Source organism: Robertmurraya massiliosenegalensis JC6 (genome assembly GCF_000311725.1).
GTDB classification, from domain to species: Bacteria; Bacillota; Bacilli; order Bacillales; family Cytobacillaceae; genus Robertmurraya; species Robertmurraya massiliosenegalensis.
The window spans coordinates 1-46,365 of sequence record NZ_HE978516.1 but is presented as its reverse complement, the minus strand read 5'-3'; the positions used below and the strand labels follow the sequence as shown (position 1 = coordinate 46,365).

Genomic DNA, 46,365 nt, shown 5'->3' with positions numbered 1-46,365 from the left:
CTATTCGGACAGCCCAAGCTGTAAAACAAATAAGTAAGTCCGAATAGAGGGGCAATTCGGACAGTCCGAGCTGTAAAACAAATAAGTAAGTCCGAATAGAGGGGTTATTCGGACAGCCCAAGCTGTAAAACAAATAAGTAAGTCCGAATAGAGGGGTTAATCGGACAGCCCAAGCTGTAAAAGAAATAAGTTTGTCCGAATAGAAGGGCTATTCGGACAGCCCGAGCTGTAAAACAAATAAGTAAGTCCGAATAGAGGGGCTATTCGGACAGCCCAAGCTGTAAAACACATAAGTAAGTCCGAATAGAGGGGCAATTCGGACAGCCCGTTTTTTAAAGAGAGGAGTGGAACAATGAAATTTACTCGTTTTACTGTGGATTCAAATGAATATACAGGTGTCATAGTGGATGAAGTCATAAGAGAGATAAAAGGTGATATTTTTACAGACTGGGATTATACAGGGAAGGTTTTTTCGAAGAGTGAAGTGAAGCTACTAGCCCCATTAGCTCCTAATCAAATTATTGGGATTGGCGCAAACTATGTGGCTACAACAGATGACCTGCCTAGTGAGCTACCAGAAATTCCGGTATTCTTTTTTAAGCCAACTTCATCAGTCATTGGTCCAGAAGATGATATTGTTATTCCTTCAGGCTGTGATACTGTAAAATTTGAATCGGAACTAGCTGTAATTATCGGAAAAGAGGCAAAAAATATATCAGAAGCAGACGTTTTTGATTATGTGTTTGGATATACGGTAGGCAATGATGTAACCGCTCCTGCCTTTTTTCATGAAGCTGGCCATTGGACGATTGGCAAGTCATTTGACACTTTTACTCCATTAGGACCGTTCATTGAAACAGAAATGAATCCATTAGACATTAGAGTGAAAGCTAGATTAAATGGAGAAGAAAAACAAAATAGTGGTCCAGAATTAATGATCATCTCGACTCAAAAGATGGTTTCCTATCTTTCTCATGTAATGACCTTAAAGCCAGGAGATGTAATTTTAACAGGTAGTCCAGTGGGAGCAGAGTTTGTTCATGCCGGAGATGTGATAGAATGTGAGATAGAGGAAATTGGGACACTGAAAAATCCTTTTGTAAAAGTGACTGTTTCAGTGGAGCGTTAAACTGGTGGAAGGGAAGGCTTTTTTTCAGTGGAAAAAAAGCCTTTCGATTAGAAGTAGGGGTGAAATGAGATGGAAAGAGACAATATGGTAAAGTCAGTGGGGCGTGCATTGGATATTATTACCCTTGTTAGTTCAAAAAAAGGGGGGCTAGGGGTAACAGAAATCGCGAAGCAAATCGATATCAATAAAAGCTCCGTCTATCGCATCCTCTCCACGTTAGCTCAGTATGGATATATTGAACAAGACGAAGATACAGGTCGATATAAATTAGGTTATAAGTTTCTTGATATTAGTTCAAAACTATTGGAGTCAATTGATATAAGAACGGAAGCAAAGCCTTATTTGTTGGAACTGGAACGTGAAACAAATGAAGTTATCCATCTTGCTGTATGGGATCAAGGTGAAGTCGTGTATATCGAAAAACTTGATGGGAATCAAACATTACGGATGCATTCCAAGGTTGGCAAAAGAGCTCCGATGCACTGTACATCAGTGGGAAAAGCCATTCTCGCTTATTTACCGATGAATGTTGTGGAAGACATCATTGAGCGAAAGGGGCTTCCGATTCATACAGAAGCAACGATCACTGAAAAAGATGTGTTTTTAAAAGAATTAGTGAGCATTAAACAAAAGGGATATGCCCTTGATTTAGAAGAGAATGAGTACGGAATTACATGTATAGCGGTACCGCTTTTTGATCATTTAGGGAAGGTGATTGCTTCTGTTAGTATCTCTGGACCTACGATGCGGATGACAGAAGAGAGATTGGAGCAATTAAAAATAAAGATGAAAGAAACAGGTAAAAAAATATCGGGAAGACTTGGCCATGTTCATACGATTTAAACGCAAATTTGTTTGAAATCTTGTTTTGTAAGAATGTATTTACAAAAACGATATTTCAAGCAAATTTTTTTATTTCAGCTGTCTAAAGGAAGATTTGAATGAACGACAAACATTATGATAGTTTAGAGCGATTCTTGTCATAATTAAATGAACGAAATTTTCTAAAAATTATTGAAACTGTAAAAAAAGCGTGTATAATTTAAATAGGAATCAACTGTTATATAACATAAATTTTATTGTTATATAACTTTGTTTTCTGTTAAGCAACAAATGGAATTATTGTTCTTTATTAGCAAACGAAAGGGGAAATGTTATGAGTACAGGTATGCTAGCTTTTTTATCGTTATTGCCAATTATTGCAGTAGCAATCTTTCTTGTCGGGCTTAGATGGCCAGCAAGTAAGGCGATGCCAATCTCCTATTTAGTTGCAATTGGACTGGCGCTATTTGTTTGGAAGGTTCCAAGTGCAAATGTGGCAGCGGCATCATTACACGGTTTATTTACCGCAGGTACATTATTGTACATTATTTTTGGAGCGATTTTATTATTGAATACGCTTCAAGAGAGCGGTGGAATTAAAACGATTCGCCAAGGATTTACAGATATTTCGCCAGATCGACGGGTCCAAGTAATTATCGTTGCTTGGCTATTTGGCTCGTTTATTGAGGGATCTGCGGGATTTGGAACACCTGCTGCCGTAGCTGTTCCGTTGATGGTTGGATTAGGATTTCCTGCAATGGCCGCCGTTGTAGCAGGAATGATTATTCAAAGTACACCGGTCTCTTTTGGTGCGGTAGGTACGCCAATGCTTGTCGGGGTTCAGTCAGGACTATCAGCAGATACAAGCCTTTCCGACAATTTTTTAGCTTTGACCGTCGAAATAGCTGAAAAGGTGTCCATCCTTCATATGGTTTCAGGCACACTCATCCCATTAATCGTTGTGGCTTTTATGACTCGATTTTTCGGACAAAACAAATCTTTTACTGAAGGGTTGAAAATTTGGAAGTTTGCTTTATTCTCTGCTTTTGCAATGACCGTCCCTTATGTCATCGTTGCCAATACACTTGGACCTGAATTTCCATCTATGATTGGTGGTTTAGTCGGTTTAGCCATTGTGATTTTTGCAGCGAAAAAAGGACTATTTATGCCTAAAGAAGATGATATTTGGGATTTTGAAGAAAAATCAAAATGGGATCCTGAATGGATTGGTAAATTAGAAATTAAAGATATTGCTCATAAAAGTGGCAGTATGAGTATGGTTAAGGCGTGGACTCCATATGTACTGATCGGAGTTTTTCTCGTATTGACTAGATTGCAATCGCTTCCATTTTTAGAATGGACACAATCATGGACTTTAAAGTGGGAGAACATTTTCGGATCTGGAATTACAACAAGCTTCCAACCTCTATACTCACCAGGATTCATATTTATTCTCGTCTCTGTTATCACATATTTCCTACATGGAATGAATGGAAAAGCTTATGGGAGAGCATGGTCACATTCAGGAAAGACAATGCTTTCTGCTTCAACGGCGCTGATCTTCACCGTTCCAATGGTTCAAGTTTTCTTAAACACAGGCGGGGGAGCGGCAGGATATGAGCGTATGCCTATCGAATTAGCTAATGCTGTAGCTGCTATTACAGGTGATTTCTGGCCTATTTTTGCCACCTTTATCGGTGGATTAGGAGCATTTATCGCCGGGAGTAACACGGTAAGTAATATGATGTTCTCACTATTCCAATACGACGTTGGGTCACAAATTGGTGTTGATCCGACTTGGGTCGTGGCACTTCAAGCGGTAGGGGGAGCTGCTGGAAATATGATTTGTGTTCATAATGTTGTAGCCGCTTCCGCAGTAGTAGGTCTAGTAGGGAAGGAAGGGACGGTCATTCGAAAAACACTTCTGCCGTTCGCTTACTACTCATTATTTGCCGGTTCACTTGGCTACTCCATCGTGTGGTTTTCCGAGAAAGGTTGGTTTAATATCGGCTCGATTTTGGCGATTTTAATTGCAATCGGTGCGATTTACATTATTGCAACCAATCAAAAAAGAGCCAATCTATTGGTGAATAATTCTGGGATCAATACCCCTAAATAAAGGCTCGACAAAAGTTTGCCTAGAGGATAATTGTCCTCTAGGTTACTTTTGTCTGCTTTAGAAAATTATAGATTTAGAGGTGTGAAACCTTTATTAGTAACATCTACATCTAGCTCCAGAGCTTTTGTTCTGAATCTTAATGATGCGGAAGAAGTAAAATGGAGCGAGAAGAGAATAACGAAAGTGGTATTTATGTAGAGATAATAAATATAATCGTATTCTATATCATGCAGAATCGATTTATCTGCTAAAAGTTCTTTTTCAAATTCGTAAAATTGAGCTTTTGATATTGAAGGACATATTGATCAAGCAATTGACTTAAATGTATTGTATTTTTACTTGTTAGACCTTCCCTTATTCCAGTAGTAATCATTTCTTTCCTTACTGTTTCAATTTTGCAGAAAAGGCATTCTTCTAAATAGGACTTGGACATCTAAATAACTCCTTAAATTAGTGAAAATAGTAGAATGAATAAGGATGTCATCGCAAAGGTTGTAATCGCATGCCATAATTAAAACCCCTTATTCCCCAAACAAAGGCAATAAAGGGTCTTATTTCATTTTAATACAAATTTTAACAGGTTTCAGTGATATTTTCCACACCGAAATAAAAAAATTCGAGATTTCTTAAGTTTATCATAAGGATAGTGAAGTTGAAATCTGAACAACACATTGTTTGCGCAGCCCTTTTCACTACTATTAAACTTCTATATAAGTTATTTTTTTAGGCGATTTATAACTAAAAGAACATCAACGTTTGCGAAACCCCATGTCTTTTTTGACACCACAATAGTTGAAAACCCATTTTCGTATAAAAAGAGCTTTTACGAATGAACAAGAAAGTGTCTTTTCTTTTCGGTAATTGGATAAAACACGACAGATGGTTGTGTAATTCGAACATCGGGAACTCCGGTAATGGTTGGAACTGCTTCCGGGTCATAGAAGTCTTCCAGATCAACCAATTGTAAGGCTAATGTCGAACAAGCTTCTACACATGCAGGTGGAAGACCTTGATCCTGTCTCGGATAGCACATCTGGCATTTACTTACTTTATTTGTTTCATAGTCAAATTGAGGTGCATCATAAGGGCAAGCTGCTATACAAAGCTTACAGCCCGTACATAGGTTGGAATCAATTAGAACAACTCCGTCATGTCGCTTAATAAATGCATGTTCTGGACAAACACGAAAGCACTCAGGACTATTACAGTGATTACACGACATCGAAAGAAATCCTTCTGTTTGCTTTGATACTTTCCGCCAACGTACGTCCCCTTCTGTTTGGTTTTCGTTTCGACAGGCAATTTCACATGCCGTACATCCGATACAGTCGTCAGCATTGAAAATAAAACCTAGTTGTTTAGACATGTAATCATCTCATTTCTACTATAGACTTTTTAAACTCTTTAAATCAACAAAGCAATCATAAAAATGTGTACTCGCTAGTTCTTCTTGTTTTTGCAGCTGCGATCCAATTAATTGATTAATAGAGTTCTCGTCCGTTTGACTTACTAGAACGACATCTAAAGGAAGATGTTGGTTTGTTTGAGCTTTTGCAATAATAAAGCCATGTTCGTTACAAATTTTTATTTTTTCTCCGTCGCTAATCTTCAATTTCTTCGCCACTTCACTGTTAATTTCTATTATCGTTTCATCTGGTTTTGGATAAAGCCAAGTTAATAAAGTAAATTGGGAGTGTATTTTTAGTAATGCTTGTGGCGATAGCAGTCTGAACGGATAAGCTGTCGACTTCATATTTAAGTCTGATTCCATGTTTGTTAATAAAGGTTTCACATCATCTAGCTGGATAAAAGAAAAGTGTTTATCTTCTCTATTTGTCACTTGTCTTGGCCTTGGACCAGCTAATAAGTCTTTATAAGAGCTAACACCATACAAGGCTTTAATCTCTTCAGAGAATTCCAGTTCAATCCAATCTTGAGGCTCACGTTCATGGGGAAATGTGGAGAAACCTGGACTTAACTCATTTAATTTTTTTGTTAGCTCCCGAGCAATCATTAAATCACTTTTTGTTTCATAATAGGCTGGGATTGATTTTTGATTTAAAGAGAGCCAATGATGCCAATAGCCAACATTTAGGTCTTCCTCCTCAAAATGGCTCGCTGCTGGGAGGACGATGTCGGAGAGTTTTGCTGTATTTGTCATAAAGAGATCTACGGTGACAATCAGTTCTAACTCTTTAAATAACTCTTGCCAAACATGAATATTCATATCTTGCGAAAGAGGACTACGAGAAGCAATCCACAATAGCTTAAGTGGCGGTGCTTTCAGATTTTTTGCCTCTGTTGCAAAGTTTGCACAATTAATCATTCTTGAACCTTGAACTTTCAATTTTAGGATGTTTTTTTTCAGGAAAGTTTAACAGGCTCATCGGGAAGTCTTCGCAATCCGAATGAGTAAAATAAACTCCGCCATTGGGCATATTTAGATTTCCAGACATAGCAGCTAATGAATTAATAGCTTGGATACTTAGTCCGCCGTATTTGTTTCGTTGGATTCCAAGTCCATTCCAAGTTGTTGCAGGTTTAATGGTACCGTAGAGCATAGCCAGTTCTTGGATGGTGTCAGTATTAACTCCAGTCAATTCAGCTACGGTAGCTAAATCAAGTTGCTGTAAAATTTGCTTGTATTCTTCCCAGCCGTTCCACTGCGTCTTTGTAATCTCAATCTGATCGTCAGTAAGCAAGCATTTTGCGATCCCTAGAGCTAGTAAGGCATCAGTACCAGGTTTAATTTGTACAAATAAGTCTGCCTTTGAAGCTGTTTCTGTAAAAATCGGATCGATAACGACAAGTTTTCCCCCATTTTTTCTTGCTGCATAGATGAATTTCATTTGGTGAATATTCGTTACAGCAGGATTAGCTCCCCAGATAAAGATCACTTTTGACTCAGCCATTTCCTCAGGGCTTGGACTGTTGAGATTACCGAATGATTCTTTTACCGCTTGTTCCCCTGTTGCTAAACAAAGATTTCCAAAGGCTTTTGTATGGGGACCGATGCTATTAAACATTCCCTCAACTGCGTAATGGAGAAGTCCTATATTTCCAGAAAATTTATTATAGCCACTAGCAAGGTTGGAGCCATAGCGAGAGTAGAGCTCTAGCATTTTTTCAGCAATGATACTGTATGCATCCTCCCAAGAGATTCTGACCCAATTGCCAGAACCACGTTCGGTTTGCATCATCGGGTATTTTAGTCGTAAAGGATTATAGACATATTGGGTGTATGCATAGCCTTTAGCACATAAATGTCCCTGCGTAAAGCCGTGCATCGGATCACCGGATACTTTGACTAGTTTCCCATTTTCCGTATAAGAAAGCATGCTGCATGTACCATAACAATTTCTAGGGCAGACATTTCGATGAATTTGCACAGCAGTCGCCTCCTTTCCAAATCAGTAAATGTTCATCATTTCACATTTGTGATTGTTAAATTTTATGGAGCTGCTTAATTTTTAGAGCAGCGACAATATTTAAGCGGTTATTGACATCATCTAATTTTATATTTAATATTTCTTCGATTTTTTTGATGCGATATCTCAAGGTGTTCCGATGTAAAAAGATTGCATCTGATGTTTGTTTTAAATCAAATTGATGATGAGCAAAGCTTTCGAGGGTGAACATTAAATCACCTTCCTGCGTTTCATCGTATTTTTGTAGTGGACCTAAAATATGATTGTAGTATTCTTTTAGATCCTGGAGATCATGCTTATATAAAATTCTTTCAAGTCCCATATTATGAAAATAAGGAATTTCGATTTTTAATAACAAACCAATTTCGTAGGAGACTTTTGCTTCCTGATAGCTTCGAAATAGTTCCCCTGGATTTTCGTACACTTGTCCGACACCACATGCTACTCTGTTTCCGATAGGACTTTCTTTTGTTTGTTTGATGATATATGAAATAAGCTCACAAGGCTTAAAAGGTTGAGTGAAGTTTGTCTGTTTATTAACGGGAAGAATTAGGACAACCTCACTTTGTTTGCGAATCGCAATAGGTTCGTACCCATGTTGAACGAGTGCTTTTTCTGTTAAATACAGCAATGTATCTATGAGCTGCTTATCTTCTGAATAAGGATTATATTCAATCATCGAAAGAACGATAACAGCATGTGGTTGATTAAAATCCCATTTCCAGAGTGAACCATAAGCTAAAATATCTTCTCTATTTTTAAAGTTTCCATAGAGGAGATCAAATAGAAATGCATCTTTATAGCGTTGGCTTTCTTTCTTTAAATCAACCATTTGCTTGATGCGAGAAGAACATAGAGATGACCCATATTGGATAATCGATTCATAATTTTCGATTTCTAATTGCTCCTCATTTTCTAGCAATAAAAAAAGATTTCCCACATTATGATTCCCTAATTTAATTGGATATCCGTAGGCTTGGTAATCGATTCCCTCTATATTTAGCGTGCATGTAAAAAAAACTGTATGGGAATAGTTTTCAAAAGAAGTTGAAACCAGGATTTCTAACGATTCTTTATTAAATGAAGAAGCTAATACATGATAGAAAGAATCCGTAATAATCATTGGATAAGATAAAACTTCGGATAGTTTATTCGCTAACCCGCTAAGCCCGTCGTGAGAGGCCATAAGCAAGTCGTGAATCAATGGTGGAACCAAAAACCTCTCCTCCAAGTTGTTTCATTCCTTTCTTCATCTTTAATAGATTCATCTTCATCTTAAATCACTCACTGTCATTCAACAATCAAAGTCACAAGATCGTAAAAAATGATTGGGCGCAATAGACAAATTTCATTCACTTTTTTTGTATACGAGGTACGTATCAATTCTGTTGTCTCAATTTTATAATGAAAGTGCAATAAAATATGTGATCTGTTTCACATGATTGATAAAAGGATGTGAGAGTATGCTCCGGAAAATAACAATGGACAATGTGTATTCAATTAAAAACAAAGCTTTTATTCATTATGCTCAAATTTATACGAATATTGAAAGTGAAACAATCCATCAGATCGAAACCTTTGGACTTCCGTTTCAACAAGAATCTGCATTCTATGAAAAAAATGAAAGATTGAAAAGTTTAGAACGTGCTGGTGCATCCGTTAGAAATAATAATAAAAGTGTGGTCGTTAATCGGATTTCTAGTGCATGTGAAGCCTGTCAAACAGGAAGTAATAGTTATACAACGTACCCCTCATTAAAATGTCATAGAAATTGTTTCTTCTGTTTTAACCCAAATCAAGATGACTATCTATTTTATAAAAATAAGCAAAAAGACATTAAAAAAGAACTTCTCGATTTATTAGCACAAGGGATTGAACTGAAACATTTGGCGCTTACTGGTGGTGAGCCATTGTTGTTTAAGGACGAGGTTGTCGAATTCTTTGAAACGGCTCACAAGGAGTCGCCAGAAACCTATACAAGACTTTATACAACAGGAGACCTACTTGATCAAGAATTACTTAAACAATTAAAAAATGCCAATCTAAACGAAATCCGTTTTAGTGTCAAAATGGATGACTCAGTAGCTAGAATTAATTTCTTATTGGAGAAAATTGCCCTTTCAAGAGAGTTTATTCCCAATATTCTTGTAGAAATGCCAGTCATCCCTGGAACATTAGAGGATATGAAAGATCTGCTTTTAAAGCTTGAGAAATTAGATATCTTTGGGATAAATCTATTAGAACTTTGCTTTCCATTAGGGAACGCTGATGCCTTTAAGGAAAGAGGACTTCAGCTAAAATATCCACCGTATGAAATGTATTACAACTATTGGTACGCAGGTGGACTTGCCGTTGCCGACAGTGAAAAAGAGTGTTTGGAGCTTTTGGAATTTGCTTTGAATGAAAAATTAAAGCTCGGGGTTCATTATTGCTCTCTTGAGAATAAGCATACCGGTCAAGTATACCAGCAAAATTATCAGCATACCCCTGATAAAACTTATACTTTTTCCGATAAGGATTATTTTATAAAAACGGCAAAAGTATTTGGAAAAGAAATAAGGAAAGCGAAAGCATTGTTTGATCGAGAAAATATTTTCTATATTGAAAACACCGATCATGATTTTATCCAGTTTTCCGTCTTAGATATCCATCATTTAAAAAATAGAGATTTGGAGATATCTATTTCGTCGCTAGTTGCAGAAGAGAGTGAAGGAGAACGCTATCTTCGAGAAATTGGTTTGGACTGGACAACATCTTCCTTCTTTGAATTAGAGGATATTTTTGAGAAGGATGTTAAAGGAGGAGAATGAAGTGAATACAAAGATTGATTTGTCTAGTTTAACAAATATTCTCTATGGAAGAGAGTATGCATATGACGTGTTAAGAAGATTTTTTATTGAAGAACCTAGACAAGAATATTTGAAGATCTTTATTCAACATAAAATGGTTGAACAATTTCCTTTTGCTGGAGATTCTGAAGGGATTTTAGAAGGTGTTAAAGAGTTAAAGGCATATTTTCAAGAATATGATGTGCTTTTTAATCAACAAGATTTTGATGATTTGCACTGGGATTATACAAGAATGTTGATTGGACCATTTGAGTTACCAGTACCACCTTGGGAATCGATCTATGTTCAAAAAGAACCTATGCTTTTTCAAAATTGTACGATCAGTGTTCGGAAAATGTATGAAAAATTTGGGTTTGAAATGACAAAGCAACATGTAGAAGCAGAGGACCATATTGGATTAGAACTCGATTTTATTTACCATTTAAACAAATTAACGATCGAATCGACAAAAGAAGAGCAATTGCATGAAGTGACATACTTGTTACAAGCTCAAGAAGAATTTTTGCATGAGCATTTAATGAAATTCGCATCAGCATTTTGTGAAAAGATGATTGCAAATGCAGAGACTCCATTTTATCGAGGATTAGCTAAAATTTTGATGCACTATTTAACCGTGGATTCAGCAGTTCTTAAAGAACTATTGAATATAGAAATTACACCAAATGAAGTTCAAACATAACTATTTATGTGATGAATTTCACAAAAAAGAAAAGCACGGAAGGAGATTGAGATCACGATGTTTGACCTATTAAAAAAAGCAAATGAATTTAAAATGTCTAGAAGATCTTTCATTGGTTGGTCTTCTGCCATTGCCGCTACTGCTACTATTCCGGTAAGCCGGGGTCTAATAGCGAAAGCAGATGCAAGCATTGGTATAGAGGACAGCGATGGTGAGGGAATTTGGAAAACCGCAGCTTGCTGGCATAACTGTGGGAGTCGTTGCTTGAACAAGGTGCTAATTAAGGATGGAGTTGTTGTTCGGCAAAAAACGGATGATACCCATCCAGATAGTCCGGATTATCCACAGCAACGAGGATGTTTAAGAGGGCGCTCTCAGCGAAAACAAGTATTTAATGCTGATCGTTTAAAATACCCAATGAAAAGAAAGAATTGGGAGCCAGGTGGCGGCAAGAAGGAACTTCGGGGAAATGATCAATGGGTCCGGATTTCTTGGGATGAAGCTTTAGAGTTAATTGCAGCAGAAACGAAACGAATTACAGAGAAGTATGGGAATGAGTCGATCCTTGTAACAGGAGGAGACATCAATATTACGAATGTCATGTCTGAAGTGGGTGGATATTCTGCATGCTATGGTAGTTCTTCATGGGGGGCATGGAGATGGATCTACGAAAATATGGGTGTTGGCGAAGGGTTAGCTGTCAACGGAATAAACGATCGTCTTGATCTGCGCAATTCACAATTAATTGTTCTTTGGGGAGCGAATCCAGCTTGGAGCACAATGGGAAGTGTGACATACAATTATCTTCAAGCAAAGAAAGCAGGAGCGCGTTTTATTTCCATCGATCCAATGTATACGGATTCCGCAAATGTTTTTGATGCAGATTGGGTCCCGATTAGGCCGGGAACAGATGATGCATTGGCATTTGGGATGATGTATACATTGCTAGACGAAGATCATCCAGTAACGAATCCGCTTGTGAAATGGGATTTCTTAAATAAATACACGATAGGATTTGATAAGGAGCATATGCCAGAAGGTGCCGATCCAAAGGATAATTTTAAAGATTATCTTCTCGGAACATATGATGGCCAACCTAAAACGCCTGAATGGGCATCGGAAATCTGTGGTGTAGAACCGAGTAAAATCCGTGAATTGGCAAGAGACATTGGGGGTACTGAGCGCGTGTCATTACTAACAGCATGGGCACCTGCTCGAATTAGCAATGGCGAGGGTTGGGTTCAAGCATTTTCAACTCTCGGTATGATGACGGGACACATGGGGAGTTCTGGGAATATGACAGGTGTCAGCTGTTGGGAATACGCAGGAAATATGGGACCAATGCTTTTAACCTCTGGAGGAGCTGGAACTGAACGGGTACCTAATGCCGTTGATAATATGATCAATGAAAATGAAATTTGGGATGCTGTATTAGATGGTAAATTCCTTCAACGTTATGAGGGAGAAAGAAAGGCCAATATTCAATTCATTTATCACAATTATAACAACACATTACAAACAAGAAGTAATATTGCCAAAGGAATTGAAGCTCATCGTAAGGTTGAGTTTGTAGTAACGAATGCCTATGCACTTACAACAAATGCGAAATATGCAGATATTGTATTACCAGTCGCAACGCAATGGGAAACAGAAGGTGCAGTAAAAGGCGGTAATCGTGAAATTCTCATTACTTGGTCAAAAATTATTGAGCCGCTATATGAATCGAAAACAGATCAAGAAATTGCTGAAGGTTTATTGAAAGCACTTGGAAAAGACCCTAAGAAAGTATTCCCATTATCTGAGAAACAACAATATTTCAATCAACTTGCTGGGAGCATGGTCGTAAAAGAAAATGGGGTTGATTATGAACCATTATGTACGATTACTGCGAATGATATAAAAGAGTGGGGAGTTGAAGGTACTCCGCAACAAGGAAGAATTCCTCTAAAAGAATTTGTTGATCAAGGAATTTATCAGATCCCGAGAAAATCAGGTGATAATTTTGGCTTTATTGCCTATAAGGATTTTATTGATGATCCCGAGGGCCATCCTGTATCAAGTGAAAGTGGGAAATTTGAAATTTATTGTAAAGCGATTAATGAGTTATCAAAAAAAGCATACTCTGAAATTGCTCCAATTCCTAAATATGAGGAAAAAGTTCATGGCTATGAAACCACTTTTGAAGATTGGAAAACGAAGAAAAAAGGAAAATATCCTTATCAAGTGATTAATCCACATTATTTAAGACGCTCACACAGTACATTTGATAATGTTCCACAGTTGCGTGAGGCATGGCCAAATCCTGTATATATTAGTCAAAAAGATGCGAAGGAAATGGGCATAAAGGATGGGGATACGGTATTAATGTCAAATGAATATGGAAAATCTCTGCGTCCAGCAAAAATTACAGAAGGTATTATTCCTGGAACAATTGGTTTACCTCATGGTGCGTGGGTCGATATTGATGAGAAAACGGGTATTGATCGTGCGGGAGCAGACAACTTATTTGTTGCGCACATCCCAAAAGGACTTGGCTCTTCAGGATTTAACTCAGCACATTGTAATGTAGAAAAATGGAATGGCGAGCCTTTAGAAGAGGATGTAAAGTGGGAGCAGCGAATTATCAAGTTTTAGAAGAAGGAGGGAATGAATGATGACTCAATTAGGTTTTTATATAAATGTTGCTGAATGTGTGGGATGCAAAACGTGTACGGTAGCATGTAAGGATAAAAATGATTTAGAAGTAGGACGGAATTTTCGTAGAGTGTATGATTTTGAGGAAGGAACATTTCCGAAACCATCTTTCACACATGTATCCATCTCCTGTAATCATTGTACTGAACCAGGCTGTGTACAAGGGTGTCCAACAGGAGCAATGTATAAGCGATCTGAAGATGGAGTGGTGTTAGTTGACCATGATAAATGCATAGGGTGTAAATACTGTGTCTGGAATTGTCCATATGGAGCTCCGCAATTCAGTGAAGAACTTGGAAAAATGACAAAATGTGATACATGTCTTGATTTACGAGAAAAAGGGGAAGATCCTGTGTGTGTTTCGTCTTGCATTATGCGCGCCATTGAATTTGGACCCATTGACGAATTACGTAAAAAATATGGCAGCAATGCAGATATTAAGGGAATTCCATCATCTTCGATTACGAAGCCGAATCTTATCATTAATGCTTAATCAGGGATCAGAGCTAGTGATGAGAAATGAGGCATTTGTCTGAATTTGAAAATATAAGAAGCTTTGAAAGAGGAGTGATCAAAGATGCATGAATGGGCATTGTTAATCTTTACAGTTTGTGTGCAAATCGCCATCGGTGGAATTTTGACACTAGCGATTTTCTATAAAGGAATAAATAAATTAGGCGAAGAAACAGCATTTAAAGCGATGCGAATTCCATTAATCGTCATTGCAGCATTGTCGTTGATTGGTTTAATCGCTTCATTCGCTCACTTAGGAACGCCGTCACATGCTTTAAATTCGATTCGCAACCTCGGTTCTTCTTGGATGAGTCGAGAAATATTGGTGACAGGATTATTTATTGGAGCTGCCTGTGTCACAGCTGGTCTGGCACTTGTGCAAAAGAAAGTTAATCAATGGTTATTGATTGTATCAGTACTCATCGGTTTAGTCGATATTTACTGTATGGCAATGATTTATTCGAATTCTTTAGTCAGCGGTTGGAATTCCGTCAATACGTTTACATCGTTTTATGGAACGGCCCTCGTTCTAGGACCGGTTCTCGTTGTCAGCTTACTTGCCCCAGTACTAAAGGAAAAGGCTCAAAGTTTAATCAAAACGGCCTTCTATATTTCGTTAGGAGGGATTGCCCTTCAATTAGTGGGTGTCGCCTTATTTGGTTCCGTGATGCCAGAGGATAATATGATTGAAGGAACGAATGCGTTAGCCTCGCTAGCAGATTACCAAACAACGGTAGCAATTCGTTGGATTATTGAAGTAGTAGGTGTAGCATTCCTAGGATATCTTTCCGTAGCAAAGCAGCAAAAAGTATCGTTCTCTCTTGCTTATGTGGCACTGGCTGTCCTTCTGTTCGCTGAAGGCATGAGTCGCTATGTGTTTTATGTATTAGGAGCTTAAATGTAAGAAGAAAGGGATGTGTGTACCATTCCTTTCTTCTTTTTTTTGAAAAATTCCTCATTCTTCTCCAGTTATTACCTTCACAGGTTTGTAAAAAATGATTGGTCACCGCAAACAAAATTCAACGTTTATTTTTGTATACGTAATACGTATGAATTGCAATCCCTCAATTCTATAATGAAGATGAAATAAATAATGTGATCTATTTCACAACATGCATTTTATTTTTATGATAGGGGGGACAATTATGCAACTATTAATTGATAAAGAATTTCTTTCCATTAGTAAAGAAAGAGAAGCCATTTACTCTTTTTTAAACCTTTCATTACAAGAACCGTTGAGTTTGGAAACGCTGTGTAACTGGAGAGAACATTTTACAACAGAGTTCATGGATCTCATTTCGGCAAATAATGAGGATCTAAAAAATTTTTTTCAAACTCTACGAATCGGAAATATGAAAGAGATCGAACGGAAAGAAAAGGAGGCCTATCTAGCTACATTCTATATTTTAAATGAGCAAGGAAAAATTCCAGCACCACCATGGGAATCCGTTTATGTAACGAAAGATCGGTCTATGTTCGGAGAGCCGGTATTTCAACTAAGAAAAATGTTAGCCAGCTTTGATCTCCATTCAATTGAAGAAAATACACAACCAGAAGATCATATTGCGATTGAATTAGAGTTTATCCGCTTTTTAATAAACCATACGGTTACAGCAATCGAATCAGGACAAAAGGAAGACTATGTACGTGGTATTTATAGCCAGATGTGGCTACATAAAGAACACTTACATCGATGGATTCCGGCATTTGTTAAGGATATTCAGTCATCTGGAACAAGTGATTTTTACAAAGGGATTGCCACCTTGTTACAAACATTTATTTCTGAAGACTATGAATATATAAAAGAACTTAAGGAGGGTATTGAAAATGGATGAGAACTTAATGAATAGCTTAACGAATAAAAAAATGAAGCGTCGTTCTTTTCTAAAATGGTCTGGCGCTATCACAGTACCAGCTTTAGTAGGTGGAGTTACCGTATCAAATAAGCTTGTTCAAAAGGTCAGTGCAGATACAGTTGAGGGTAGTGCGGAAGAAATCATTATTCCTACATGCAGCACGCTCAATTGTGGTGGGAAATGTTTAATTAAGGCTCATATTAAGGATGGACAAATTGTGCGGATAAGCACAGACGACGATCCTCGGGATGAAAATGCAGATAATGAACAATATCCACAAATTCGTGCCTGTGTTCGAGGAAGAGGATACAGAAGACACGTCTATTCACCAGACCGTATACAAAAGCCATTAAAACGCGTTGGGAAACGTGGCGAAGGCAAATTTGAAGAAATTTCTTGGGATGAAGCGATTAAAATCATTGCTGAAGAAAATAATCGCATTAAGCAAAAGTATGGTCCAGCTTCACGATTCAGTCTCTATGCAACAGGTCAATCGGGTACGGTTGGAAGTGGAGATACTGTTATACAAAGGGTGCTTGCATTAGATGGAGGCTTTCTAGGTCGTTATTCCAACTATAGCTCTGGACAGCACTTGGCTGCGACACCGTATACATTTGGGGAAACTGCGGCTGGAAGTAGTTGTAATACTTTATTAGATTCGAAATTGATTATTCTACACGGGATGAACCCTGCAGAAACAATATTTGGTCATATGAACATGTATTTAAGAATGGCAAAAGAAAAAGGAGCAAAAATCTATACATTGGATCCAAGAAAGACAGATACCAATGTGGCACTTGCCGATGATTGGTTCCCGATCAAACCGGGAACAGATAATGCCCTAATTGCAGCAATGGCCTATGTCATGTTTACAGAGAATCTACATGATAAAGACTTTCTTGATAAATATTGCCTAGGACATGATGAAAATCACATGCCTGAAGGAGTACCAGCTGGAGAATCCTATTATAGCTATGTGCTAGGAGAAAAAGACAAGACGCCTAAAACACCACAATGGGCTGCAAAAATTACAGGCCTACCAGCAAACAGAATTATCCAACTAGCACGTGAAGTGGCGTTAACTAAGCCGATGGCATGGATTCAAGGAAATGGAATTAATCGTCATATGAACGGGGAGCAAATGTCACGTGCGAGTTCTATGATTGCAGCATTAACTGGAAACATTGGCATAAGCGGAGGTTGGGCAGGTCCAAATGCGCCTGGTATAGCAAAATTTCAAGGTTTCCCTATTCCGGAAAATCCACTAGGCATTTCAATCCCTGTGTTTAAATATACAGATGCAATCGTTCGTGGTACTGAAATGGGAGTAGAAGATGGAGTAGTTGGTCTGGAAGAAGGAGAAACATTACCTTCGAATATTAAAATGATTTTTAATATGGCAGGAAATTGTTTAGTCAATCAGCATTCAGATATTAATAAAACAACAGAGATTTTAAAGGATGAAACTTTATGTGAATTCATCGTGACATCAGATATCTATATGACGCCATCTGCAAAGTACTCTGATATTATTTTACCAACTTGTACATTCTTTGAGCAAAATGATGTTGTCGGTCCATGGAGCTATGGTCAGCATATGTTCTTATCTCAAAAGGTAGTAGAACCACTATATGGTTCATTAACTGAATATGAATGGATGGCAAAGCTTGCGAAAGAACTTGGCATTGAAAAGGAATTTACCGAAGGAAAAACTCAAGATGATTGGGTTAAATGGATGATAGAGGAATCGAAAAAGAATGATCCAACCTTCCCATCCTTTCAAGAAATGCAGAAGAACGGCGTTCATAAATTCAAGGAAATTACTGTGGTGAAATTCAAAGAACAAATTGAAGATCCGGCGAATGTTCCTTTTAGTACTCCATCAGGGAAAATTGAACTATTTTCAAAGGCTCTCTGGGATATGAATCGACCTGAGGATATTCCAGCGATACCAAAGCATGTTGCTGTTAATGAAGGTCCTGAAAGTGAATTAACATCCAAATATCCGTTGCAAATTTTCGGTTGGCATGTGAAAAGACGTTGTCATTCAACATGGGATACAAGCGATTGGATGGAAGAGGTTCAAACCCAAGAGCTATGGATTAATCCAATTGATGCAAAAGAAAGAAAGATTAAAGATGGAGATAAAGTTCAGGCGTTTAATGAGCGTGGCACGATTGAATTGCCAGCCAAGGTTTCAAGCAGAGTTATGCCTGGTGTCGTTTGTGTTCCTCAAGGTGGATGGTTTAATCCGGATCAAAATGGGATTGATAAACGTGGAGCCATTAATGTGTTAACTGGATTAGAAGCTTCACCGTTCCATTGTAATCCTCAACATACTAATCTAGCAGAAGTTAAAAAAGCTTAGGGGAGGGATAGAAAATGGTACAAATGGGATTTTATATTAATCAAGCAAGATGTAACGGATGTAACGCCTGTGCGATCGCTTGTAAAGACAAAAATGATAATGCAGTCGGAATCAATTTTCGTCGCGTCTATGTAGAGGAATCTGGAGAGTTTACAAAGGACATGGATGGAGCATGGATCAATAATGTTGCTGCATTTAATATCTCTTTATCTTGTAATCATTGTGATGAGCCAGGTTGCGTACAAGGTTGTCCAACGACGGCGATGCATAAACGTGAAGAAGACGGCGTTGTTCTAGTTGATAGTGAAAAATGTATTGGTTGTCGTTATTGTGAATGGAACTGTCCATATGGCGCACCACAGTTTAATGAAGAATTAGGACATATGACAAAATGTGATACATGTTTGGATCTTCGTGAAGCAGGAGAAAAGCCAGCTTGCGTTGCCGCTTGTATTATGCGCGCAATTGATTTTGGTCCAATTGACGAGCTCCGCAAAAAATATGGAAAAAATGCAGATATTAAGGGAATTCCTTCATCGAATATAACAAAGCCAAATCTTGTGATTAATGCACATAAAGATGCGGCAATTTAAATTAAAGGAGTGATCAAAGATGCATGAATGGGCATTGTTAATCTTTACAGTTTGTGTGCAAATCGCCATCGGTGGAATATTGACACTAGCGATTTTCTATAAAGGAATAAATAAATTAGGCGAAGAAACAGGATTTAAAGCGATGCGAATCCCATTAATCGTCATTGCAGCATTATCGTTGATTGGATTAATCGCTTCCTTCGCTCACTTAGGAACACCGTCACATGCTTTAAATTCGATTCGCAACCTCGGTTCTTCTTGGATGAGTCGTGAGATTTTGGTGACAGGATTATTTATAGGAGCTGCCTGTGTCACAGCTGGTCTGGCACTTGTGCAGAAGAAAGTTAATCAATGGTTATTGATTGTATCAGCGCTCATCGGTTTAGTCGATATTTATTGTATGGCAATGATTTATTCGAATTCTTTAGTCAGCGGTTGGAATTCCGTCAATACATTTACATCGTTTTATGGAACGGCTCTCGTTCTAGGACCGGTTCTCGTTGTCAGCTTACTAGCACCAGTATTAAAGGAAAAGGCACAAAGTTTAATCAAAACGGCTTTCTATATTTCGTTAGGAGGGATTGCCCTTCAATTAGTGGGTGTCGCCTTATTTGGTTCCGTGATGCCAGAGGTTAATATGATTGAAGGAACGAATGCGTTAGCCTCGCTAGCAGATTACCAAACAACGGTAGCAATTCGTTGGATAATTGAAGTAGTAGGTGTAGCATTCCTAGGATATCTTTCCGTGGCAAAGCAGCAAAAAGTATCGTTCTCACTTGCTTATGTGGCACTGGCTGTCCTTCTGTTCGCTGAAGGCATGAGCCGCTACGTGTTTTATGTATTAGGAGCTTAATGGTATGAAAGAAGGGATAGTGTAATATTCCTTCTTTCTTCTTCATAAAAAAATCACATTTCAATCCACCCTCTTTCTTCTCCAAATTTTGACTTCACAAGTTCGTAAAAATTGTTTGGTTAGCCTAAACAAAATTCATCCCCTATTTTTGTATACGCGATACGTATTATTTCTTTGTTTTCAATTTTATAATGAAGATGTGATAAATATTGTGATGACATTCACATAATGAGTTATGAAGGATGTGAAAGTAAGATTCAAAGCGGCAGCACAGAAATTTGCTTGTTAAATAGAAGAGATTTATAAGCAAAAATTATGAATGAGATTGGAGATGGTGAGGAAAATGACTTTTACGGCAGACATGATTAAAGATAAGAATGCGCCACTATTAAAAGCTAGAAAAGAATTTTATCAACTCCAATATATACTGTTTACTCAGCCAATGAATAAAGAGTTGTATCTGCATATTAAAGAAGGATTTAATATTGAAGGATTAATGGGAATAGGTGGTGGCGAGCAATTCCATCATTACTTTAATAGTCGTGATATTGAAGTAGCAATTGAAAGTGCAAGAGAGGACTATTTCCGCTTATTTATTGGACCGGATTCTTTATTGGCACCACCGTGGGAATCAGTATATAGAGGTAAGGATAAATGTCTTTTTGATTTCCCAACTTTTGAAGTGAAGGAACTATTTAAGACATACGATTTGTCCTTAGAGAAAAAAACAAACCAACATAATGAAGCAGAAGATCATATAGGATATGAGCTCTTGTTCATGCTTCAATTAATTGAAAGAGCAGAACAAGAAAGTAATATAACTATCTATAATCACTTGCTAGATGGACAGAAGAAAATGCTAAACGATCATTTAGCTAAATGGATACCACAGTTTTCTAAGGATATACAAAGCCATGCAAAATCGTCGTTATTTTCTTCTTCTGCGCAAATGATGGAAGAATTTATTGATTTTGACATAGATGTTATCGATGAATTGTATTTTTAACCTAATTACAAGGTTGCAATAGTAAATTTATGGGAAATTAGGAGGTTTTAGAGTATGAGTAAAGATATATTTGACAGCATAAAAGAAAATAAAATGTCTCGTCGAAGCTTTATTAAGTGGTCAAGTGCAGTTACGGCTCCAGTCGTAATCGGGGGTACGGTGCAAGGATCGAAAATGCTTTCTAAAGTTAGTGCAGAGGAACCAAGTAAAAATATCGATGAGCAAGTATTAACGACATGTTCGACCGTTAACTGTGGTGGTAGATGCTTAATAAAAGCTCATATAAATGATGGTGTCGTGACACGTCTTACGACAGATACGAAAGAAGATACATTTGAACTTCCACAACTTCGTGCCTGCATTCGAGGTAGAGGCTACAGACAATTCGTTTATAATCCTGATCGCTTAAAATATCCAATGAAGCGAGTAGGAAAGCGTGGAGAAGGGAAATTTGAAAGAATCTCTTGGGAAGAAGCAATTGATTACATTGAAAAAGAGCTAACGAGAATAACAAAAAAATATGGACCTTCTAGTCGTTACAGTAATTACGCAAGTGGGCATTCAGGAAGTATCATTGGAGCAGGTAATATGATTCAAAAAATCTTAGGTCTCACTGGGGGATACCTTGGTTATCATAACTCTTATAGTTCTGCCCAAACTTCACAAGCAACACCATTCACTTATGGAACGACGCAAACAGGGAGCACACTTAATACCCTATCTGACTCAAAGCTTATTATTCTATGGGGACATAATCCCGTTGAAACACGTTGGGGTGTAACAGACTTTTATGTAAGAAAAGCAAAAGAAGCAGGTGTAAAGATCGTTGTTATTGATCCAAGACAATCTGATACAGCTATAGCATTAGCAGATGAGTGGATCCCGATTGCTCCAACTACTGATAATGCCATGATGGACGCAATGACATATGTCATTATTTCTGAAAACCTATATGATAAAAACTTTGTTGATAAATATTGTGTTGGATTTGATGAGGAACATATGCCAGAAGGTGTACCTGAAGGGGAATCTCTTGTTAGCTACATTATGGGTAAAAAGGATGGAATAAAGAAAACTCCTGAATGGGCATCAAAGATTTGTAAAGTACCTGCTGATACGATTCGAAAGCTTGCTAGAGAATTCGCAACTAATAAACCTTCAGCATTATTACAAGGTTGGGGTCCACAAAGACAAGCTTACGGTGAACAATTTGTGAGAGGTGGTACAGTACTTGCTGCCATTACTGGGAATGTAGGAGTTCGAGGTGGATGGGCTTCCGGTGCCGGTTATGTCAGTCTAGTAAAAACAACTGCCGTACCAAAAGGTGATAATCCATTAGGTGGTTTAACGATCCCGTGTTTCCTTTGGACAGACGCTGTTGTTCGTGGAACAGAAATGGGAGCGAAGGATGGAGTGAAAGGTTTACCAGAAGGACAAGAAACACTTCCATCAAATATAAAAGCAATGTTTAATTTAGCTGGAAATACGTTAATAAATCAACATTCCGACTGTAATCGTACGGCTGAAATCTTACAGGATGAGTCTTTGCTTGAACTAATTGTAGTCAGTGAGCTCTTTATGACACCAAGTGCGAAATTTGCAGATATTTTATTGCCATCTAATTCATTTATGGAAAGATGGGATATCGGATCAACTTGGGCACCTTCACAACAAGCAATATTGTCTCAAAAGTGTATCGAAAATTTGTTTGAGACGAAATCAGATTATGAATGGCTCACAATGTTAGCGAAAAAGCTTGGAGTTGAAAATGAATTTACAGAAGGAAGAACTGAACTAGATTGGGTGAAATGGTCAATTGAGGAATCTCGAAAGGTAGATCCGAATTTCCCAACTTTTGACGAATTCAAAAAACTTGGAGTTTATCAGGTTTCTTTGGAAAATAACGCCGTAATAGCTTTTGAAGATCAGATTAAAGATCCGGAAAATCATAAATTTGAAACACCTTCAGGTAAAATTGAAATTTTCTCGAAAGCGCTTTGGGATATGGATGAGTTGGAGGAGATTCCAGCCATTCCGAAATATGTATCTTCGTGGGAGGGACCACAGGATCCATTAATTGAAAAATATCCACTACAGCTAATTGGCTGGCATTACAAACGCCGTTGTCATTCAACTTTTGATAATAATAAGTGGTTAGAGGAAGCGGGACCACAAGTGATGTGGATGAATGAAAGAGATGCAAAAGCAAGAAAGATTAAAGATGGTGACAAAGTGAAAATCTTCAATGATCGTGGAGAAGTTCATATGCCTGTTAAACTCACGAACAGAATTATTCCAGGAACAGTGGCAATTCCACAGGGAGCTTGGTGGTCACCAGATAATAAGGGCATTGATCAACGCGGAAATATTAACACGTTAACAAGTCAACGTCCATCTGCATTAGCTAAGGGAAATCCTCAACATACTAACTTAGTCGAAGTTCAGAAGGCATAGAAAAAGAAGGGTGTGAATGGTAATGGTACAGCTAGGCTTTTATATAAATAATGAATATTGTACAGGATGTAAAGCATGTGTAGTTGCTTGTAAAGATAAAAATGACCTTGAAGTTGGTGTCAACTATCGCCGAGTGTATGAACAATCGGAAGGAGACTATGTCGAACGTGATGAAGCGTTCATACAAAATGTTCAATCCTTCTTCACTTCAATTTCGTGTAACCATTGTGAAAATCCTAAGTGTGTAGAAAATTGTCCTACAGGAGCCATGCATAAACGTGAAGAGGATGGCGTTGTATTAGTTGACCATGAAAAATGTATTGGCTGCAAATATTGTATGTGGAATTGTCCTTATGGAGCTCCACAATATAATGAAGTCATCGGTAAAATGACAAAATGTAATTTCTGTATTGATTTAATTGAAGTTGGTGAAAACCCAGCTTGTGTAGGATCATGTCCGATGCGTGCCCTTGATTATGGACCGATTGAGGAACTTCGAGAAAAATACGGTGATGTTAACAATATTAAAGGTCTTCCAGATTCATCAATTACCAATCCAAGTATCGTCATTGGTGCACATAGAAATGCAAAATAGATAAAGGAGGTTATTCCTATGCATGAATGGGCATTGTTAATCTTTACAGTTTGTGTGCAAATCGCCATCGGTGGAATATTGACACTAGCGATTTTCTATAAAGGAATAAATAAATTAGGCGAAGAAACAGCATTTAAAGCGATGCGAATCCCATTAATCGTCATTGCAGCATTATCGTTGATTGGATTAATCGCTTCCTTCGCTCACTTAGGAACACCGTCACATGCTTTAAATTCGATTCGCAATCTTGGTTCTTCTTGGATGAGTCGTGAGATTTTGGTGACAGGATTATTTATTGGAGCTGCCTGTGTCACAGCTGGTCTGGCACTTGTGCAAAAGAAAGTTAATCAATGGTTATTGATTGTATCAGCGCTCATCGGTTTAGTCGATATTTACTGTATGGCAATGATTTATTCGAATTCTTTAGTCAGCGGTTGGAATTCCGTCAATACGTTTACATCGTTTTATGGAACGGCTCTCGTTCTAGGACCGGTTCTCGTTGTCAGCTTACTAGCACCTGTATTAAAGGAAAAGGCACAAAGTTTAATCAAAATCGCTTTCTATATTTCGTTAGGAGGGATTGCTCTTCAATTAGTGGGTGTCGCCTTATTTGGTTCCGTGATGCCAGAGGTTAATATGATTGAAGGAACGAATGCGTTAGCCTCACTAGCAGACTACCAAACAACGGTAGCAATTCGTTGGATTATTGAAGTAGTAGGTGTAGCATTCCTAGGATATCTTTCCGTGGCAAAGCAGCAAAAAGTATCGTTCTCACTTGCTTATGTGGCACTGGCTGTCCTTCTATTCGCAGAAGGCATGAGCCGCTATGTGTTTTATGTATTAGGCGCTTAAAGAAAAATAAGAAAGGGGTGTGTTAACGATGGGTCTTTTTAGTAAATGGGTAGAGAGTTTAGATTATCAATATGAAATATTGTCAACCTGCTCTAGGAATAAAAGCCCTCGTTCAACATGCTCCCATTGTATTGATGCATGTGAATTAAATGCGATAGAAATAAAAAAAGGGATTCCACATATCAATTATAAGGGTTGTAATGAGTGTGGAAAATGCATGGTTTCATGTCCTGTTCAGGCGATTGCTGGCATATTTCCAAAGAGGGAATTCCATCAAGGGCGGTTGGTTGCTGGGAAGAGTTCCCCCCCTTCTGCTAAGGAATTAGTGGTTTATGCTAAAAAGGGAATTAAAGGAATAATTGGCGAAGAAGAGATTGATAGCCGATGGAATCAAGCAGTAGATGAAGCAAATGTATTATTGAAGCAACTTGAAGAACCATTGTTAACGGTAGAGCGGACTAAGTTGGAGAAAACGGAAGAGTGTATATCAAGACGAGAGCTTTTCTTTTCTTGGAAAGAAGGAACGCAGACATTACTTAAAGAAATGGCTCCAGCAAAATGGCGGTTCAATCAAACAGCTCTTGAACTATCCCGTTATTATCCCAACCATCAGTTTGCGAACATTCAACTGAATACTGAAAGATGTACATTATGCCATGCTTGTGAAAAACTTTGTGATAAAAAATGTATTGAAATAAACGACGAAGGATTTGTTATATCAGCGCAAAGCTGCTCAAACTGTCAATTATGTGCAGACATTTGTCCTGAAAAAGCAATAACTGTTAACGAACAAATATCACCATATGAACAGGTCAAGTATCCGTTTTTTACAAGTGTTTGCTCAAGTTGTCACAAAAGTTTCCATACATTATCAGAGAATCAAGAACTTTGTGTCCCTTGTATGAAAAAATCGCAGTTTCTCATTACAAGGTAATCATGTTATGTTACAATGCACATGGATAGATAGCTGGATGAGTCATATGAAGATTAAGGGAGTGAAGAAAAGATGTTATCAAATATTGGAATTCCAGGATTAATTTTAATTCTAGTTCTGGCCCTTATCATTTTTGGACCAAAAAAATTACCTGAAATTGGAAGAGCTGTTGGACAATCTCTAAAAGAGTTTAAGAACTCTACAAAAGGGATTATGGAAGATGATAAATCAGAAGATGATAAAACAGTAAATGAACAAAAGAAGAGTGAAGTATAAGCGATAAATAGGACATACACTTATTTTTTTGAATATCTTATTATATAGAAGAAAGTCATTTTTGGGCTAATGATGGTTGTTTTCCATCATTAGCCTTTTTTATGTAAATAATGTTTAATGAAACCTTTTGGAAGGGTAAAACGTCTATTAATAATGTGTAAAGAAAAATATCCATCTTACTTTAACTATCCTTAATGAGGAAACAGTTGAAACAGTGTTGAATCGCACTGTAGTCATGATTTCAAGCGGAAGACCATCGGTGAAGACTTGACATTTTGTGAAAAAGGAGTATATTAATATTTTGTGTTCAAGCATGTAAATATTAAGCAAATGTAAATTTAGGAACATAATTTCATAAAATGTTCATATTTTACAATTATGATAGTAAATAGCTTGTCTGGGAGTAAGCGCATATTCAAAATGAATTCTAAAAAAAGTATAATAGTTTGTTAGAAGGTAGGTGCAACAAAGATGAATAAAACTTTAAATAAACGATTTAATATATCACAAAAATATATCGGCTTTTTTCTTGTTGCCGTTGTATTCCTATGGTTAAAAACATATATCATTCAATTGAATCAATTCGAACTAGGTGTTGAAAATGGCATTCAAAAGTTTTTGTTGTTTTTGAATCCATTAGGTTCTTCCCTTTTATTTCTTGGATTTGCACTATTCTTTAAGGGTAGAAAAAAATATAGTGCGTTAATGACGATTTATTTTATCTTGTCATTTTTACTTTATGCAAATGTCGTTTACTATCGTTTCTTTAACGACTTCATTACGCTACCAACCATTTTTCAAACACAAAATTTCGGAGATGTAAGTAGCAGTGTTCTGTCATTATTAAGACCATATGACATATTCTTTTTCATTGATTTCCTATTCTTGCTTGGTCTACTTCTATTTAAAGTAGTAAAAATTGAAGCGAAAGATATGGGACGTCGAAAAGTCATTGCTGTCTTATCATTAGCATTAGGTTTTTCAAGTTTAAACTTGGCGCTTGCTGAAGCCGATAGACCTGAGCTATTAACAAGAGGATTCGACCGAAATTACATTGTAAAATATTTAGGAATGTACAATTATACCATTTATGATGCAGTTCAAAGCACGAAAGCATCTGCACAGCGAGTTATGGCTGATAGTAGTGATGTAACGGAAGTCATTAACTTTACAAAATCAAACTATGCAGAACCAAATCCTGAGTACTTCGGTGTTGGTGAAGGCATGAACGTGATTTATCTGCACCTTGAGTCGATTCAATCATTTTTAATGGACTATCAGCTGCATGGTGAAGAGGTAACACCATTCTTAAACTCAATGATTAGAGATGAGAATACAATGTATTTTGATAACTTCTTCCACCAAACAGCACAAGGGAAGACGGCTGATGCAGAATTCATGCTTGAAAACTCATTGTATGGACTGCCACAAGGTTCAGCCTATACAACAAAAGGACTTAATACGTACCAAGCTGCTCCAGCTATTTTAGGACAGAATGGATATACGTCAGCGGTATTCCACGGCAATTCAGGAAGTTTCTGGAACAGAAATGAGATTTATAAATCATTTGGTTATGATAAGTTTTTTGACTTAAGCTATTACGAAGCTGAAGGAGACCAAATGGCTGAGTATGGATTGATGGATAAGCCATTCTTTGAACAATCATTTTCATTGTTACAAACATTGCCACAGCCATTCTATACGAAGTTTATTACAGTAACGCATCACTATCCTTATTCAATGAATCAAGAGGAAACAACGATTGCTCCACATACTACAGGTGATAAATCTGTTGACAATTATTTCCAAACTGCTCGTTATGCAGATGAGGCATTAGAGCAATTTATCACAGATTTAAAAGAATCTGGATTATATGATAACTCCATTATTATTATGTATGGAGATCATTATGGAATTTCGCAAAATCATAATAAAGCGATGGAAAAAGTATTAGATAAAGAACTATCTACATTTGATAGTGCAGCAGGTTTGCAACGAGTTCCACTCTTTATCCGTGTACCTGGAATGGAAGGTGGAGTCAACCATGAGTATGGTGGTCAAATTGACCTTCTTCCAACATTGCTTCACTTAGTTGGTATTGATACAAAAGAGTATATCCAACTAGGTACAGACTTATTATCAGAAGAGCATGATTCATTAGTTCCATTCCGTAATGGGGACTTTGTCAGTCCGACCATTTCATCGGTCGGAGGTAAATTTTATGATTCCGTGACAGGTGAGCTAATTAGTGAGGAGCAAGAAGAACAAATGGAAAAAGGATTACAGTTCCAAGAGGTTGTAGAATATAAATTGCATCTTTCAGATAAAGTTGTCAATGGAGATTTATTACGTTTCTATTCTCCAGCCGACTTCACACCAATTGATCGTTCAAAGTATGAATATAATACTTCTGATAAAGAGACAAAAGAAACTAAAACACCAACGGACGAATAATTGAAGGTGTGCTTAGAGACTGTCCTAGCAATTTGCTAGGACAGTCTCTTTATTTTTTTTGACAAATTTTTTAGTGTTTATTCATTTTGAAAAATATGTTGCGTTTTTGTGACTAATTATTTTTACGGATATAAATTGACTTTTATCCTACGATTCTCCTATATTTTTTGCATAAAATAGTACCTGGTGCTAAAGAAATGAAATATAACTGTAATATGTTTATCATCTTGCTGTTATGATTGACTGCTATAGTACTAGGGGAGTAGAAAATTGTTAGTTTTAGATGTATTTTGTCATTATAAGTAATGCTGAGTTTTAAATTAAAAATTTTGTAGCTTAATAGAATTAGAGTTAAGTACATATTTAATAGAACTTGTCGAAAACATGAAGGTCGGAGGAAAAGAGAATGATGAAAAAGAAATTTATAGCTCTCAACACCACTATCATCTTGGGAATAGGAAGCTTAGTCACTGTCCCAACTGTGAGCGCAAACTATTCTTCACAAATTCAACAAGTAGAACAGAAAATTGATGAAACTGATGCTAAAATCGCTGAATTAGAGAAAAAGATTCAAAAAATGAATGAAGCGATTGAAGATAATAATAAATTGATTGTAACTACTGAAAAAGAAATTGAAGTTACTCAAGCAGAGATTCAAAAGCTAAATGAAGAAATCGCAGTATTAAATGACACAATCGCAAAAAGAACTGAAGTGTTAGCAAAACGTGCTCAATCCTTCCAAGAATCAGGTGGAAAGGTGAGTTATATAGAAGTGCTTTTAGGTTCGGAGAACTTCAGTGATTTTATTGATCGTGTATTTGCTGTAACACAAATTGCAAATGCGGATAGTGATTTAATAAAGCAACATGAGTTAGATAAAGCGGCTGTTGAGGAGAAACAAGCTGAAGTGGATCAAAAGCTTGCTGAATTGACAGGTAAGAAAGAAGAACTTGAAGGTATGAAAGCTCAAATGCTTGAACAAAAGAAAGAAAATGACCAAATGAAGGTTTCCTTAGAGCAAGCTCAAAAAGGAAATCTAGAGAAATTAGATGAACTTGAAGAAAAAGCTCGTCAGGAAGCAGAAGCACAGCGTCAAGCTCAATTGGAAGCTCAGGCAGCGCTGACTAATAGCGGATCTAGCTCTTCTTCAGAAAGTTCAACTTCAAAAAGCAGTTCAAAAGTAGCCTATACAGCACCAGCAAATGATGGAAGTCTTAGCACGATTTTACAAGCTGGCTATAAATATATCGGAAATTCGGTTTATGTATTTGGTGGCGGAAGAACTTCATATGATGTAGCAAATGGAAGATTCGATTGTTCTGGTTTTGTGAGCTGGGCATTTAGACAAGCTGGTATCAGTATTGGTTCAAGTACAAGTGCTTTAAGAAACCAAGGTTCTAAAATATCTCTAAGTGAAGCACGTCCTGGAGACTTAGTATTCTTTGATACCTATAAAAAAGATGGACATGTTGGAATTTATCTTGGCGGGGGCAATTTCATCGGTTCTCAATCATCTACAGGTGTAGCGATTGCGAACATGAACTCAGGCTATTATAAAGACCATTTTAGTGGACATGTAAGAAGAGTTGCTAACTTTTAATTTATAAAATCTATTGGGTCTATCCTTTTAGTACAAGGATAGGCCCTTTTATTTTGTTAAATAGATTTAAAATTGTACATATTTCATGAAAAAGGTCATCTTCGTTGTAGATTGTTCATAGTTATTTTACAATAATTACTGATGTCTTTTAAAGCGAACTGATGGATTGGAAATATCGTACATCGTATCTACATAAATCTCTTTGATCTAAGAAAAAATAACTTAGACTTTCTTATTTATTATTTTACAAAGGGAGAAGGGAGTAATAATGAAAAAAATTACAAATGTCTTTTGGATTTCAGTTGCGCTTGTTCTAGCATCTGTCATATTTGGTGCAACTGCACCTAAAACCTTTGAAGAAGCAACAGGAAATGTTCAGCAGTTTATCACAACTTCTTTTGGTTGGTATTATTTAATTTTGGTAACGATCATCGTCGTTTTTTGCCTATTTCTTATATTTAGTCCAGTAGGGGCGATAAAATTAGGGAAACCAGACGAAAAGCCAGAATTTTCAACTGCATCGTGGTTTGCGATGCTTTTTAGTGCAGGAATGGGAATTGGTCTTGTCTTCTGGGGAGCAGCTGAACCATTGTCGCATTTCATGGATCCGCCTTTGGCAGAAGGAGGAACAAATGCTGCTCAAAAAGAAGCAATGCGTTACACCTTTTTCCATTGGGGAATACATGCTTGGGCAATCTATGCATTGGTCGCATTAGCACTAGCCTATTTTCAATTTAGAAAAGGGGAGCCTGGACTTGTATCGGCAACTCTTAGACCGATCCTTGGAAAAAGAATGGAAGGACATTTAGGGACAGTTGTAGATGTTTTAGCCGTCTTCGCTACAGTGATTGGAGTCGCAACAACGCTTGGTTTTGGTGCAGCTCAAATTAATGGTGGGCTTTCTTATTTATTTGGAGTGCCATCTAATTTTCTTACTCAATTCATCATCATTTTAGTCGTTACCGTTTTGTTTATGATTTCCGCTGGTACAGGTCTTGGAAAAGGAATTAAATATTTGAGCAACGCAAATATGTTGTTAGCAGTTGCTTTATTAGTTCTGATGTTTATCGTAGGACCGACCATTTTAATCCTTGATATGTTTACAGATACAATTGGAGGCTACATTCAAAATATCATTCAAATGAGCTTCCGAATCGCTCCGTTAAATGAAGACCATCGCTCATGGATTAACGGATGGACGATTTTTTATTGGGCGTGGTGGATTTCCTGGTCACCTTTCGTCGGAATCTTTATTGCACGAGTTTCTAGAGGTAGGACGATTCGGGAATTTATCATAGGTGTCCTTTTATTACCTGCCCTAGTAAGCTTTTTCTGGTTTGCAGTTTTTGGAAATGCTTCTATTTCCATTCAATCATCTGGTGTATTAGATTTAACACAATTTGCGACAGAAGAGGTGTTGTTTGCTGTCTTTAGCCAATTTCCTTGGTCCATGGTCTTGTCGATTGTGGCGCTCCTGCTTGTCAGTACATTTTTTATTACCTCTGCTGACTCGGCGACATTTGTTCTTGGTATGCAAACAACAAATGGTTCATTAATGCCTCCTAACCGAGTCAAATACACATGGGGGATTGCGCAATCGACAGTCGCTTTAGTCCTTCTATATAGTGGAGGATTACAAGCACTACAAAACGCCTTAATTGCGGCGGCTTTCCCGTTTTCATTTATTATGCTTTTGATGATGCTTTCCTTATTTAAATCGTTAACAAAAGAGAAAAAAGAACTTGGGCTTTACCATAAACCAAAGCCGCGAAAGAAACCAGAAGCAAAAGCATAATACGAACTGAACCCATTCGCCATTTGAAAAGGATCATATTTTTCTTTCTTGTCTCATAAAATGGACAAGGGTAGAAGTCCTATAGGAGGGAATGCGATGAATGGGTTGTATGTAAAATTGAGAGACAGATTCGACTAAAGTGAAGAAAACAATTCTGATTTATTCCTTCCTATTAATCGGTGCTATTCTTCAAGGAATGGCGATGGCTATCTTTCTGTTTCCGCATTCGATTCCATCGGGTGGGGCAGCAGGTATCGCCATCCTTGTGAACCATTGGTTTCATTTACCTTTAGGTTTTTCTTTATGGTTATCCAATGTCGTATTTCTTGTCTTTGCTTTAAAGTATTTTGGCTACACATGGACATTTAGGACGATACTTGCGGTCGCTACTACTTCGACGACGGTTACATTGCTTTCGAACGATTTCTTTGCGATTCCCCATACGCATATTATTCTTGATATTATGGCGGGAAGTATGTTTTTTGGAATTGGTGTAGGAATTCTGATTCGCACTGGTGCCTCGAGTGGAGGTATGGTCATTCCAGCATTAATGATTGCTACTTATAAGAATTGGAGTCCTGGCAAGGTGATGATGGGGATCAATTTATTGATCTTCCTCTTAACAGCGCTTGTCATTGATTTCAAAATCGTGTTCTATGCGATCATCTGTCAATTTATTTCGACCAATGTGATTGATTTAATCTATCAATTAAAAATTTATTCGACTACACTTTTAACTCCGAGTTGGAGAAAGAAATAAGGAGATCCGTGAACGGATCTCCTGTTTGTCTTGAGCTTAGTTAACATGTGAGTAGAGTAATTACACCATTGCTATGCTTCAACGGTGATGAATTCTAATGAAATGCACTCATTATTTTTAACTGTTGTTTTATTCATTGCATTTATATGTCCATATTGATGATAGGACTTGAGCGCTCTTATCCAAGAACCGTGACCGAATACAAGCAATTGCGACATATGGTTGTATTTAGATAAAAATAGCTTGATTCTCGTTTCGAGATTCACAAGACTTTCCCCAAGGATGATTTCTGCTGGCTTTTCACTCCAAAGCTCTCCGTATATTGAGACTAATTCTTTTTTTGGCCGTCCTTCAAATGGACCGAAATCTAGTTCATCCAGTAATGGTTCAGGAATCGCTTTCTGACCATAATGTTCTGCCGTTTGCTTAGTACGGACAAGGCTACTGCAAAGGGCGAGGTCAAATAATTTCTCCTGTATTAGTTGAAGGTTTTCTGCGATTTTTGATTGCTCCTTCTCAGTAAGAGGAAGAATGGGGATATCTTTCTTTCCTTGTAACACCTGTTTTCTATTCCATTCCGTTGGGAGATGTCTTATAACGGTAATTTCCATTCCTGTTCCTCCAAATTAAAGGTTTCACTTCTTAGACCACGACGTTGTGTTTCTAATATTAAAACATCTGATATCTTGACGTTTCCTAAATTCACATTTGTGCCAATACAATTAATGAAAAACATTTGATGCTTTGGCGTTGGTGCCTCGAAAATAACTTTCTTCCAGTCAATATCTCGAATAAGTTCAAATATCAGCTCCGATTTAATGGCCCCGCTGTTATCATAAATTCCAGCCGTGCCAGAATCTCTCCCTTCCGTTATCACGTATTGGCATCCAGCTTCAAGCAGTGCGTTCATTTCAGCTTTCCATTCGGAGATAGGCATATCGTCAAATGAATCTTTTGATCCCACTTCTGCAATAACGTGAAAATCATCTTTTACTTCTGAAATAAGATGAAGTCGTTCTTGGAGAGGGATATTTAATGTACCATTGGAAACTTCCAGCCAGTCGATAGCTAATTCTTTAAGCCATTTAAGGTATTCATCTATTTTGTTTTGTTGGTAACATTTTTCAAATAATGTCCCACCACAATAGGTCTTAATATTGTATTGCTGATAGAGCTTTACTTTATCTTTTAGATTAGGAAAAACATAAGCAGTACCAATTCCTAATTTAGCGATATCAATAAGTTGATGGTAATCCTTAAGAATATGTTCAAGTTCTCCAATTGGCGTTCCAAAGTCAACAATTGAAGTGAGCCCATAACTTCTAGTACCATTTGTTCGATTTGGTAATTGCAAAAAATCCATTTGGATCGTGCCTCCTCATTATTTGACCGTTCCCTTTGTCTACTTAGCTTGTGTTATTAAGTGTTATCTTTTTTTAATCAATCAGTTTAAGTATGATTTTTGAGCGCTACCTGTAAAATTAGCCTATTCAAAAATTAGGTGGATGTGTATATAATGGGCTTTTTTTGCCTTGAATTTACTTTCGAAGACGGGATGAATAAACTGTCTCACCAATCCAAACAATAAAAAAGTGCTTTATAAAAAAATCTTGATTTTCATCTAAGAGGTGTATGAGCATTGGCAGAGCAAAAACATAAAGGAATGACGATCTTTGCAATTGGCTCAATCCCACTCATTCTGGTTTTGGGGAATTCTATGCTTATTCCGATTCTTCCAAAGATGAAAACAGAGTTGGATATTTCACAATTCAAAGTTAGTTTGATTATATCTGTGTTTTCTATTGCCGCAGCGATTTCGATCCCTATACTAGGATATTTATCGGATCGTTTTTCTCGTAAAGCTGTGATCATCCCTTCGCTCATTCTTTACGGGAGTGGCGGTTTGCTTGCAGGGGCAGCTGCAGCGTGGTTTTCAAATGCCTATATGTGGATTATTGCGGGAAGAATTATGCAAGGTTTAGGAGCAGCGGGAACGGCTCCTATTGCCATGGCTTTGACAGGAGATCTATTTAAGGGAGGAGAGCAGAGTAAAGTACTTGGTCTTGTTGAAGCATCAAATGGATTTGGAAAAGTAATAAGCCCTCTCATAGGCTCGCTATTTGCCCTTCTATTTTGGTATGCTGCATTTTTTGCCTTTCCTGTTTTCTGTTTATTATCCGTTCTTTTAACGATCTTTTTTATTAGAGAAAAGAAGGCAAAGAAGGAACCACCTCCTGTTGGGAAATATATTAAGGGTCTCGTCTCCGTTTTTAAAACAGAGGGTCGGTGGCTTTTTGTGTCGTATTTAACAGGTGCTACATGTTTATTTACACTCTTTGGTATATTGTTTTATATTTCCGATATTCTTGAAAAAGATCATCAAATTGATGGTGTACTAAAGGGAGGGATATTGGCCATCCCGCTTCTGTTCATGACGACGACTTCTTATATTACAGGGAGCAAGATTGGGAAAAAGATGAAATTAATGAAAACACTGATTGTCCTCGGACTTCTTTTGATGACGATCTCTTTTTCCACTCTCGTCTTTTTTGAAAAATTAATTCCATTCTTTTCTATTTTGGTTCTTAGTAGCATTGGAACAGGGCTTGTTCTCCCTTGTATTAATAGTTTTATTACTGGTTCGGTTTCGACAGATAAAAGAGGATTTGTGACTTCCTTGTATGGTTCAGTGCGGTTCTTAGGTGTTGCTGTGGGTCCCCCCGTTTATAGTACGTTGATGGAATGGTCGCGTACGGGAATGTTTTTAACAACGGCTGGACTAACCTTATTCGTTAGTCTACTTTCGATGCTCTTTATTCATGTTAGTAAAAAGAAAACTTCTGAAGAAAACGATCGTGACTCACTCTTTGAGAAGCTCCAATTTACGTAATCGGATGATAATCTCTTTCGTCTGTATCTGATTTTTGATCAATCTTTAAGGCCCCATAAAGGAGATGAGCGATGTGCAAATATATTTTTCACCTGAAGTGATCACCCCAGAATTTCAGGTGTTGAATGTAGTCAATTCTGCGAATAAAGCTGTAGGAAATGTGGCTTTATTATTTGACGAGAAAAAGCTTTATGTCTATGGCATTTTGGAAGAAGAAGGAGTAAGAGAGGATTTTAAAGATTTAGTTAAGCCATATTTAAAAGGGTTAGCGAAAGCAAAAGAAGGAGTAGAAATTTATTCCTGCCTCTATGTTGGATGTAAGAAAGTGGAGTTGAAAGATGAAGAAGAGGAATGAACTGAAAGAAACAGTGGGCCCAATCGGCTCACTTTTTTTATAATTGGATTGTTTTAGATTCCGACAAGTGGTACGATTACGATTGTGCTGTTTTATCGACAAATTTTGAGCAAGGAGGGCATAATGGAAAGCCCTAAAGTAATAAAATTAATTAGCATTTTTATTTTTACAATGGCACTACTTATCCATAATTATATATTAGTTAAGTCGATTACAAGTGTCACAGTCATGATCATTTTGATTGGCGCCATCATCATGTGGTGGGTGGGACACTTATATCAAAAATCTTATAAGAAAGCGATAATGTATGAATCTGTTAAGCAAGAGCTAGATGATGTTAATGAAAAATATCAAATGATCGTGAATGAGAAGGATTTAATCGAAATGGCTTTAGATTTAGTGGATGATATTGCTGTCTTTTCTTATCATCTGGAAACGGGTGACTTTTATATTTCGAAGGGAATTGAAAAAATATATGGTTATCCGTACCGAGAGATTAGAGAGGATTTGAACTTATGGAAGCTTCTTGTTCATCCTGAAGATATGGAAGAAATTGAAAGGAAGATTGGGCGATTAACGACAGGGACGCATGCTTCGACCGAGCTACGTATTTTGCGTCCAGATGGTGAGGAACGATGGATTATTTATCGAGGAACTCCTGTTAAAAATAATATGGGCCATGTAATAAATATTACTGGACAGATCATTGATATAACTGAAAGAAAGATGCTAGAAATGAAATTAAAGCAATTGGCTTTTTTTGATGAGTTAACCGATTTGGCGAATCGAACTCTTTTAGAAAGACATCTCAAGAAGGCACTTTCTCGTTCTAAGCGGATAAATCAACCGTTAGGCGTGATGTTTATTGATTTAGATGGATTTAAACAAGTAAATGATACAATGGGGCATGAAACAGGCGATCTTCTTTTGAAAGAAGTGGCAGTAAGACTAAAGGACACGGTAAGAGATGAGGATTTCATTGCTAGATTAGGTGGGGATGAATTTATCATTTTATTTGAGGAAACGAACAAAACGGATATACTAGAAATTGCTGATCGGATATTAACAAATGTTTCAGTACCTTACTTATTTGGTGATAAGAAACCGAAAGTAACTCCAAGTATCGGAGTGGCTATGTATCCAGAGGATGGGATCGATCAAGAAACCTTATTAAATAATGCAGACAAGGCGATGTATTATGCTAAAAGTAAGGGGAAAAATAATATTCAATTTTATACGAGAGCCCTTCCAGAGCAACCGATGAAAAAAGATGGCGTTATCAGGCGAATATTTCAACACCTACAAACAAATTTCTCTAAATAAATTTGACCCCGATCTTTTTTGCAAATCGGGGTCTTTTGCTATGGAACAAGATCTTCATCTCTTTGTCGGATGGCATCTTGTAAGACTCTTTCTCCACCAACAGCCTCAATAATGCCTCCGAGTGATTGAATCCAATCACCAGTAACTGCATGCCTTTGTCCATAAAAGAATTCTGAATCATCTTCGGTTACAAGTTGTTCAGATAGACCAATTGCTTCAAGAATTGTACCGATTACTTGAATCCATACTCCGTGAACGATTTCAAGAGAACCTGGGACTTGTTCTTCTAGATAATATAATTTCGTTACAGCAGCAGCCTCTGATAGTCCTGCGATGGCTTGAATCCACACATTTGCAACAACCTGCTGTCTTAATTTCAATATTCTTATGTTTTTTTCTTCTTCATTTAAGGTAGGCGTTTGTTCTTTCTGAAAATGGTTCATGTTGAGCCTCACTTCTCATCCCCTCCACTTCCCTATAACATATGCCTATTGCGTATTTCGGTCATTGAGAATTGATTAACAAAAAGAAAAATATCCAGCTCTTTGCTGGATATTAGAAAGTATTACTATGAGGGTAAATGAAAAGACGAGCTTTTCTTACTTTCTATTTTATTGGAGATTTATGAACAGACTATGAATAAATCTGTAATATTTAATGACATGAGTTTAATTTAATTCGGTGCCCCTGGTGGATAGTAGCTTGGAGGAACCTTGATCCAACCACGCTCCCTCATTTTTGTCTTAATATCCATTCCAAAAACTGCTTTTTCTGAGTGAAATCTGATCCACATCAAACCGATATCACTGCGAACACTTTGGCTTATATTTGTTGAACACATGACTATATTGGAAGCAACCTTTGCACTTAATAGATTGGCGATTTCACTATCTGTTGCTTTCACACCTAGTGGAACGCTATTCGGATCTGAATCGGGCTTATGCTCTGATGTTTCGGGGAGCGGAACACCTTCCTTTAGCATCAATTCCGCTAAGACATTTTTTTGATGAGTGGCCAACTTCTTTGCATCTTCTAAAAGCTCAATTAAAACATTATCTGTTGTCGAATTTATGGAAGTTTCTATCAAAGGAATTTCTTCTGCTATAGCGGTGTAATAAAGCCAACAACCCATTGCTTCACCGATATGGAGTTTTGACTTTGGTTCTGAATCAAATCTCGTAATTAAGTAATCGAATAATGCTTCAAATTTGTTTGGCAAAGAACACACTCCTTCCACTATTTTAATCATATGATGTGCTTGAATGGAATTTTTATACATCTAATCTATTGAAACAGCAAAAGGCTCTATCATCAATTACGGAAAAATAATAAATCTATCTAAGGACAAGCTTGCCTTGCTTACATAGCATATAGTGTAAGACAAATTAGAGATAGAAAGGAGGGAGATGCTATGAGTAGAAATCATTGTGGATGCAATGATCATCGAGGGAATGTTCAAGGAGCTCAAGACGTTAAAACGATCGTTGAACCGACAGAAACAATCGTGAGGGTGAATACAACGAAACGTACTGTAAGACGAATCCATCCTACTGAAATTATCAACGTCAACAGAACAGTCGTTAGAAATGAAAATTTCTTCCCTGTAACTGAAAGACAGGTAAATGAAGTAGTACAGGAAAACTTTAATTGTGGAACTGACCCTAATAATCCAAGATGTAGACGAAGCGGCAATTTGTTTAGCTTGTAATTGATATGTCAAGGAGCACTCACTTAAGGTGGGTGCTTTTTTATGCTGCAGGAAGATTTTTTGTCATAAGACTAGTGATGAGACCTACTACTAGAATTGTAATAGCAGAGAAGAAAATGGTATCGGAGGATAATAAAACGCCTCCAATTAGTAGAATAATGGAATCCATAAAAAGGATAAGAAGCCCGACATTTATGCCCGTTTTATCACCTATAAATTGGGCAATTAAGTCGGTGCCGCCTGTGCTCGTCCGATATCGTAACATCACACCAATACCTGCCCCGATGAGTACTCCGCCAATAATGGAGCTATAGATAGCTTCAATATGAAAGATGGAGCGAACAGGTTCTAAGAGATCAATAAACAATGAGGAAATCATCATCCCATGTAAGCTATTATAAAAATATTCTCTGTAATAAAACCAAGCAATCGTGAAGATCGGTATACTGCATAATAGAATCATAAGTCCGGTTTTTAATCCCAAAATATAATTAAGAATGAGCCCGATTCCAATAACTCCTCCATCCAGTACCTCATAAGGTGATAGAAAAAGGTTAATTCCTAAAGAAATGAAAATACTACCGAAAACAATGATTATCCCTTTTTTTAGAAAATACATAGGAACACCTCCAAATACTGGACATGTTCCTATTCTATGTGTAAATAGATTTGAAGATGTGAAGATGCCAATAAAAATTGCAACTTTTATTAAAGTTAATGTCCCTAGATTCGTATAGTTATGGGGAATAAGCCATCAGATAAATGATCTCAACATCGTATAGAGCATGAAAAAAGAAAAAGACGTATGCGCGTTTATACGTCCATTTGAAATCCATTTCCAGAAGCTTTTTTAAGAACGAGTTTTGTTATGAACTCATTATGGAAAGCCGATAAAACAAAATGTCTGATTTAGGAAGCGAAAAGTACCGTCGCACACTTCATGTATCGTCATAACCGTGATCTAATGGAAAAAAGATTCTGGACACAATCTATACGAAAACAGCGTTCATTAAAAACGATGCTCGGGTTGTTGATGAGCAAAAGGATGGATAATGGGGGAGAATTGACGAGTCTTCTTCTTGTTTTGCTGGCAGTCTTTATATGGACCAATATATGTGCTTGGTTGTACAAAATGTGTCACTTTCATCCAACTTTCTTCATCGATGCAATATGTGTGTGCCATAATGTTTGCAGGTGTGAATTTGAGAAGATCGGAGCCTAATATTACTTCTGGCGTGGGAGCATCAAAAATCGCTAGTAAATGAGTTTCATCAGTTGTGGCGACTTCATAATGCCACCAACCTTGAGGAACATTTGCGACTTGACCAGGAGTTATCGGATAGTTGTGTACTTGCTTCGTAAATGGGTTAAGTATCGATACGATTGCAGCACCTGAAATACAGTAAACAAGTTCGGCTGCATTTTGATGATAATGGGGTTCAACGACATTATTTGTACTTAAGTAAATATCCAGCAAAGATACATTTTCCAGTGTATTAAGTTGTTGGATCCCTAATATATTGATGAGATTTTGGTTGTCTTTTTTGAATAATGTACTTTTATTCAAGTCGAAAGTATACTGCAGTGATGGAGATGTATAATCCAAATAGGCAGTCATATGATTTCACCTCTTTTTCTCATTTAAAATCTTCGTAGGCATGTTATGCAATACAGATTTGTTTGGTGTGTTGTACAAATAAAAGGCTCTATCCCTGATTGGTAGGATAGAACCTGTAGAGCATTCATTTCTTTTGCAATCGCATATACCAAATTTGAAATAAGTAAATGAGGATAGAAAAAAATTGCTGGATTAAAAATACCCCAAAATGATTGATTTTTATAATTTCAAATATCCCTCGGTGTTCATAAATTTCCATGAACACAAAACAATAAGTGAGGTCACCGATTAGGTTCAAAAGAAAATAAAACCAAAAGTAACCAAAAGAAATATAGAGAAAAAACATTGGTAAAACAATGTATAGGCCATACGTTGCTGGTGGAACATTTGACAATGGAAAAATGGTTTCCTTCACATTGACAATATCCCACCTATCATAGATTTGAAAAATAATCGTTATTAATAGTCCAGACAGTAAACCAGCAGGTAAGAACTTACTTACTCGCTCTTTATCTAAAAAAAATAGCAGTCCCCATGGGAGAATCAGCATTGCCCATAAAATGAGTTGATTTAGCATTTGACAATTTCCCTTCGTGTTTTATTAGTAGTGTTAACGAAAAGAAATATTTTATCAGGAATTTATTAGAATATTTAGCACTCCGGGGAAGTTAAGATATAATAAAAAGAAAACAAATGGGGAATCATTCATGTCGAAAATAACCTGGACACTCATTGTATTGGGCGCTATAGACTTAATGATCATCATCTTACATGTAACGGGTAACTTTATTCTTTTTTTGAAACCGACTGGTTACATCGTCCCTTTGATATTAAATATCATCGTCTTATCCATAATAGGGTTTCGTACTCCCCATATCCAAAATGACTGGATGATCGTCGGCTTAGTTGTCTTTATACCGATATTATTACTACATAGCATCATGATTTTGCTCTCCGATCATCATTATACAAAAATAGATTCTCCCCATAATCAGCAATCATTAGTTATTGAATACCGAGATTTTATACTCGGTGAAACAACATATAGTTATGATTTTTATAAAACTAGATTTGGGTTAATTGGGAAAAAGCTTGACGATCAATCGATTACGATCGTGATAGGTGGCACGGAATATCCAGAGAAAATAGATGCAGAAGATGTATTAGGTGTGGATAGAGGGGAATGGCCCACGAAGGATTTTGTCCGTTTTTCAACATTGAAGGGGGTGAAAGAAGTACATTTGAAAGCATCTGAGACAGTAGTCAAATCAGAAGAACGCAAAATGGAACAGGGTGAGGAAATGGAAGCATTTATCAAAATGGTAGAAGAAAAAGAGGACGGTCAATCGATCATGATTAACGGAAATGTGTTAACGATCCGTTTCGATGAACCAACTGGTCAGAGCTGGATTGATGTAACAAGTGATCATGACGAAGGTGCGATCCCAAGGCAACAATGTTCACGAATTATTCGAAATGAAGAGCAAGGCTACTATATGTTAGAAGAATGTACGCATAAATGGGAATATCTTTTGTCTCCTTTAGAGGGGAATGGGTAAGAGATACACTTATTCAAAATCGTTTCTAGAATTTCTATAGGTCATTAATTGCGTCTTTAAAGATGAATACAAACCAACCCCAGCATTTCCGTAAAAGAAGCCCATAAATATTCCTACCCAAAGATTATCTCGATGCGCAAAGAAAATGGAGATAATAAGTCCTGTAATGCTTGCGAGCATAGGAATATATGGTTTAGAAATATCGAATAGCTTCTTTAAAATTTGTGTTGCGATCATCACTAATGGAACAGCAATAATGGCATCCCAAAAATTTGTATGTATAACCGGGAAAGTCTCCATTCTAACACCTCTACACGTTCATTCACCTTCTTTAATAGTGTTTCAGTTATTCTAATTCTTATCCATTAATGATTGCCTTTTATGTAAGTATACGTCTTCCAGCTATTTACCAAATGCCCAATGGCTAGTAATATGACGGCAACAGCGAGCCAGATTGATTGAAGCCAAAGGGCTGCAAAGGCATATGCTAACACAGGAAAAAAAGCCATTGGTATCGGAATCATCCCCAGCGGTTTAAATAAAGATGATAAACTTCTCCCTTGAACAAAGTAACGAATCCATAAAAAATAATAAAATACGATACATATTGTCATGAGTATGAAGTAGATATCGATGGCGTTGTCATCGATAGAATCTTTTAAAACAATCAATAAGAATATACACCCGAATTGCCCTAGCCTTTCGAAGATAGTAAAGATTGATTCTTTATCTTTCATTCCTGCTGGAATATTGTAGGGAGGATAGATAGAATACAGTATATTTGGAGCTAGAATACACATCACAATTGTCAATCCTACTATTGAAAATCCCATTTCATTCACCTATTATTAAATTTTGTTTAACTCTCTTTTGTAACATTCCTTTTCGTTTTAATTATTTTATAAAAATCGATAGCAATCTTTAGTGAAAGGATTGAGATAAAGAAGATCTTGGAGAAAGTGGAAGATGCAAGCTGTAACAAAATTACCATTAAAACAACCGTGCCAATGATACTAACAACTCTGTTCATATATTCTGCTTTAAACATCATAATCACCTCTGGGTACTTTATAACAGAAATACGATGGAGAGAATAAAATAGTTTCATTTTTCTATGGAAAATTCTGCAATTATTGAGGAATAGTTAAGCGAGGATTGTGGTTGAATGAAGAATATTTTGAATTATAATCGAAATAAACAGAGTCCCTTACGTTTTTATCGCAAGGGACTCTGTTTATTTGTAATGGAGAATAGGGGGCTCGAACCCCTGACCTCAACGCTGCCAGCGTTGCGCTCTCCCAGCTGAGCTAATCCCCCGTATGGTGATGTACAACGATTATTATATAGGGAAATCATTTGAAAAATCAAGAGGGAATCTAGTAATTTTTAGTCAATGCTTTCGATCTCGACACCGCGAACACCTTCTATCTTTGAAACGGTATAGTACACGTCTGTCGTTAGTCTTTTATAATTAACGGTTACTCGTAATTGGACGAGATGATCATCATCGTTTAAATCTTTAATCCGTAAGTGCTTAAGTGATATTTTTTCATCTTTTAAGTAATTAATGATTTCTACAATTCTATTTTTGTCTTTCACATTTAGCTGTAGTTTAATTTCTTTTTCGCGTAATTGACGTGGGCCGATAACCCCCATAATGATAGGTACAATTTCAACGCTGATGATGAGCAATGCGACTCCAACTGCTGCTTCAAGATAGAATCCTGCACCTACTGCGATCCCAATCCCAGCTGCTCCCCAAATCATGGCTGCAGTTGTAAGACCAGAAATACTGTCATTTCCTCTTCTTAAAATAACGCCAGCTCCAAGAAAACCAATTCCTGAAATGATTTGAGCAGCTAAACGAAGGGGATCCATCGTGATATTAATATCATCTCGAGATGGCACCATATAAGCTGATTCAATCGATACAATAGTGAGAAGACAACTCACAATTGAGATCACAAGACTTGTTTTCAGTCCAACCGGTTTTCTTTTTAATTCCCTTTCCAGCCCGATAATCAACCCTAAAAAAGCCGTGATCCCTAACTTAATGAGAATTTCCATTTCAAACCCGAACATGATATTCCCACCTTTTCGATGACCAATATATTTTCATAGTAATTATCTAGTTAAAGGTTGTAAAATGATGATATCTATATCTTTTAAAGGAGTTCAATTTGATGGGGCCAAAAGTAAATCCGTATCTTATCTTAGCCATTGGAGTCATTTCAGTCTCAACTTCGGCCATAATGGTGAAAGTATCAACCGCACCTTCAGAGGTCATCGCCTTTTATAGGTTATTTTTTTCAGTTCTGATTATGCTTCCTGTGTTTTTATTAAAGTATGCTAATGAACTACGACTTATTACGAAGAGAGATTGGCTGTTTTCTTTGATTGCAGGAGTGTTTCTAGCATTTCACTTCATTCTCTGGTTTGAATCATTAAATTATACTTCTGTTGCAAGTTCTACCGTATTGGTAACATTGCAACCACTATTTGCTTTTGTTGGAACATACGTCTTCTTTAAAGAAAAGTTTACGATGCGAGCAATACTCTGTGGGATTATGGCGATTATCGGAAGCTTTATCATCAGTTGGGGTGATTTTAAAATTAGTGGTTCTGCGTTATTCGGAGACATACTTGCTCTTATCGCCTGTGCCTTGATTACCGCATATTTAATGTTTGGTCAAACAGTGCGTAAAAGAGTTTCACTCATCACCTATACTTTTGTTGTGTATGCAATTAGTGCGGTAACGCTTTTCGTATATGTGCTCATTTTAGGGCGCCCGCTCACGAATTATCCTACTAGTGATTGGGTTTATTTTGTTTTACTTGCTATTATTCCGACTTTATTGGGCCACACCTTATTTAATTGGTCCGTTAAATGGCTAAGTACTTCTACTATCTCTATGGCCATTTTATTAGAACCAGTAGGTGCAACGGTTTTAGCCTATTATTTATTGAATGAAAAAATTATGTTGACTCAAATCGTTGGTGGTTTAATCGTAATGGCGTCATTGGCTTTCTTTTTAATAGAGGGAAAATTGACGAGAACGAAGGTAAAGCTGGGAAATGAACATTGAGTTAGTTCAATAGAAATGAGGAGAAGACAATGGGGTGGGATGATACCTTTGTGGAATTTCCACAAATAGAAACAAGTAGATTAAGGCTAAGAGAATTGAATGTACAAGATGCTACCAGGTTATATCATTATCTATCTAAAAAAAATGTAGTCGAGCACTATGATATCGAGGCACTTACTTCATATCAAGAAGCAGTTGATATCATTGAAAATCTCTTTTTTCGATATCAATCAAGAAGACAAATTAGGTGGGGAATTACACTTAAGGGAGAAGAAGAACTCATTGGAACCTGTGGCTTTCATTCACTAGATGAGCAACATTTAAAAGTAGAAATTGGTTATGATCTCGACTCGGAATATTGGGGAAAAGGGTATATGACAGAAGCGGTTGGTAAAGTGGTTGAATACGGATTTAATGAAATGGAGTTAAACCGTATTGAGGCTTTTTATTTTCCTTTAAATTACGCCAGTAAGAGAGTTCTTGAGAAAAACGGTTTTATAGAAGAAGGATTACTAAGAAAAAGATTTTATAGTAAAGATAAATATATGGATGCGTTTATTTGTTCCATTTTAAAAGAAGATAGGAGAGGTGGTTTATAAAAAACGCCTCTCCTATCTTCTTTTCACAAAATATACGTAAATCCTGAAAAGATAAATGCCAAGGTGAACGTAAAAATGAAAGTGCCACCTTTAACCTTTTCTTCTGAATTAGCGATTTTGATCCCCTCAATATAGGAATAAATGAATAAATAGATTGCCATGATAAATGATAGGTATAAAGCTACAGATTCTAGCATGTCTCCCAATCCTTTCTTGATTGTTTTCTCTCATTCCTATTATTATGAGAGAACTTTCTTCTTTATTCCCACAAAGATAGTAATGAAGTAGACGAAATTTGGCTTTCAAATTTTATTGCAAAAAAAGTTGAAAATTATATTGAAAACATTTTTGAAGCATGATATATTAGTTCTTGTCCTCAAGAATACAACTTGTTTTAATAGCATGAGTCAAAAATCTTTTTTATAAAGTTATTGACTTAAAACGAGGAATTGTGTTATATTAATAAAGTCGCTTCTGAAGCGATAGTGATTTTTTTTGCAGGTAAAAAGCGATACTTGTACTTTGAAAACTAAACAAATCATACGTCAACATATAATAGTGAAGGCGACTGTACAGCTTCGACAGACATTGGAACTTC

The 46,365-nt window shown here is 37.0% G+C and carries 45 protein-coding genes and 1 tRNA gene; 29 read left to right on the top strand and 17 right to left on the bottom strand.

Annotated features, from left to right (window positions below; all coding sequences use genetic code 11):
* Positions 1-352 precede the first annotated feature (352 nt).
* The 3 genes from BMSHG_RS19085 (at position 353) to BMSHG_RS19075 (ending at position 4,070) form a co-directional block, all read left to right on the top strand.
* A complete protein-coding gene (locus BMSHG_RS19085) occupies positions 353-1,129 on the top strand; it encodes a fumarylacetoacetate hydrolase family protein (RefSeq protein WP_019156069.1) in 777 nt (258 codons plus the stop codon).
* A gap of 69 nt (positions 1,130-1,198) precedes the next feature.
* Entirely contained in the window at positions 1,199-1,972 is a 774-nt protein-coding gene (locus BMSHG_RS19080) for an IclR family transcriptional regulator (RefSeq protein WP_019156068.1), read from the top strand.
* Between the two features lie 313 nt (positions 1,973-2,285).
* Positions 2,286-4,070: an L-lactate permease gene (locus BMSHG_RS19075; RefSeq protein WP_019156067.1), complete on the top strand. Its 1,785-nt coding sequence runs from the start codon at positions 2,286-2,288 to the stop codon at positions 4,068-4,070.
* A gap of 247 nt (positions 4,071-4,317) precedes the next feature.
* On the opposite strand, the gene BMSHG_RS19070 is transcribed toward BMSHG_RS19075, so the two are convergent.
* From BMSHG_RS19070 to BMSHG_RS19055, 5 genes are all read right to left on the bottom strand, one after another.
* A complete protein-coding gene (locus BMSHG_RS19070; protein ID WP_019156066.1) occupies positions 4,318-4,503 on the bottom strand; it encodes an aspartyl-phosphate phosphatase Spo0E family protein in 186 nt (61 codons plus the stop codon).
* Positions 4,504-4,893: 390 nt separating this feature from the next.
* Positions 4,894-5,436 carry a 4Fe-4S dicluster domain-containing protein gene (locus BMSHG_RS19065; protein WP_019156065.1) on the bottom strand — a complete coding sequence of 181 codons (543 nt, stop codon included), beginning with the start codon at positions 5,434-5,436 and terminating at the stop codon, positions 4,894-4,896.
* Positions 5,437-5,454: 18 nt separating this feature from the next.
* Complete coding sequence (locus BMSHG_RS28905) at positions 5,455-6,396, bottom strand: molybdopterin-dependent oxidoreductase (protein WP_051030957.1); 942 nt, start codon at positions 6,394-6,396, stop codon at positions 5,455-5,457.
* Positions 6,389-7,459: a molybdopterin-dependent oxidoreductase gene (locus tag BMSHG_RS28900; protein ID WP_051030956.1), complete on the bottom strand. Its 1,071-nt coding sequence runs from the start codon at positions 7,457-7,459 to the stop codon at positions 6,389-6,391. Before BMSHG_RS28900 ends, BMSHG_RS28905 begins: the two co-directional genes overlap by 8 nt.
* A 55-nt stretch (positions 7,460-7,514) precedes the next feature.
* Entirely contained in the window at positions 7,515-8,714 is a 1,200-nt protein-coding gene (locus BMSHG_RS19055; RefSeq protein ID WP_019156064.1) for a PucR family transcriptional regulator, read from the bottom strand.
* Between the two features lie 247 nt (positions 8,715-8,961).
* Between BMSHG_RS19055 and BMSHG_RS19050 the strand changes: the two genes are divergently transcribed.
* The 19 genes from BMSHG_RS19050 to BMSHG_RS18960 all read left to right on the top strand — a co-directional run bounded on the left by BMSHG_RS19050 (position 8,962) and on the right by BMSHG_RS18960 (position 32,629).
* Positions 8,962-10,308: a radical SAM protein gene (locus BMSHG_RS19050; protein ID WP_019156063.1), complete on the top strand. Its 1,347-nt coding sequence runs from the start codon at positions 8,962-8,964 to the stop codon at positions 10,306-10,308.
* A gap of 1 nt (position 10,309) precedes the next feature.
* On the top strand, positions 10,310-11,026 hold the full coding sequence (locus tag BMSHG_RS19045) for a TorD/DmsD family molecular chaperone (protein ID WP_019156062.1): 717 nt from the start codon (positions 10,310-10,312) through the stop codon (positions 11,024-11,026).
* Positions 11,027-11,083: 57 nt separating this feature from the next.
* Complete coding sequence (locus tag BMSHG_RS19040; RefSeq protein WP_019156061.1) at positions 11,084-13,660, top strand: molybdopterin-dependent oxidoreductase; 2,577 nt, start codon at positions 11,084-11,086, stop codon at positions 13,658-13,660.
* Between the two features lie 19 nt (positions 13,661-13,679).
* Complete coding sequence (locus BMSHG_RS19035) at positions 13,680-14,213, top strand: DMSO/selenate family reductase complex B subunit (protein ID WP_026073536.1); 534 nt, start codon at positions 13,680-13,682, stop codon at positions 14,211-14,213.
* A gap of 84 nt (positions 14,214-14,297) precedes the next feature.
* Complete coding sequence (locus BMSHG_RS19030; RefSeq protein ID WP_019156059.1) at positions 14,298-15,131, top strand: dimethyl sulfoxide reductase anchor subunit family protein; 834 nt, start codon at positions 14,298-14,300, stop codon at positions 15,129-15,131.
* Positions 15,132-15,378: 247 nt separating this feature from the next.
* Positions 15,379-16,068, top strand: coding sequence for a TorD/DmsD family molecular chaperone (locus tag BMSHG_RS19025; protein ID WP_019156058.1), 690 nt, complete (start codon positions 15,379-15,381; stop codon positions 16,066-16,068).
* Positions 16,061-18,457 carry a DMSO/selenate family reductase complex A subunit gene (locus tag BMSHG_RS19020; RefSeq protein ID WP_019156057.1) on the top strand — a complete coding sequence of 799 codons (2,397 nt, stop codon included), beginning with the start codon at positions 16,061-16,063 and terminating at the stop codon, positions 18,455-18,457. The genes BMSHG_RS19025 and BMSHG_RS19020 overlap by 8 nt, the downstream gene beginning before the upstream one ends.
* Before the next feature lie 14 nt (positions 18,458-18,471).
* Positions 18,472-19,050: a DMSO/selenate family reductase complex B subunit gene (locus BMSHG_RS19015; RefSeq protein WP_019156056.1), complete on the top strand. Its 579-nt coding sequence runs from the start codon at positions 18,472-18,474 to the stop codon at positions 19,048-19,050.
* 19 nt (positions 19,051-19,069) lie between these two features.
* Positions 19,070-19,903: a dimethyl sulfoxide reductase anchor subunit family protein gene (locus tag BMSHG_RS19010; RefSeq protein WP_019156055.1), complete on the top strand. Its 834-nt coding sequence runs from the start codon at positions 19,070-19,072 to the stop codon at positions 19,901-19,903.
* Positions 19,904-20,246: 343 nt separating this feature from the next.
* Positions 20,247-20,909, top strand: a complete 663-nt coding sequence (locus BMSHG_RS19005; protein ID WP_019156054.1) for a TorD/DmsD family molecular chaperone — start codon at positions 20,247-20,249, stop codon at positions 20,907-20,909.
* 54 nt (positions 20,910-20,963) lie between these two features.
* Positions 20,964-23,363, top strand: a complete 2,400-nt coding sequence (locus tag BMSHG_RS19000) for a DMSO/selenate family reductase complex A subunit (protein WP_019156053.1) — start codon at positions 20,964-20,966, stop codon at positions 23,361-23,363.
* A 22-nt stretch (positions 23,364-23,385) separates the two neighbouring features.
* Positions 23,386-23,958: a DMSO/selenate family reductase complex B subunit gene (locus BMSHG_RS18995; RefSeq protein WP_026073535.1), complete on the top strand. Its 573-nt coding sequence runs from the start codon at positions 23,386-23,388 to the stop codon at positions 23,956-23,958.
* A gap of 18 nt (positions 23,959-23,976) precedes the next feature.
* On the top strand, positions 23,977-24,810 hold the full coding sequence (locus BMSHG_RS18990; protein WP_019156051.1) for a dimethyl sulfoxide reductase anchor subunit family protein: 834 nt from the start codon (positions 23,977-23,979) through the stop codon (positions 24,808-24,810).
* Between the two features lie 28 nt (positions 24,811-24,838).
* Complete coding sequence (locus tag BMSHG_RS18985) at positions 24,839-25,744, top strand: 4Fe-4S binding protein (RefSeq protein WP_019156050.1); 906 nt, start codon at positions 24,839-24,841, stop codon at positions 25,742-25,744.
* A gap of 72 nt (positions 25,745-25,816) precedes the next feature.
* Positions 25,817-26,020, top strand: a complete 204-nt coding sequence (locus tag BMSHG_RS18980; RefSeq protein WP_019156049.1) for a twin-arginine translocase TatA/TatE family subunit — start codon at positions 25,817-25,819, stop codon at positions 26,018-26,020.
* 471 nt (positions 26,021-26,491) lie between these two features.
* Positions 26,492-28,474: an LTA synthase family protein gene (locus BMSHG_RS18975; RefSeq protein WP_019156048.1), complete on the top strand. Its 1,983-nt coding sequence runs from the start codon at positions 26,492-26,494 to the stop codon at positions 28,472-28,474.
* Between the two features lie 406 nt (positions 28,475-28,880).
* A complete protein-coding gene (locus tag BMSHG_RS18970) occupies positions 28,881-30,074 on the top strand; it encodes a coiled-coil domain-containing protein (RefSeq protein ID WP_019156047.1) in 1,194 nt (397 codons plus the stop codon).
* 268 nt (positions 30,075-30,342) lie between these two features.
* Entirely contained in the window at positions 30,343-31,869 is a 1,527-nt protein-coding gene (locus BMSHG_RS18965; RefSeq protein WP_019156046.1) for a glycine betaine uptake BCCT transporter, read from the top strand.
* A 139-nt stretch (positions 31,870-32,008) separates the two neighbouring features.
* Positions 32,009-32,629, top strand: a complete 621-nt coding sequence (locus tag BMSHG_RS18960) for a YitT family protein (RefSeq protein WP_019156045.1) — start codon at positions 32,009-32,011, stop codon at positions 32,627-32,629.
* Between the two features lie 71 nt (positions 32,630-32,700).
* Here the strand turns inward: BMSHG_RS18960 and BMSHG_RS18955 are convergent, their stop codons facing one another.
* Both BMSHG_RS18955 and BMSHG_RS18950 read right to left on the bottom strand, forming a co-directional pair.
* Complete coding sequence (locus BMSHG_RS18955) at positions 32,701-33,240, bottom strand: phosphoglycerate mutase family protein (protein ID WP_019156044.1); 540 nt, start codon at positions 33,238-33,240, stop codon at positions 32,701-32,703.
* A complete protein-coding gene (locus tag BMSHG_RS18950; RefSeq protein ID WP_019156043.1) occupies positions 33,222-33,992 on the bottom strand; it encodes a phosphosulfolactate synthase in 771 nt (256 codons plus the stop codon). The genes BMSHG_RS18955 and BMSHG_RS18950 overlap by 19 nt, the downstream gene beginning before the upstream one ends.
* A gap of 300 nt (positions 33,993-34,292) precedes the next feature.
* Here BMSHG_RS18950 and BMSHG_RS18945 point away from each other — a divergent pair, with 300 nt between their 5' ends.
* The 3 genes from BMSHG_RS18945 to BMSHG_RS18930 all read left to right on the top strand — a co-directional run bounded on the left by BMSHG_RS18945 (position 34,293) and on the right by BMSHG_RS18930 (position 37,197).
* Entirely contained in the window at positions 34,293-35,519 is a 1,227-nt protein-coding gene (locus BMSHG_RS18945) for an MFS transporter (protein WP_235776426.1), read from the top strand.
* Between the two features lie 73 nt (positions 35,520-35,592).
* Positions 35,593-35,874 carry a hypothetical protein gene (locus BMSHG_RS18935; protein WP_019156041.1) on the top strand — a complete coding sequence of 94 codons (282 nt, stop codon included), beginning with the start codon at positions 35,593-35,595 and terminating at the stop codon, positions 35,872-35,874.
* A 123-nt stretch (positions 35,875-35,997) separates the two neighbouring features.
* Positions 35,998-37,197, top strand: a complete 1,200-nt coding sequence (locus tag BMSHG_RS18930; protein WP_019156040.1) for a sensor domain-containing diguanylate cyclase — start codon at positions 35,998-36,000, stop codon at positions 37,195-37,197.
* Between the two features lie 38 nt (positions 37,198-37,235).
* Here the strand turns inward: BMSHG_RS18930 and BMSHG_RS18925 are convergent, their stop codons facing one another.
* The gene (locus BMSHG_RS18925) at positions 37,236-37,640 is read right to left on the bottom strand and encodes a hypothetical protein (protein ID WP_026073533.1); all 405 of its coding nucleotides are present in this window, start codon (positions 37,638-37,640) and stop codon (positions 37,236-37,238) included.
* A 230-nt stretch (positions 37,641-37,870) separates the two neighbouring features.
* Positions 37,871-38,425, bottom strand: coding sequence for a DUF3231 family protein (locus tag BMSHG_RS18920; protein WP_392397256.1), 555 nt, complete (start codon positions 38,423-38,425; stop codon positions 37,871-37,873).
* A 183-nt stretch (positions 38,426-38,608) separates the two neighbouring features.
* On the opposite strand from BMSHG_RS18920, the gene BMSHG_RS18915 reads away from it, so the two are divergent.
* Positions 38,609-38,905: a CotD family spore coat protein gene (locus BMSHG_RS18915; RefSeq protein ID WP_019156037.1), complete on the top strand. Its 297-nt coding sequence runs from the start codon at positions 38,609-38,611 to the stop codon at positions 38,903-38,905.
* A gap of 40 nt (positions 38,906-38,945) precedes the next feature.
* Here BMSHG_RS18915 and BMSHG_RS18910 read toward each other — a convergent pair whose 3' ends face one another.
* From BMSHG_RS18910 to BMSHG_RS18900, 3 genes are all read right to left on the bottom strand, one after another.
* Entirely contained in the window at positions 38,946-39,524 is a 579-nt protein-coding gene (locus tag BMSHG_RS18910; protein ID WP_019156036.1) for a YitT family protein, read from the bottom strand.
* 390 nt (positions 39,525-39,914) lie between these two features.
* Positions 39,915-40,523, bottom strand: a complete 609-nt coding sequence (locus BMSHG_RS26550; RefSeq protein ID WP_019156035.1) for a cupin domain-containing protein — start codon at positions 40,521-40,523, stop codon at positions 39,915-39,917.
* Between the two features lie 124 nt (positions 40,524-40,647).
* Entirely contained in the window at positions 40,648-41,100 is a 453-nt protein-coding gene (locus BMSHG_RS18900) for a hypothetical protein (protein ID WP_019156034.1), read from the bottom strand.
* Between the two features lie 130 nt (positions 41,101-41,230).
* Here BMSHG_RS18900 and BMSHG_RS27200 point away from each other — a divergent pair, with 130 nt between their 5' ends.
* Positions 41,231-42,082: a hypothetical protein gene (locus BMSHG_RS27200; RefSeq protein ID WP_019156033.1), complete on the top strand. Its 852-nt coding sequence runs from the start codon at positions 41,231-41,233 to the stop codon at positions 42,080-42,082.
* A gap of 9 nt (positions 42,083-42,091) precedes the next feature.
* Here the strand turns inward: BMSHG_RS27200 and BMSHG_RS18890 are convergent, their stop codons facing one another.
* From BMSHG_RS18890 to BMSHG_RS18870, 4 genes are all read right to left on the bottom strand, one after another.
* Positions 42,092-42,382: a hypothetical protein gene (locus tag BMSHG_RS18890; RefSeq protein ID WP_019156032.1), complete on the bottom strand. Its 291-nt coding sequence runs from the start codon at positions 42,380-42,382 to the stop codon at positions 42,092-42,094.
* A gap of 65 nt (positions 42,383-42,447) precedes the next feature.
* Positions 42,448-42,915 (bottom strand): hypothetical protein, encoded by a 468-nt coding sequence (locus BMSHG_RS18885; protein ID WP_019156031.1) that lies wholly within the window; start codon positions 42,913-42,915, stop codon positions 42,448-42,450.
* Positions 42,916-43,326: 411 nt separating this feature from the next.
* Positions 43,327-43,399: transfer RNA gene (locus BMSHG_RS18875), tRNA-Ala, on the bottom strand.
* A 69-nt stretch (positions 43,400-43,468) separates the two neighbouring features.
* Positions 43,469-44,164 (bottom strand): MgtC/SapB family protein, encoded by a 696-nt coding sequence (locus tag BMSHG_RS18870; RefSeq protein ID WP_019156029.1) that lies wholly within the window; start codon positions 44,162-44,164, stop codon positions 43,469-43,471.
* A gap of 101 nt (positions 44,165-44,265) precedes the next feature.
* Between BMSHG_RS18870 and BMSHG_RS18865 the strand changes: the two genes are divergently transcribed.
* Positions 44,266-45,168: a DMT family transporter gene (locus BMSHG_RS18865; protein ID WP_019156028.1), complete on the top strand. Its 903-nt coding sequence runs from the start codon at positions 44,266-44,268 to the stop codon at positions 45,166-45,168.
* Positions 45,169-45,197: 29 nt separating this feature from the next.
* Positions 45,198-45,767, top strand: a complete 570-nt coding sequence (locus BMSHG_RS18860) for a GNAT family N-acetyltransferase (protein ID WP_019156027.1) — start codon at positions 45,198-45,200, stop codon at positions 45,765-45,767.
* Between the two features lie 23 nt (positions 45,768-45,790).
* On the opposite strand, the gene BMSHG_RS28765 is transcribed toward BMSHG_RS18860, so the two are convergent.
* Positions 45,791-45,964 carry a hypothetical protein gene (locus BMSHG_RS28765; protein ID WP_019156026.1) on the bottom strand — a complete coding sequence of 58 codons (174 nt, stop codon included), beginning with the start codon at positions 45,962-45,964 and terminating at the stop codon, positions 45,791-45,793.
* Between the last annotated feature and the right edge of the window lie 401 nt (positions 45,965-46,365).

What these genes read in the sequence shown, in the direction of transcription:
- BMSHG_RS26550 (WP_019156035.1), bottom strand. Translation starts at nt 40,523, where the DNA reads ATGACTGCCTATTTGGATTATACATCTCCATCACTGCAGTATACTTTC.
- BMSHG_RS18985 (WP_019156050.1), top strand. Translation starts at nt 24,839, where the DNA reads ATGGGTCTTTTTAGTAAATGGGTAGAGAGTTTAGATTATCAATATGAA.
- BMSHG_RS19000 (WP_019156053.1), top strand. Translation starts at nt 20,964, where the DNA reads ATGAGTAAAGATATATTTGACAGCATAAAAGAAAATAAAATGTCTCGT.
- BMSHG_RS18870 (WP_019156029.1), bottom strand. Translation starts at nt 44,164, where the DNA reads ATGTTCGGGTTTGAAATGGAAATTCTCATTAAGTTAGGGATCACGGCT.
- BMSHG_RS18910 (WP_019156036.1), bottom strand. Translation starts at nt 39,524, where the DNA reads ATGTATTTTCTAAAAAAAGGGATAATCATTGTTTTCGGTAGTATTTTC.
- BMSHG_RS18925 (WP_026073533.1), bottom strand. Translation starts at nt 37,640, where the DNA reads ATGAACCATTTTCAGAAAGAACAAACGCCTACCTTAAATGAAGAAGAA.
- BMSHG_RS19030 (WP_019156059.1), top strand. Translation starts at nt 14,298, where the DNA reads ATGCATGAATGGGCATTGTTAATCTTTACAGTTTGTGTGCAAATCGCC.
- BMSHG_RS18860 (WP_019156027.1), top strand. Translation starts at nt 45,198, where the DNA reads ATGGGGTGGGATGATACCTTTGTGGAATTTCCACAAATAGAAACAAGT.
- BMSHG_RS18885 (WP_019156031.1), bottom strand. Translation starts at nt 42,915, where the DNA reads ATGGGATTTTCAATAGTAGGATTGACAATTGTGATGTGTATTCTAGCT.
- BMSHG_RS18980 (WP_019156049.1), top strand. Translation starts at nt 25,817, where the DNA reads ATGTTATCAAATATTGGAATTCCAGGATTAATTTTAATTCTAGTTCTG.
- BMSHG_RS19075 (WP_019156067.1), top strand. Translation starts at nt 2,286, where the DNA reads ATGAGTACAGGTATGCTAGCTTTTTTATCGTTATTGCCAATTATTGCA.
- BMSHG_RS18995 (WP_026073535.1), top strand. Translation starts at nt 23,386, where the DNA reads ATGGTACAGCTAGGCTTTTATATAAATAATGAATATTGTACAGGATGT.
- BMSHG_RS18900 (WP_019156034.1), bottom strand. Translation starts at nt 41,100, where the DNA reads ATGCTAAATCAACTCATTTTATGGGCAATGCTGATTCTCCCATGGGGA.
- BMSHG_RS18975 (WP_019156048.1), top strand. Translation starts at nt 26,492, where the DNA reads ATGAATAAAACTTTAAATAAACGATTTAATATATCACAAAAATATATC.
- BMSHG_RS18915 (WP_019156037.1), top strand. Translation starts at nt 38,609, where the DNA reads ATGAGTAGAAATCATTGTGGATGCAATGATCATCGAGGGAATGTTCAA.
- BMSHG_RS19065 (WP_019156065.1), bottom strand. Translation starts at nt 5,436, where the DNA reads ATGTCTAAACAACTAGGTTTTATTTTCAATGCTGACGACTGTATCGGA.
- BMSHG_RS19005 (WP_019156054.1), top strand. Translation starts at nt 20,247, where the DNA reads ATGACTTTTACGGCAGACATGATTAAAGATAAGAATGCGCCACTATTA.
- BMSHG_RS18865 (WP_019156028.1), top strand. Translation starts at nt 44,266, where the DNA reads ATGGGGCCAAAAGTAAATCCGTATCTTATCTTAGCCATTGGAGTCATT.
- BMSHG_RS19085 (WP_019156069.1), top strand. Translation starts at nt 353, where the DNA reads ATGAAATTTACTCGTTTTACTGTGGATTCAAATGAATATACAGGTGTC.
- BMSHG_RS28765 (WP_019156026.1), bottom strand. Translation starts at nt 45,964, where the DNA reads ATGCTAGAATCTGTAGCTTTATACCTATCATTTATCATGGCAATCTAT.
- BMSHG_RS19020 (WP_019156057.1), top strand. Translation starts at nt 16,061, where the DNA reads ATGGATGAGAACTTAATGAATAGCTTAACGAATAAAAAAATGAAGCGT.
- BMSHG_RS18945 (WP_235776426.1), top strand. Translation starts at nt 34,293, where the DNA reads ATGACGATCTTTGCAATTGGCTCAATCCCACTCATTCTGGTTTTGGGG.
- BMSHG_RS18970 (WP_019156047.1), top strand. Translation starts at nt 28,881, where the DNA reads ATGATGAAAAAGAAATTTATAGCTCTCAACACCACTATCATCTTGGGA.
- BMSHG_RS19070 (WP_019156066.1), bottom strand. Translation starts at nt 4,503, where the DNA reads ATGTCCAAGTCCTATTTAGAAGAATGCCTTTTCTGCAAAATTGAAACA.
- BMSHG_RS18965 (WP_019156046.1), top strand. Translation starts at nt 30,343, where the DNA reads ATGAAAAAAATTACAAATGTCTTTTGGATTTCAGTTGCGCTTGTTCTA.
- BMSHG_RS27200 (WP_019156033.1), top strand. Translation starts at nt 41,231, where the DNA reads ATGTCGAAAATAACCTGGACACTCATTGTATTGGGCGCTATAGACTTA.
- BMSHG_RS19040 (WP_019156061.1), top strand. Translation starts at nt 11,084, where the DNA reads ATGTTTGACCTATTAAAAAAAGCAAATGAATTTAAAATGTCTAGAAGA.
- BMSHG_RS19050 (WP_019156063.1), top strand. Translation starts at nt 8,962, where the DNA reads ATGCTCCGGAAAATAACAATGGACAATGTGTATTCAATTAAAAACAAA.
- BMSHG_RS28905 (WP_051030957.1), bottom strand. Translation starts at nt 6,396, where the DNA reads ATGATTAATTGTGCAAACTTTGCAACAGAGGCAAAAAATCTGAAAGCA.
- BMSHG_RS18930 (WP_019156040.1), top strand. Translation starts at nt 35,998, where the DNA reads ATGGAAAGCCCTAAAGTAATAAAATTAATTAGCATTTTTATTTTTACA.
- BMSHG_RS19080 (WP_019156068.1), top strand. Translation starts at nt 1,199, where the DNA reads ATGGAAAGAGACAATATGGTAAAGTCAGTGGGGCGTGCATTGGATATT.
- BMSHG_RS18955 (WP_019156044.1), bottom strand. Translation starts at nt 33,240, where the DNA reads ATGGAAATTACCGTTATAAGACATCTCCCAACGGAATGGAATAGAAAA.
- BMSHG_RS18950 (WP_019156043.1), bottom strand. Translation starts at nt 33,992, where the DNA reads ATGGATTTTTTGCAATTACCAAATCGAACAAATGGTACTAGAAGTTAT.
- BMSHG_RS19015 (WP_019156056.1), top strand. Translation starts at nt 18,472, where the DNA reads ATGGTACAAATGGGATTTTATATTAATCAAGCAAGATGTAACGGATGT.
- BMSHG_RS19035 (WP_026073536.1), top strand. Translation starts at nt 13,680, where the DNA reads ATGACTCAATTAGGTTTTTATATAAATGTTGCTGAATGTGTGGGATGC.
- BMSHG_RS18990 (WP_019156051.1), top strand. Translation starts at nt 23,977, where the DNA reads ATGCATGAATGGGCATTGTTAATCTTTACAGTTTGTGTGCAAATCGCC.
- BMSHG_RS19025 (WP_019156058.1), top strand. Translation starts at nt 15,379, where the DNA reads ATGCAACTATTAATTGATAAAGAATTTCTTTCCATTAGTAAAGAAAGA.
- BMSHG_RS18890 (WP_019156032.1), bottom strand. Translation starts at nt 42,382, where the DNA reads ATGGAGACTTTCCCGGTTATACATACAAATTTTTGGGATGCCATTATT.
- BMSHG_RS19010 (WP_019156055.1), top strand. Translation starts at nt 19,070, where the DNA reads ATGCATGAATGGGCATTGTTAATCTTTACAGTTTGTGTGCAAATCGCC.